General features: G+C 57.1%; 58 protein-coding genes and 1 tRNA gene (2 of these 59 only partly in view). 20 read left to right on the forward strand and 39 right to left on the reverse strand.

Going from position 1 to position 54,813, the window contains the following annotated elements; translation table 11 throughout:
- A protein-coding gene (locus Q0955_RS10515) for a DEAD/DEAH box helicase (protein WP_299424056.1) crosses the window boundary here: on the forward strand, positions 1-1,906 show its end. 4,001 nt of this gene lie to the left of the window's left edge; the window shows 1,906 of its 5,907 coding nt (coding positions 4,002-5,907); the start codon falls outside the window, past its left edge; its stop codon occupies positions 1,904-1,906.
- Positions 1,907-2,008: 102 nt separating this feature from the next.
- Here the strand turns inward: Q0955_RS10515 and Q0955_RS10520 are convergent, their stop codons facing one another.
- The 14 genes from Q0955_RS10520 to Q0955_RS10585 form a co-directional block, all read right to left on the reverse strand.
- Positions 2,009-3,007, reverse strand: coding sequence for a type IV secretion system protein (locus Q0955_RS10520; protein WP_299424058.1), 999 nt, complete (start codon positions 3,005-3,007; stop codon positions 2,009-2,011).
- Between the two features lie 9 nt (positions 3,008-3,016).
- Positions 3,017-3,208, reverse strand: a complete 192-nt coding sequence (locus tag Q0955_RS10525; RefSeq protein ID WP_299424061.1) for a DUF4177 domain-containing protein — start codon at positions 3,206-3,208, stop codon at positions 3,017-3,019.
- Positions 3,201-4,196: an ATPase, T2SS/T4P/T4SS family gene (locus Q0955_RS10530; RefSeq protein WP_299424064.1), complete on the reverse strand. Its 996-nt coding sequence runs from the start codon at positions 4,194-4,196 to the stop codon at positions 3,201-3,203. The genes Q0955_RS10525 and Q0955_RS10530 overlap by 8 nt, the downstream gene beginning before the upstream one ends.
- 2 nt (positions 4,197-4,198) lie before the next feature.
- Complete coding sequence (locus Q0955_RS10535; RefSeq protein WP_299424067.1) at positions 4,199-5,515, reverse strand: TrbI/VirB10 family protein; 1,317 nt, start codon at positions 5,513-5,515, stop codon at positions 4,199-4,201.
- On the reverse strand, positions 5,508-6,203 hold the full coding sequence (locus Q0955_RS10540; RefSeq protein WP_299424070.1) for a TrbG/VirB9 family P-type conjugative transfer protein: 696 nt from the start codon (positions 6,201-6,203) through the stop codon (positions 5,508-5,510). Before Q0955_RS10540 ends, Q0955_RS10535 begins: the two co-directional genes overlap by 8 nt.
- Positions 6,204-6,206: 3 nt before the next feature.
- Entirely contained in the window at positions 6,207-6,857 is a 651-nt protein-coding gene (locus Q0955_RS10545; protein ID WP_299424365.1) for a virB8 family protein, read from the reverse strand.
- Between the two features lie 4 nt (positions 6,858-6,861).
- A complete protein-coding gene (locus Q0955_RS10550) occupies positions 6,862-7,641 on the reverse strand; it encodes a type IV secretion system protein (RefSeq protein ID WP_299424073.1) in 780 nt (259 codons plus the stop codon).
- Entirely contained in the window at positions 7,638-8,786 is a 1,149-nt protein-coding gene (locus tag Q0955_RS10555) for a lytic transglycosylase domain-containing protein (protein ID WP_299424075.1), read from the reverse strand. The genes Q0955_RS10550 and Q0955_RS10555 overlap by 4 nt, the downstream gene beginning before the upstream one ends.
- Positions 8,779-8,922 carry a hypothetical protein gene (locus tag Q0955_RS10560; protein WP_299424078.1) on the reverse strand — a complete coding sequence of 48 codons (144 nt, stop codon included), beginning with the start codon at positions 8,920-8,922 and terminating at the stop codon, positions 8,779-8,781. Before Q0955_RS10560 ends, Q0955_RS10555 begins: the two co-directional genes overlap by 8 nt.
- Before the next feature lie 7 nt (positions 8,923-8,929).
- Positions 8,930-11,296, reverse strand: coding sequence for a type IV secretion system protein B4 (locus Q0955_RS10565; protein ID WP_299424081.1), 2,367 nt, complete (start codon positions 11,294-11,296; stop codon positions 8,930-8,932).
- The gene (locus Q0955_RS10570; RefSeq protein ID WP_299424083.1) at positions 11,286-11,564 is read right to left on the reverse strand and encodes a VirB3 family type IV secretion system protein; all 279 of its coding nucleotides are present in this window, start codon (positions 11,562-11,564) and stop codon (positions 11,286-11,288) included. Before Q0955_RS10570 ends, Q0955_RS10565 begins: the two co-directional genes overlap by 11 nt.
- Positions 11,565-11,571: 7 nt before the next feature.
- Complete coding sequence (locus tag Q0955_RS10575; RefSeq protein ID WP_027259536.1) at positions 11,572-11,862, reverse strand: TrbC/VirB2 family protein; 291 nt, start codon at positions 11,860-11,862, stop codon at positions 11,572-11,574.
- A complete protein-coding gene (locus Q0955_RS10580; RefSeq protein ID WP_299424087.1) occupies positions 11,862-12,440 on the reverse strand; it encodes a lytic transglycosylase domain-containing protein in 579 nt (192 codons plus the stop codon). Before Q0955_RS10580 ends, Q0955_RS10575 begins: the two co-directional genes overlap by 1 nt.
- Positions 12,441-12,504: 64 nt before the next feature.
- A complete protein-coding gene (locus Q0955_RS10585; protein ID WP_299424090.1) occupies positions 12,505-12,831 on the reverse strand; it encodes a hypothetical protein in 327 nt (108 codons plus the stop codon).
- Between the two features lie 193 nt (positions 12,832-13,024).
- Here Q0955_RS10585 and Q0955_RS10590 point away from each other — a divergent pair, with 193 nt between their 5' ends.
- Positions 13,025-13,282, forward strand: coding sequence for a hypothetical protein (locus Q0955_RS10590; protein ID WP_299424092.1), 258 nt, complete (start codon positions 13,025-13,027; stop codon positions 13,280-13,282).
- A 290-nt stretch (positions 13,283-13,572) separates the two neighbouring features.
- Here the strand turns inward: Q0955_RS10590 and Q0955_RS10595 are convergent, their stop codons facing one another.
- The 5 genes from Q0955_RS10595 to Q0955_RS10615 form a co-directional block, all read right to left on the reverse strand.
- Positions 13,573-14,202, reverse strand: coding sequence for a hypothetical protein (locus tag Q0955_RS10595; RefSeq protein WP_299424095.1), 630 nt, complete (start codon positions 14,200-14,202; stop codon positions 13,573-13,575).
- 381 nt (positions 14,203-14,583) lie between these two features.
- Positions 14,584-17,793, reverse strand: a complete 3,210-nt coding sequence (locus Q0955_RS10600; protein WP_299424098.1) for an autotransporter outer membrane beta-barrel domain-containing protein — start codon at positions 17,791-17,793, stop codon at positions 14,584-14,586.
- A 379-nt stretch (positions 17,794-18,172) separates the two neighbouring features.
- Positions 18,173-18,469, reverse strand: a complete 297-nt coding sequence (locus Q0955_RS10605) for a hypothetical protein (RefSeq protein ID WP_299424100.1) — start codon at positions 18,467-18,469, stop codon at positions 18,173-18,175.
- A 112-nt stretch (positions 18,470-18,581) separates the two neighbouring features.
- A complete protein-coding gene (locus Q0955_RS10610) occupies positions 18,582-19,355 on the reverse strand; it encodes a hypothetical protein (RefSeq protein WP_299424103.1) in 774 nt (257 codons plus the stop codon).
- 78 nt (positions 19,356-19,433) lie between these two features.
- Positions 19,434-19,946 (reverse strand): DUF805 domain-containing protein, encoded by a 513-nt coding sequence (locus Q0955_RS10615; RefSeq protein WP_299424106.1) that lies wholly within the window; start codon positions 19,944-19,946, stop codon positions 19,434-19,436.
- A gap of 207 nt (positions 19,947-20,153) precedes the next feature.
- Between Q0955_RS10615 and Q0955_RS10620 the strand changes: the two genes are divergently transcribed.
- The 4 genes from Q0955_RS10620 (at position 20,154) to Q0955_RS10635 (ending at position 22,562) form a co-directional block, all read left to right on the forward strand.
- A complete protein-coding gene (locus Q0955_RS10620) occupies positions 20,154-20,921 on the forward strand; it encodes a DUF3658 domain-containing protein (protein WP_299424109.1) in 768 nt (255 codons plus the stop codon).
- A gap of 90 nt (positions 20,922-21,011) precedes the next feature.
- On the forward strand, positions 21,012-21,476 hold the full coding sequence (locus Q0955_RS10625; RefSeq protein ID WP_299424111.1) for a hypothetical protein: 465 nt from the start codon (positions 21,012-21,014) through the stop codon (positions 21,474-21,476).
- Between the two features lie 65 nt (positions 21,477-21,541).
- Positions 21,542-21,742: a DUF3955 domain-containing protein gene (locus Q0955_RS10630; protein WP_073253578.1), complete on the forward strand. Its 201-nt coding sequence runs from the start codon at positions 21,542-21,544 to the stop codon at positions 21,740-21,742.
- A 67-nt stretch (positions 21,743-21,809) separates the two neighbouring features.
- Positions 21,810-22,562, forward strand: coding sequence for a hypothetical protein (locus Q0955_RS10635; protein ID WP_299424116.1), 753 nt, complete (start codon positions 21,810-21,812; stop codon positions 22,560-22,562).
- Positions 22,563-22,889: 327 nt separating this feature from the next.
- Here Q0955_RS10635 and Q0955_RS10640 read toward each other — a convergent pair whose 3' ends face one another.
- Entirely contained in the window at positions 22,890-23,090 is a 201-nt protein-coding gene (locus tag Q0955_RS10640; RefSeq protein WP_299424118.1) for a hypothetical protein, read from the reverse strand.
- Positions 23,091-23,092: 2 nt separating this feature from the next.
- Positions 23,093-23,392, reverse strand: a complete 300-nt coding sequence (locus Q0955_RS10645; protein ID WP_366140679.1) for a helix-turn-helix transcriptional regulator — start codon at positions 23,390-23,392, stop codon at positions 23,093-23,095.
- A gap of 71 nt (positions 23,393-23,463) precedes the next feature.
- On the opposite strand from Q0955_RS10645, the gene Q0955_RS10650 reads away from it, so the two are divergent.
- Complete coding sequence (locus tag Q0955_RS10650) at positions 23,464-24,105, forward strand: hypothetical protein (protein ID WP_299424121.1); 642 nt, start codon at positions 23,464-23,466, stop codon at positions 24,103-24,105.
- Between the two features lie 2 nt (positions 24,106-24,107).
- Here Q0955_RS10650 and Q0955_RS10655 read toward each other — a convergent pair whose 3' ends face one another.
- Positions 24,108-24,413 (reverse strand): hypothetical protein, encoded by a 306-nt coding sequence (locus Q0955_RS10655; RefSeq protein WP_299424122.1) that lies wholly within the window; start codon positions 24,411-24,413, stop codon positions 24,108-24,110.
- Positions 24,414-24,482: 69 nt separating this feature from the next.
- Here Q0955_RS10655 and Q0955_RS10660 point away from each other — a divergent pair, with 69 nt between their 5' ends.
- Both Q0955_RS10660 and Q0955_RS10665 read left to right on the forward strand, forming a co-directional pair.
- The gene (locus Q0955_RS10660) at positions 24,483-24,644 is read left to right on the forward strand and encodes an Arc domain-containing protein (protein WP_088634878.1); all 162 of its coding nucleotides are present in this window, start codon (positions 24,483-24,485) and stop codon (positions 24,642-24,644) included.
- Between the two features lie 78 nt (positions 24,645-24,722).
- Complete coding sequence (locus Q0955_RS10665) at positions 24,723-25,961, forward strand: tyrosine-type recombinase/integrase (RefSeq protein WP_299424125.1); 1,239 nt, start codon at positions 24,723-24,725, stop codon at positions 25,959-25,961.
- Positions 25,962-26,023: 62 nt separating this feature from the next.
- On the opposite strand, the gene Q0955_RS10670 is transcribed toward Q0955_RS10665, so the two are convergent.
- A tRNA-Cys gene (locus Q0955_RS10670) sits at positions 26,024-26,097 on the reverse strand.
- Positions 26,098-26,357: 260 nt separating this feature from the next.
- On the opposite strand from Q0955_RS10670, the gene Q0955_RS10675 reads away from it, so the two are divergent.
- The 3 genes from Q0955_RS10675 to Q0955_RS10685 all read left to right on the forward strand — a co-directional run bounded on the left by Q0955_RS10675 (position 26,358) and on the right by Q0955_RS10685 (position 29,465).
- A complete protein-coding gene (locus Q0955_RS10675; protein WP_299424127.1) occupies positions 26,358-27,011 on the forward strand; it encodes a protein-L-isoaspartate O-methyltransferase in 654 nt (217 codons plus the stop codon).
- 42 nt (positions 27,012-27,053) lie between these two features.
- Entirely contained in the window at positions 27,054-28,466 is a 1,413-nt protein-coding gene (locus Q0955_RS10680; protein WP_299424129.1) for a TolC family outer membrane protein, read from the forward strand.
- A gap of 72 nt (positions 28,467-28,538) precedes the next feature.
- The gene (locus Q0955_RS10685) at positions 28,539-29,465 is read left to right on the forward strand and encodes a hypothetical protein (RefSeq protein WP_299424130.1); all 927 of its coding nucleotides are present in this window, start codon (positions 28,539-28,541) and stop codon (positions 29,463-29,465) included.
- Positions 29,466-29,555: 90 nt separating this feature from the next.
- On the opposite strand, the gene Q0955_RS10690 is transcribed toward Q0955_RS10685, so the two are convergent.
- Positions 29,556-29,876, reverse strand: coding sequence for a DUF6280 family protein (locus tag Q0955_RS10690; RefSeq protein WP_209065235.1), 321 nt, complete (start codon positions 29,874-29,876; stop codon positions 29,556-29,558).
- A gap of 219 nt (positions 29,877-30,095) precedes the next feature.
- Between Q0955_RS10690 and efp the strand changes: the two genes are divergently transcribed.
- The gene (gene efp, locus Q0955_RS10695) at positions 30,096-30,659 is read left to right on the forward strand and encodes an elongation factor P (RefSeq protein ID WP_299424133.1); all 564 of its coding nucleotides are present in this window, start codon (positions 30,096-30,098) and stop codon (positions 30,657-30,659) included.
- Positions 30,660-30,741: 82 nt separating this feature from the next.
- Positions 30,742-31,212: a GNAT family N-acetyltransferase gene (locus Q0955_RS10700; RefSeq protein WP_299424135.1), complete on the forward strand. Its 471-nt coding sequence runs from the start codon at positions 30,742-30,744 to the stop codon at positions 31,210-31,212.
- Here Q0955_RS10700 and Q0955_RS10705 read toward each other — a convergent pair whose 3' ends face one another.
- Entirely contained in the window at positions 31,213-31,956 is a 744-nt protein-coding gene (locus Q0955_RS10705) for a folate-binding protein (protein WP_299424136.1), read from the reverse strand.
- A 73-nt stretch (positions 31,957-32,029) separates the two neighbouring features.
- Here Q0955_RS10705 and Q0955_RS10710 point away from each other — a divergent pair, with 73 nt between their 5' ends.
- The gene (locus Q0955_RS10710; RefSeq protein ID WP_299424137.1) at positions 32,030-32,716 is read left to right on the forward strand and encodes a TIGR04283 family arsenosugar biosynthesis glycosyltransferase; all 687 of its coding nucleotides are present in this window, start codon (positions 32,030-32,032) and stop codon (positions 32,714-32,716) included.
- A gap of 5 nt (positions 32,717-32,721) precedes the next feature.
- On the opposite strand, the gene Q0955_RS10715 is transcribed toward Q0955_RS10710, so the two are convergent.
- Entirely contained in the window at positions 32,722-34,596 is a 1,875-nt protein-coding gene (locus Q0955_RS10715; protein WP_299424138.1) for an ABC transporter ATP-binding protein, read from the reverse strand.
- Between the two features lie 157 nt (positions 34,597-34,753).
- On the opposite strand from Q0955_RS10715, the gene Q0955_RS10720 reads away from it, so the two are divergent.
- Positions 34,754-35,950 (forward strand): aminotransferase class V-fold PLP-dependent enzyme, encoded by a 1,197-nt coding sequence (locus Q0955_RS10720; protein WP_299424139.1) that lies wholly within the window; start codon positions 34,754-34,756, stop codon positions 35,948-35,950.
- On the opposite strand, the gene Q0955_RS10725 is transcribed toward Q0955_RS10720, so the two are convergent.
- Together Q0955_RS10725 and Q0955_RS10730 are read right to left on the reverse strand one after the other, a co-directional pair.
- Positions 35,947-36,132, reverse strand: coding sequence for a hypothetical protein (locus Q0955_RS10725; RefSeq protein WP_299424140.1), 186 nt, complete (start codon positions 36,130-36,132; stop codon positions 35,947-35,949). The genes Q0955_RS10720 and Q0955_RS10725 overlap by 4 nt on opposite strands.
- A 91-nt stretch (positions 36,133-36,223) precedes the next feature.
- A complete protein-coding gene (locus tag Q0955_RS10730) occupies positions 36,224-37,327 on the reverse strand; it encodes a pyridoxal phosphate-dependent aminotransferase (protein WP_299424141.1) in 1,104 nt (367 codons plus the stop codon).
- Positions 37,328-37,448: 121 nt separating this feature from the next.
- Here Q0955_RS10730 and Q0955_RS10735 point away from each other — a divergent pair, with 121 nt between their 5' ends.
- Positions 37,449-38,240, forward strand: coding sequence for a crotonase/enoyl-CoA hydratase family protein (locus Q0955_RS10735; RefSeq protein WP_299424142.1), 792 nt, complete (start codon positions 37,449-37,451; stop codon positions 38,238-38,240).
- Positions 38,241-38,331: 91 nt separating this feature from the next.
- Here the strand turns inward: Q0955_RS10735 and Q0955_RS10740 are convergent, their stop codons facing one another.
- The 3 genes from Q0955_RS10740 to Q0955_RS10750 form a co-directional block, all read right to left on the reverse strand.
- Positions 38,332-38,658 (reverse strand): DnaJ family domain-containing protein, encoded by a 327-nt coding sequence (locus Q0955_RS10740; RefSeq protein WP_299424143.1) that lies wholly within the window; start codon positions 38,656-38,658, stop codon positions 38,332-38,334.
- Positions 38,659-38,698: 40 nt separating this feature from the next.
- Positions 38,699-41,866: a valine--tRNA ligase gene (locus Q0955_RS10745; RefSeq protein ID WP_299424144.1), complete on the reverse strand. Its 3,168-nt coding sequence runs from the start codon at positions 41,864-41,866 to the stop codon at positions 38,699-38,701.
- Between the two features lie 330 nt (positions 41,867-42,196).
- On the reverse strand, positions 42,197-42,634 hold the full coding sequence (locus Q0955_RS10750) for an Lrp/AsnC family transcriptional regulator (protein ID WP_299424145.1): 438 nt from the start codon (positions 42,632-42,634) through the stop codon (positions 42,197-42,199).
- 107 nt (positions 42,635-42,741) lie between these two features.
- On the opposite strand from Q0955_RS10750, the gene Q0955_RS10755 reads away from it, so the two are divergent.
- The 3 genes from Q0955_RS10755 (at position 42,742) to Q0955_RS10765 (ending at position 47,293) form a co-directional block, all read left to right on the forward strand.
- Complete coding sequence (locus Q0955_RS10755) at positions 42,742-43,872, forward strand: type III PLP-dependent enzyme (RefSeq protein WP_299424147.1); 1,131 nt, start codon at positions 42,742-42,744, stop codon at positions 43,870-43,872.
- A gap of 78 nt (positions 43,873-43,950) precedes the next feature.
- Complete coding sequence (locus Q0955_RS10760; RefSeq protein ID WP_299424148.1) at positions 43,951-46,248, forward strand: xanthine dehydrogenase family protein molybdopterin-binding subunit; 2,298 nt, start codon at positions 43,951-43,953, stop codon at positions 46,246-46,248.
- Positions 46,223-47,293, forward strand: a complete 1,071-nt coding sequence (locus Q0955_RS10765) for a DUF2235 domain-containing protein (protein ID WP_299424150.1) — start codon at positions 46,223-46,225, stop codon at positions 47,291-47,293. The genes Q0955_RS10760 and Q0955_RS10765 overlap by 26 nt, the downstream gene beginning before the upstream one ends.
- 6 nt (positions 47,294-47,299) lie before the next feature.
- On the opposite strand, the gene Q0955_RS10770 is transcribed toward Q0955_RS10765, so the two are convergent.
- The 8 genes from Q0955_RS10770 to Q0955_RS10805 all read right to left on the reverse strand — a co-directional run.
- Positions 47,300-47,971, reverse strand: coding sequence for a nitroreductase (locus tag Q0955_RS10770; protein WP_299424152.1), 672 nt, complete (start codon positions 47,969-47,971; stop codon positions 47,300-47,302).
- Between the two features lie 17 nt (positions 47,972-47,988).
- Positions 47,989-49,095, reverse strand: a complete 1,107-nt coding sequence (locus Q0955_RS10775) for a TFIIB-type zinc finger domain-containing protein (RefSeq protein WP_299424154.1) — start codon at positions 49,093-49,095, stop codon at positions 47,989-47,991.
- On the reverse strand, positions 49,095-49,631 hold the full coding sequence (locus tag Q0955_RS10780; RefSeq protein WP_299424156.1) for a hypothetical protein: 537 nt from the start codon (positions 49,629-49,631) through the stop codon (positions 49,095-49,097). The genes Q0955_RS10775 and Q0955_RS10780 overlap by 1 nt, the downstream gene beginning before the upstream one ends.
- A 1-nt stretch (position 49,632) precedes the next feature.
- On the reverse strand, positions 49,633-50,772 hold the full coding sequence (locus Q0955_RS10785) for an SPFH domain-containing protein (protein ID WP_299424157.1): 1,140 nt from the start codon (positions 50,770-50,772) through the stop codon (positions 49,633-49,635).
- Positions 50,773-50,808: 36 nt separating this feature from the next.
- On the reverse strand, positions 50,809-51,729 hold the full coding sequence (locus tag Q0955_RS10790; protein WP_299424159.1) for a DUF2927 domain-containing protein: 921 nt from the start codon (positions 51,727-51,729) through the stop codon (positions 50,809-50,811).
- Positions 51,726-52,922, reverse strand: coding sequence for a toxic anion resistance protein (locus tag Q0955_RS10795; RefSeq protein ID WP_299424160.1), 1,197 nt, complete (start codon positions 52,920-52,922; stop codon positions 51,726-51,728). The genes Q0955_RS10790 and Q0955_RS10795 overlap by 4 nt, the downstream gene beginning before the upstream one ends.
- Before the next feature lie 35 nt (positions 52,923-52,957).
- On the reverse strand, positions 52,958-53,836 hold the full coding sequence (locus Q0955_RS10800; RefSeq protein ID WP_299424162.1) for a 5-bromo-4-chloroindolyl phosphate hydrolysis family protein: 879 nt from the start codon (positions 53,834-53,836) through the stop codon (positions 52,958-52,960).
- Between the two features lie 198 nt (positions 53,837-54,034).
- On the reverse strand, positions 54,035-54,813 hold the 3' portion of the coding sequence (locus tag Q0955_RS10805; RefSeq protein ID WP_299424163.1) for a pseudouridine synthase. The gene runs 100 nt beyond the window's last position; only the last 779 of its 879 coding nucleotides appear in the window; its start codon lies beyond the right edge, outside the window — the gene reads right to left on this strand; it ends in the stop codon at positions 54,035-54,037.

A 54,813-nucleotide genomic window follows, 5' to 3' on the forward strand; every position in this document is an offset into this window, starting at 1 on the left:
TCAACATGTGGAGCGCGTGGATGAGTGGGATCAACTTTCAGAGCAGTGCTTTGGGTGTGGAACGACCCAATTACCCAAGGCCCGAAAGTACTTAGAGCCCATTGGTTTTTTGACGTCATACAAGGACAAAGCTGGTGGCGAGCCAGGAGTGAGTAGACTGCGAACGCGTGCCGTTGATGAAGCACGCCTCTTGACGCGGGCTCCGCGCGACAAGATGAGCAAGTCTGATCTTGCGCGAGTTACAACCTTTTTGGCGCCGTCGCATGGAAGTGTGGAGGGCGAAGAAGGCCGCATGGTAGTAGTGAACCGCGGTCCCCACGGCAGTGGATATTTTCGCTGCCCAAGATGCGAGCACGCAGAAGCTGCACCGCAAGGCAGCAACTTCTCCAAAGCAGAGTATCCGAGCAAACACTTTGATCCACGAACGGGTGACCCTTGCCCAGTTGAAACTTTGAAATACCCAATTGATTTGGCGCACATCTTCACAACAGATGTGCGGATCCTGCGATTGTCCGAACCAATGGCAATTCCGTCGGAAGTCAAAGACGGCACGGCCTATATCAATGACACGCTGAGGGGCGCAGCCGAGGCGATTCGCCTTGCTGCTGCCGATCTATTGGGGACAGATCCCCGCGATCTCAGAGCAACCTTCGAAAGTGGAACCGACGACTATTTGATCATTCTAGCAGACTCAACGCCGGGCGGCGCTGGCTATGCGCGCCGCCTGATTGATGAACCTAGATATTCGGCTCGGCGCTTGTTTTCGAAGGCATTGGAAATCCTCGATTGCGAACGAGGCGAGAAGTGCCAGACAAGTTGTGTGAGGTGTCTGAACGACTACTCCAACCAAGCCTATTGGGATCGCTTCAACCGACACTCGTCTCTCAAATGGTTGACTGCGGTTTTGGCCCACAGCACAGCAAGACCAGATCATGTTCCAGCCCAAGCGATCCCGAGCGATGCGCCTTCGGGCGATGCGTTGAGTCGCTATCTGCGAAACCGAGATCAAGTTGTTGTCGTCGCAAAAACACTCTGGGGCGCTGAAACCGAAGAGAACTCCATCAGAAGCGCACAGCGGTTGCGAGATTGGTTGGAGGCAGAACCCCACCGTAAGGCAACGGTATTCTGCGCAACTCCAGATGTTGGAAGTGCTAACTGGTTGGACCGCCAAATCGCTGCAATGTTGAGGCCAATGGAAGATTCTGGGAGGCTAAATTTTCCAACGGTTCCTGATACTGTTTCCAAGGGCGCACCGCGTTTGACCCTTTTGGGAAATGGAGAAATGGAGGAACTATTTGATGATGAAAATCATGCAGCAGCACTAGCGGGCCTTGGAGAGGGCGTCATCTTTCGTTGTACACGCGCTCCATCCGAAACTTGGGCAGGCCAGAATGCGGCAAAGATTATAGAGGCTGCCAAAGCGAAGACGTCCTACCTAGGTACTTTGATTGATCGGCTGTCCATACATCGGTTTAGGCCTGGGGATGTCCGAAACCTCGAGCCAGCGTTTTCCTCACTTTCGGGGCAATTGGTTAACATAACAATCGAAGACCCTTGGTGTGGGGCCCGTCGGCATGGACGCGAAAGCGTTTCGAAATTCCTCGCACAGCTTCAAGCAATGAGTATCACCATCGGCGAACTAAAAGTTGTTTGGAGCTCCGACAACTCGGATGACTCTGCTGCTATTCAGGCCAATGAGCTACGAGATGAGATTGAACGAAATTACAATGGCGAGCTGATACTGGAACCCAAACGCCGACATGAAGTACGCCATTTTCACGACCGCGTTGTCTACTTTGACGTCGATGAAACTAGCGAGACCTGGCGCGTCGATGTCAGCTCGGGCATCGATAACCTCATGTCACGAAACAAAGAATGTAGTATTTTTGTTGAGAAGCGCCGCTAGGTGGAGGGTGAAATGAATTGTTTGCAAATGCACAGCTTTACGGAAAGCTTGTTGAATGATTCCAGGTGCTAATCTGCGAGGGCATAGGGCCTCTTGTAACATTCAGGCCAGCCTTTTCGCCCGTTCCGCCACGCGCTGAACCACGGACACAGTCGCAGTGCTCGCCTGACGGATCCCGGCCCCCGCAATTTCGGCATTCGACCTGGTCCCAAACCGTGCCCGCGCTCGCGAGCCTTTGGTGCCAATCAAGCCTTTGGCGAACCCGCCGGGACCGGGAATGCTTGGCGGTCCGGCCATCATGAAATTGCCAGAGATTGAGCGGACGATCAGGGGGGTGGCGATGATCATGCCGCCTGCGAGGAACATCATCATGAAGAAGGGCACCAGCGCGCCGATGTTGCTCGCGCCAGAGGGGTCTCCTAGTTCAGTCATGAGCGAGCGGGACGTGCCAACGACCGTGGAAAATACTCCTGCGATCACGAGAGGGTAGAGCGCGTAGGATACCGTGCTGGATAGCCAACGGTGGAAATAGTCCTTGCTGACATCAAACAGCGAAAGCGCGATCATGATCGGGGCGATACCGATCATAAACGCAAGCATGATCTTCGCAAAGATCAGGACCAGGCCGCAAAGTGCGCCGATGACGCCCAATAGGAATGCGCCGATCGCCCCGATCAGGGCTCCGGCCATCCAATGCATGTTGTCACCGGCCGCATTCAGGTAATCGCCAAATTCTTCGATGAGATCGTCGAAGGCCTCTGCGAAGTAGGATGCTCCTGCGCCGCCGCCACCAAGCCCGGCCACCATGCCGCCCGCAAGCTGATCGAGACCGTTGATGAGGGCGCTGGCCACAGCGTTGAATTGGACCCAGTTCATCGCAAAGAGGGAGATCAGCATGAGCTTGAGGGCGAACCAGAAGGCGGTCCGCCCATCCATGGATTTGTACTGAAACACCATGTTGAGGAAGACGCCGATCACGGCGAGCGTCGAGGCCACGGCAATGACGCCGCCAAGCTGACTGGCGACGTTGCCAAAAGTGGTTTGGGCCGCGTCGTCCAGAAAGTTGTCGGTTGTCTCGACCATCCAGGTGACGACGCCCATCGGGTGCTCCTATGCATTCTCGGTCGGTTTGACACGCCAGATGTCGCGTTTCAGGAAGGCCTTCAGGATGTGCTCGCCGTCAAAATCCGGCACGACGGAGACCAACTCCCAACCATCCTGACCAAGGGCGGTCAGCTGCGCTTCGATCTTCGGCGACTTTGTCTTGGCGGTGTTGATCTGTTCAATCTTGTATTCAAACATGGGCTGTTTCCTTTGAATGGGCCGGATCAACCGGCAGGTAGAATTCAGTGATGCCGCGCGCGCCCTCATGGCGACCGGCCTGGATGATCACATCGATGGAGCGGGTGATGTAGTCGTTCATGTCCTGGTGGGTCATAGGCACGTCGGTCTTCAGGGCGGCGATGGCGAGGCGTTGGACCGCCAACTGAGGCGTTTCAGCGTGCAGCGTGGTTAGCGAGCCACCATGGCCAGTGTTGATGGCCTCAAGGAAGGTCATGGCCTCTTTGCCGCGCACTTCGCCCAGGACGATACGGTCCGGCCGCATGCGCAGTGTGGAGGTCAGCAGGACGTCAGCGCTGCGGGTTGCTTCGTCGCGGTCAGACATCAGCGTGACGACATTGGGCTGCGTTGGGCGTAGCTCGGCGGCTTCTTCGATGGTGATGATGCGCTCGTCGGTGGGCACGAAAGAGAGGATCTTGCGCGCCGTGACGGTTTTTCCGGTCGAGGTGCCGCCAGAAACGATCATGTTGAGCTTGTGGGTGACGCAGAACTTGATCGCGGCGTCGATGTCGCCGGTGGCCACGACATTGCGCAGCTCGGCATTGCGCTTGCGTCTTGCACCTTCGTTGCTGCGTTCTTTGCCGAACAGGTAGGAAAGCTTGATCTGGTCCAAAGGCAGGTTCGCAAAGAACCGTAGGGAAATCGCGTAACCGCCATCAACGGCGGGGGGCTGGATGACCTGCGCTCTTATTGGGCGGTCACGGTAGGCGATACTGACCGACACAATCGGCTTGGTCCGGCTGAGCGTGGTGTTCGCTGCCGAAGCAATCTGGTTGCCCAGATCCTTGATCTCGTTCTGCGAAAGCCGTCGATTGACGGACCGCATGAAGTGATCACCCTGAAACTCCGCCCACAGCGTGCCGTCAGGGTTGATGCAGAGCTCAATCAGCTTTGGATCACGCGCCTCGGGGATCTTGTCCATCGAGCTTTGCAGGTAGCTGGCCGCCATAGTCAGAAAATCTCCAGATCGCGGTCGACCATCACGGTGACGCGGGCACCCTGATCCACATAGATCACCGGCGAGACAGAGAGATATTCGCCGATCACGCTTTGGGCGCTGTCTTGCAGGTCTTCGCCAATGCCCTCGAGAACATCAGAGGTGAGCTCATCTTGGGTGTTTTGGGCTGCCACAGCAGGCAATGCCCCGATGAGAGATATTAGGGCGGCAGAACCGAACCGCGTGCCAAAACGGCTATCGACGAAACCGGTTGTGCCGGAGCGGCCCAGTTCATCGCCACCAAAGGCACTGATTTCGACGGTCTGGTTGCTGGGCAGTATGATCCGGTCCCAAGCGATGGTTACCCGCTGCTGTGCGATATCGAGACCAGACTGATAGCGTCCGATAAGGCGCGCACCACGCGGGATCAAAATCCGTGAGCCGTCATAGGCGTGGACATCTTCCGATACCATCGCGCGGACCTGACCGGCGAGCGAACTGTCAATTGCGGTTTCCAGCACGGCCTGGATCATTGTGCCCTGAACGACGGTGTTTGAAGGGTTCACAATCAACTGGGCTTGCGTCACCTCAGCGGGTTCAGCGCCATTGCGGACAAAGTCTGTGTCGCCATCAAGTCGCCGCTGTTGCGCGGCGGTTTCATTGTTGCCGTTACCCGAGCCGCCAAAGGCGATGATTGGGCTGGCGATGCGGGCTTGCAGCTCTTCAAGTTCGGCTTGCCGCCGCCGCTCGAGCTCTTGAAGACGCAGCTCCTCGGCGGTAGGGCCGGTCGGTGCTGGTGTGCGGGGTGTTTCAAGGCGCGCAAGCTCTAGATCGTTCTGCAGTCTCTGGATTTGCCGCGCACGTTCTTCCAACTCTTGGCGCATGGCAGTTTGCGTTGCTGCTGCCTCGCTGCGCAGGGCATCGATCTCTGCACCCAAAGTATCCAGCGCCTCTGTGTCGACGGCAGGGGCCTCAGGTGCTGGCGCGTTGCGCAGTGCTTCAAGCTCTTCCCGCATAGCGTCCATTTGCGCGCGCAGCTCTTCTGTCTCGCTGTCTGGCTCTGACACCGCTGGCGGCGGCGAAGTGTTAATCGGCGCAGGGGTTGGCTCAAGCGCACCAAACCCCGGACCCGCCGCTTGGAATTCATCCGGTGAGGCGGTTTCCAGGCTATCGGGTTCAGAGCCGCCAGAAAACAAAAGCAATAGACCGCCAAGGGCCGCGATTGCCCCAATGCCGAGGGCAATAGTGACAGCGGACGGCCGCGCCTTTCGGTTTTGTGGTTTTCTTTCAAGCGCTTCGAGGCGCTTCTTAAGCTCAGCTGTTTCACTCATCCTGATTTGCCTCGCTCATCTCTTGGACGCAGATCTCGTCCTCGCCGAGCCTGAGAACCCATCGATCGCTGACACCTGACACGCGGATCACGCCGTCTGGCCTTGCGAGCGCATTCACGCTGCGCTCATTGCCACCAGACCATCGAAAGATCGCAGGTAGCGGCGCGTTCGCAGCGAAGCGGAAATAGGTGAAGGTGCCGTCATCCCAGATTTCGCGTGGGGTGATCTCTGATCGCGCGCTGACCCCGTAAGCATGGTTCGCGGGCTCGCTTGCGGCAACTCGAGACTGCTGGGGAGCGGACTCAGGATAGGTGAAGCGGATGACATAGAAAGTCGGTGAACTCGCTTCGGTCACGTTGAAGTAGTAGCTGCGCCGGTTGGTGTAGACCGTGATGTTGGTATGTGCGCCGCGTGCAACGGGCTTGATCGCAAAGGCCTGACCACCGGGCACTCCGTCCAAAAGGAAGCCCTCGGTATCGCCTGCAATGATCGAGCGGATGGTCTCACCTTGGCCGAATTCAATGCTGGTCACATGGGTCAGGCTGGTGCGGATACGATAAACCTGCCCATCCTGATAGGTGGCAAGCCGGACGCGGGCATCATAGGGGCCTTGTCGCGGCTGGGTCTCCGCATAGGCGGTGCCAGCAAGCGGAACAATGAGGGCGAGGATCAAGAACAGGCGGCGCATGGGTTACTCCAGACGATCCGAGCGGATCGCGTATTCGGTGACGGTGAAGCCGAAAGGGTTCTGCCAGACATCATCGATCGACCGGCTATTCTCCGGCCGAAACTCGAACATCAGCGTTGCGGTAAAGAGCCCGTTTTGACTGCCGCGCGGTGAATTGAGCCGCTTGCGCAGGCGCACCTGGGCACGATTGGCGCTGATGTGCGTGATCGACAAAACTTCGACATCAAGCCGGGCATCTGTACCGTAGCTGTCCGGTGGATAGGCTTCGTGGCCGCTGGTCCAAAGCGCGCGCAGTCCTGCGGCCGCAGCTCCTTCCGACTGGTCCAGGACCCGCCGCACACGCACATCATTGTCGAGCTGATTATACGTCTCTCGATCAATGACATAGCGGTAGACCTGTGCCTCAATGATAGCGGGGCGTTCCGTGAGTGAGACCGCTTCAACCATGGCATTGGGGAGGGCCATGCCGGTTTCGCTATCAAAGGGCACGATCATGGGCGGCGGGTCCACGTCGAACAGGGCAACGAGGGCAGCGGCGAGGCAACCTGCCATGCCAAACGCCATGCCTGCCAACCCCAGTTTCTGCCACATTAGCTCTCGTCGTCGTGCGCCGTAGACGAGCTCTTCTTCGATGATTTCTGCCTCGCTGTTCATGGGGTCAGTCCGCACGAAGCTCTGGCAGGGTGAAGTCCATGTAGCGGCGCTCTTCGGCCAGCGTGGCGGCATCGACAACGCCGGATTGGCCCGCGCCGACGGTCTGTATGGCTTCGAGTTCCCACATGCGCGTCATGGCAATGGCCAGCTCGGCTGTGACGCGGGTGTTGTGGTCGACGGCTTCCTTGAGCGTTTCCATATCTGGGATCAATGAGACCAGCTGTTCGACCCGTTCGAGGGATTGCGCGGCCTCTTCATAGCTGTTCTCAGCGGCCGCTGACATCACGGCCCCAGTGCCCGCCTGGCTGGCAATGCGCTCCGCCCCCGGATTGCCGCTGCTGGCCATGTCAGAGAGGGTATCTTGGTCAAAGCCTGCATCTTCCAAGGCTTGCGTCATACGGCCTTCCATCTGTGGGGCCGCATTGCCGATCAACCCGCTGAAGTCACCGCTTTGGATTTGCCGGATGGTGCCAAGGAGATCGCCGAATTCCTGATCGAGAAGCCCGTCGAGATCACCGCCCATAGCCATTTCAATGATATCCGTCGCGCCGGTCAGGGCTGCGTAAGTCTCGTTGAGCGTGTCGAGTTGCTGCTGAACCAGGTCGAGTTGTTCGAGAAGCGTGTCGAGCTGGTCGGTCTGGATCCCGAAATCCTCCAGCATCTGCTGAAGCTGGCGAATTTCCTGCGCGATGTTGCGTGTGTCGACTGTCGGAACGCCTTGGGCAGATGCAGGGGACACAGCCAACAATGCGCAGGTGGCAACGGTGGAAAGAAAGCGGATCATCGGAGTGCCTCTAGATCGAATTGCATGAAGTCTTGTTCTTGCGCCTGAGCGGCCGCCATGGCCAGTTCTGCGGCGCCAAGCGGACGGGTATGAGCGGCCTTGAGGCGCGTGCGGATCGCGATCAGCCGGGCGAGTTCGGCCCGCGCGTATGTGTTGAGCGACATGGCCGCGTGAATGTCATCTGTCTCGCCAATGCGGCTGATGATGTCCTGAACGCGCAGCGCGGCGGCCTGCACGGAGACCAAGGAGTAATCGCCATAGAGGCCTGCACCGAAGGAATTCAGGCTCATGGTCGAGTTAGCAAGCAAAACGGGATCAATGGTGCCAAGCGCGTCGACGCCGCCGACGCGGGCAAGGTAGAGATTGTAGCGCTCAGGGATCACCTGAACGTAGTGCTGGGTCTCGGCAAAGGGCGGCACGCCACTGTAGCGCTGGACGTTGCCTGGACCGGCATTGTAGGCAGCCAACCCGTGAATGATGTTGCCGTCAAACATGGCCAGCATCTGCGCCAGATAGCGCGCGCCGCCGGTGACCTGGATGTAGGGGTTTTCATAATAGGCCGGATAAATCCCGAGATCCTGCGCCGTGCCGGGCATGATCTGGGTTAGGCCGAATGCGCCGACAGGGGAACGCGCGCCGATGGTGAAGCGGCTTTCTTGCCAGATCAGCGCCTGCAACAGACAGCGCCACTGCTTGGGCGATAGACCCGCTGCGCGCACGCCAGACATGTGGTGCGTTTCCTGAGCCGCGCGAATGATCAGCTCTTCGATCGAGCCAGAGGCATCGCCAAACATCTGGCCCGCGCCGGGGTTTGGGTCGACCGAACCATAGAGCGTGTCTGCAGCGCTTTCAGGCGATGAACCAGCTTCCAGACTTGCGACCAGTGCGCCTGAGTTCCCGCTGGCAAGCGTCGAGGCATCGAGAATGTCTTCCAGCGCTTGGAGTTGTTCTTGCTCGAGCGCTTCAAGCTTTTCTTCTTTGGTCAACCGATCCCGCTGCAGTGCCAGATCCTCTTCGCCCTGCTGCAACACGCGCTCGCGCTGCAAGAACATGCCCGCATCAAATGTGGGCACGCCTTGGGCAAAGGCCACTGGCGCGGCGAGCCACACCAGACCCGCAAGGATATGCGGGCGGAGGCTATTCATGCAGCGAACCAATCGGCCCGAGCAGCTCGAAATTGCAGTTGCTGCGGCTGACTTCGGCGAAAAAGTTGAAGCAGTCAGCTTCCGACGGCCGGTACTCCGCGCAGGCTGTCAGAGTCAAAAGGGTGAGGGTCAGCACGCAAAATCTACGCATCAATTTGTCTCCAAAAATCGGGGTTCTGGCGATAATCAGCACCTACCAGCGCTTCGCCTTTTTCCATGCCGCCAAGGATCGTGAGGTAAGGCCCAAGAGCGCTCAGATCGGCGTCGATCACCACCGAGCCTTGGTCGTCGCGCACCAGCGCTAGGCGAGAGTTGCTGCCTGTGCCTAGCAAAACGCTGAGCTCTTTTTCGGTGAGGCCCAACATGGTGTAATCGCTGGCCGAGGCGCGAATGTTGGGAAGCAAAAGCTGCGTCGGCACGGCCTCGACAATCGTCTTGCCGGTGCGGGTTTTCTCAAGCTGGCTTGCGTATTGGGTCATCATCACAACGACGGCGTTCTGCTTGCGCGCGGTCACGAGCCAATTGCTCAGCCGGTCCGCGAAATACGGGTTGTCGAGCGCCTTCCAGGCCTCATCGATGATGATCAGCGTCGGTTTGCGATCCTCGATCACGCGTTCCACCCGCCGAAACAGATAGGACAGGACCGCCATGCGCTCTTTTTCGCTTTCGCTATCGAGAATGCCGGTCAGGTCGAACCCGACGACATCACCATCGAGCGAGAAGGTATCCTCAGAGCTTTGCCCGAAAATCCAACCGTAGCGGCCATCAGCAGTCCATTCCTGAATCCGTTCGAACAAATCCCCTTCATCTGCCCCCGCCACAAAGAGAGAGGCCAAATCCTGCCAGTTGCGTAGGGCGGCATCGCTCGCCCCGGCGTTCTGGCGTACCACTTCCTGAATGCGGTTGATCTGGACCGGGCTCAGGGGCTTGTCGGCGCGATGCAGCAGCGTGGCCAGCCAATCGGAGAGCCAGGCTTGGCCGCGCCCATCGATTTCGGTGCGCAGCGGGTTCAGGCCCGTCGTTTCACCCGCCTTGATGGCGCTGTAGCGCCCACCATTGGCCCGCACCGCCATTTCCATGCCCGCGCGATAGTCGAAGACAAACACGCGCGCGTCGCAGCGACGGGCTTGGGTCATGAGGAAGGCCGACAGCACTGACTTGCCAGAGCCAGGTCGGCCGAGGATCAACGTGTGTCCACCGGTCGGCTCTTTGTCCGGCTGACCCGTTTCATGGTAGTTGAATAGGAAGCCTGAGCGTTCAGGCGTTGGAAACAGGGTGATTGGCTTGCCCCAAGGCACTTGGTGACCAGGTTTGCCCAGCTGGCCGCGATGCAGTGCTGCGAGGTCAGCAAAGTTCGTATTTGTGATGGCGGCCTTGCGGCTGCGCATCTGCCCATTGCCCGGATGCTGCGCGAAATAATGGGTCCGAGCCGCAAAGCTCTCATTCACCAGATTAACGCCTTCACTGGCCGCGATGTTGCGCACCTCGGCGGCGATTGCTTCCAGCTTTTCCTCGGTCTCGGCGAAAACCGTGACGGACATGTGATGATCGCCAAAGCTGAGGCGCTTCGACTCCAGATCGTCCAGTGCGTCGACCAGTTCTTCAGCAAGAGAAATCGCGCCATCATCACTGGCCTTCATCAAGCGCTGTTGGCGCTTGATCCGGCTGGCCATGATGTTGCTGTTGATCGGCGTGAAGGAATGCGTGACGACCATGTCGACCGGCAGGTTTAGCTCATCGAACATGGTGCAGCTGGTTTTGGCCGGGTAGGTCTTGATCGCAAAGCTCGTACCAAACCGCTTGCCCGCCGTTCCATCGTCGAGCATAAAGCCTCGCCCCTGAAACGTGACGCGGGTGTTGGCCACATCCTCGGCAATGACGCCAAATCGCGATTTCGCGAAGAGCGGTCGTTCCTGGCCGATGTTGAGCGCGCCGAGGAAACCCAGCAGTTCGCCGCATTCAGCCCCAAGAAGACGCGGGTTCATTTCGGCAAAAGACGATTGCAGAAACCCGACGACCTCCTCGAGCTTGCGCAGCTCTTTGGCTGTCTGGTCCTTCATCTGTGCGATTGAGTCTGAACGTTTTAGGCGCAGCCGCACGCCGAAGGGAGGACGTTTCAGCACTGTCAGCGTAAGCGTTTTGTCCCGCAGACCCGCCTGCGCCATGGCCAGTTGCCAGCGGGTGTCCAGCGCTTGCGCAAACCCTTCCTCGCGAACCGGTGGCAAAGCAGTCTCGATCGCTTTTGAAACCTTGTGGACGTAGAAACTGTACTCTGGCCCGATCTGCGCGATGATCGCCGCGAAGAGCGCGCGGATCTTCTCTAAATGCGCGTCATCGCTTGTCATGCTGTTGACGCCATCAAGGCGGATGCACTGGAACAGCGCATTGCCGCGCGTGCGGATTGTCACATCATTCACCAGGCTGACATAGGGCAGCATGCTGGCCATTTGGCGCTCTTTGTGCGCCCAGTCCGGTAGCATGGCAAGATCATCCGAAGGATCACGGAGCATAGCTGTCCCCCGAATGGATCTTGCGGTTTGGCGTCGGCGGCGTTTCCTGCAGCGCGGTGACCATCACCTCAAGAAAGGCCGGATCCCAATCTGCGGCTTTCCACAGCGCGGGATAGGCCAGAGCGGCGATGATTATCACCGGCCAGCTCTGGACCCAGAGAAACAGCAGCACAAACCCGAATAGCCAAACCATGGCATACATGATCGGCAAACCGATGAGCTTTGGCGGCCGGATCAGGCCCACGAAGAGGCGGGTTTGCGTTGCCATGCCGGATTTACGCGCCCCAGATCGCGGTCACGATGGTCGGCGCAGCTGCAATGCCCGCAATGGCAACCAGCACCCAAAGGGCTTGGCGAAAGTCTAGGATGCCAAAGAGCCAGGAGAGGAACACACCGATCAGGGCCAAGGTGCCGATGACTATGCCGAGGGGGCCGGTAATCGTGTCGACGATGCCCTGCAAAAGGTTCTGCACCGGCGAAAGGTCAATGCTCTGCGCAAAGGCCGGGTTGGCAATCATCAAGCTGGCCAGAGCCAGCAACAGGATCGTGCGGAATTGAATGTGCATCAGGAGGCTCCAGTCAGTCGATCACGCACGGCCATGACACGGCGCACGTGATTTTGGGTTTCTCGGTAGGGAGGAATGCCGCCATAGCGCGCGACCGCGTCAGGCCCCGCGTTATAGGCAGCGAGCGCGAGTTCGGACGTGCCGAACTGCGCCAACATCATCAGAAGGTAACGGGCAGAGCCATCCAGATTGGCCTGCCAGTTATGCGGATCCACGCCGAGCTGCGCGGCCGTCGCTGGCATCAACTGTCCGAGGCCAATCGCGCCTACGGGACTACGCGCATTCGGGCGATAGGCGCTTTCGATTTCGATATTGGCCTGGAACAGCGCCTGCCATTCCGTCACCGACAGACCTGCGCCGCGCAGAGCAGGGTGCCCGCCATAGCGATGCGCGGTGCTTTCAATGGCTGCGAGGATTTCGGGGTGCGGAACTGCACGGGCGGGTGCAGGAGGGGGAGCATCAGGCTCAGGCGCTGCAAAAACGATCAGCTCTGGCGGGTTAGCACCAATCCCGTCGACGTAGCTTTGTGCAAACCCTGATTGGGGGGATTTGGTTTCCAGCTGACCATCGGCCCGCATGGAAAGAACGAAGCCTTCAGAATAGGCGGGTGCGGCGACGATTGCTGCGAGTAAGGCAAGTGGCTTAGCCCGCGTCGTCCAGCTTGTGTGGGGCGACTTTGCCTTCAAGCATCGGGATCGAGACGATCGAAACACCAAGCCCGGCCAAGAAGCTGGATAAGCCGTTGATAGTCTTGAATTCCCGAGCAGCCATGTTGTTGCGCGCAGTGACGAGCAGGCGACGCGTCTCGCCATCTGGCGAGACGCAATGCACGGTCCAAACTCCAGACCACTGAGCACCTGTTCGTTTGGGCGTAACCCGGCACACAACATCCGCCGAATGACCCTCGGCAAGCAGCGTGCGCAGCCCGTCTTCACTGACAACATTGGGGGCGTCTTGCATCAAATTCATAGGATCGAGCCTTGCAGAATTGTGCATTGGCCCGGCAGTCCCTTATGGACTAACGAACCGATACAATATTATAACTTTGCAATCAATAGGTGCAATTTGTTTTATTGCGCCTTTCATGCGTTGAAACAAATTTACTGCAACGGAGTGGCTGAGCCAAGATAATATGGCGCTTTTGAAACAAACATGGGTGGTTATGGTCGTTCTGAGCTGGGGTTCTGCCGCGATTGCGGGCACTTGCCTGCCGCCTGCGCCGCCTTGGATGCCGACCAATGCCGACCACGTGCGGGCATATGCTGACCTGTTGAGGCGCGATGCGGAGACGTATTTTACCGATGTCGAGCGGTACTTCCGATGCCTGGATCAGCAGAGGCGAGAGGTCTTCGAGCAAGCGCGCGAGGTCAGTGGAGACTATGCGCGCGTTCTGGAGTTCCTGGACGACATGAGGAAATGATACCCGTCCTCACGTAGAGAAAGCTGCCTTTCAGTAAAGCTGCCGCGAAGGTCGCCAACGCGGACACAGCCGCCTTTTGATGATGCGGCTTTCGCTTGCGCAGAAAATGTTCGCACTCGCAGCGGTGAGTTTTCGGCGATGCAGCGGATTTCACCAAACCAGCCGTTCATCCGTATCGATCCAGCCGAATTTCAAACCGCCCTTTCGCTGCGGGCGGATTTAACAATCGAGATGCGGGACAAGCCTGCCGCTGGATGCAGCCACATTAATGGCAGCTTTAGAAACTAAAGTTACCTCCTTTTTAGCTCGGCAATCACGATGTTGGCGGTTTGCAGTGCCAGCTCAATTAGTGGAATTTTTTCTGCCCCATTCTGTTTCGTATCAATCGCGGCCCAGATCAACCCGAGCGTAAGATGACACTCTCTAGCGAGTGGTTCATTGGGCTCATCTAAACCAGTTGGATAGCCCGTTCTCGATGCGTAGAAAACTGTGGCCCGAGCCTCTTGCCCTATCCTAACTGCCGTTTTCAATTCAGTAACGTCACCAAACATATTGGCCAGTTCGTCGTAGAAATCTGGCAGTATTTTCTCTTGTTCATCGTGAAAGTGGGGAAGCTTCGTTAAGGCCTCATTGCAGTGTGTTTGACCATCCGCAATGTATCGTGCAGCCAGAGCCTGAGTTTTGGGGTTGAGCGCAACTGCGACCTGATACCGTCCTATGCGCAGAATGCCTGAAATCTTTTGCGCCAAGAGCGATACTGTGGCCTTGGCCACGTGATCTTTGATTTTGGTCATCCTTGCATCGTCATACCCGTACTCTTTTGCGCTGGATATGAATGCGGCGACTGCATCTTCAGCTGAGTGAATCGCACAAAAGCAGGCAGGAATAGGCATCTCTGCATCGAATATTTCGTAGTCCACTGCAGTGAATGCAGCGGGCTTGATGCTCGAAACTTGCCGTTCGGTCGGCAACCTCTCTAAGAAGAGGTGTCAGGCCAATAGTTCCACTAAAGCTCAAATACAAATGTACTTCGGAAGCTGCCGTTAGATCGATCGCAGCCTCTCCTACTGCAAGTGATGCAGCCTCACCAGGGACGGCCCAAACCGGGCTTTGATGGAATGCCGAAAAGAGCGCACACCAGCCGCAGTTTTCGGATGCGGCATTGGTTGGAATGGGCGCAATGAGACCTACGCTGCAGAACGCACCAAGGTCCGTATTGGAGTGTTTGGTCTTAGGGAAACGTGTTAGCTAACGCTCAAGTGACTGTGTAAAATTGGCCATTTAGGTGCCGCCCATATTGCCTAAAAATTCCAGCTAACTCTAATTCCTCCACCGAACTCTTCGCCATAAGTGTTCGTCGTGTATACAACGCCGGCGGATACGTCCCATGCACTACCGGGTGCGGCCCGAAGACCAAGGCCAACGGACAGTGAATCCGGCCCGCGATGTGTGCCAACGAACGATTGGGAAACTCCGGGTGTGGAGGCAAAGGCGGCGTTGATACCATGCGTTCTTTGTGAGGAAGCGAGGAAATCGTGCTCATAGCGCGCAAATCCGATTGGGATAAGCCCGCCGCCAAACTCCGGCCCGGAAAAATTCAACCCGATACTTGCGACGAGGCTTTCTGCTGAAGTATCGTAAATATTTAGAGCTGAAGATGAAGCACCAGTTTCAGTGAAGCCATCCTGACTATAATGGGCGTAGCCCAATCCAAATTCAGGTGCGAAACTAAATGCACCTAATGGTTGCCAACCATTGTATTCGGCACGAACGGCAGCTTCGATTGTGCGGCTGCTATAATTTGCATTGTGCGTATTTGCACCGCTCCCAGTGATAGCTGTGCGTGTGCCATCCGTCTGTGCCCAAGACATACCGGCCATCCCTGTTAGCGACCAGTCGTCAACATCGTAGGCACCGTATGCACCGAGGTGAAATGCGGTGGATGAAAGATCCGACGCAATTGCAGATGTATGTTCGTCCATAGAATATGTACCATAGCCAACATATGCGCCGATCCGCCCTTCCGGCGAACTCCACAGGTCAGCGCCCAAAATAAGCTCTCCCAGATTGTAGTCGAAACCAGCAAGATTACCGTCTGAATCTACATTACCCGCGGAAATTGCAGTATCGATCCAAAAGCGCCGTCCGTCATCCGTGAAGCCTTCAGCTTTGCCATCGGCGACACCCATTCCACGAGCATTCAACAAGACCATGTTTCGGCGCTGATCACTGTGCTCTAAAGCGACAGTCATATAAGAGGCATAGATTTCCGGGTGAAGTGTGCCAATTCCCGTCGCACCACCGTGCGTAATCGTTCCGCCCGAGCCTGTTATGAGGCCTGCTACGTTTGTCGTATTTGTCGTGCCAGTTGCAGGGTCCAGTGGGACGTTGACCGTCTCAGTGGATATTACCGCTCCGCCGGGTTCGGTGACGACAACAGTTGTCGTCTGTACGGCACCCGTTGTTGTGGGGTCTGGAACAACGGTCACTGTGATTGTCGAGATATTTCCTGTCGTTGGCTCAGTGACGATAGTTGTGGTCGTCGAATGAGTGTAGCCCGTTGTAATCAAGGGGTTGTTTATGAGGCCCACATCTATGAAGGCGATATCGACTTGGTCATCGGTCACGGGATTATTAACGATGGCATAAATTAGATTGGCAGGTATGTCGGATCCTGCAGCGGCCAAGGATGCAACCGTTGGCGCCTGTGGTCCTGCATCAAAGCCTTGTACATTGACCGTCAGATCCGGATTATAGTCCGCCCTCGCAACAGTGTAGATACCATTGTTCCCCCCAGCTATGTAATCCGCCGCAACCGCATTCGCATCAATGGCGAAAGGTACGAACAGGACCGTATCGAATCCAGTCAGCGTTGAGGTCGACGAGCCACCGACATTGGCAACAAGCTCCCCTGCGTAAATGGTTGTACCCGGGGTGCAAATGCCGGCAACGCATTCTCCGGCGGGGCTGATGCCAACCCTAACTTGGTTGGTTCCTGCAAACGCGAGGTTCTCTGCATTCAGCACCACCGATCGCAATCCAACAGACACGTCGCCACTGGCTGAGCCCGCCGAAGATGCCGAGACCAGATCGATTACGCTATTCGTAAACCGTGCAGTTTCAATGCCATCGGCGGCTCCAAAAAAGTCTCCGAAACTGGAATTCGTTTGCAGCGTGCCGCCATCGACGATCAGTCTGTCCATGTTGCGGTAAAAGGCAGCTCGGTCGTAAAACGTACCACCGTTCTCAACGCTGAGGTACTGCCATGCATCCGTTACATCGTCTCTTACCGAATAGCCGGTTGTGTCCAAAGTGCCGCCGTCAATTCTTACCTGGTCGACTTGCAGGCCGCGCCCCAAGTTGTTCACCCCACCGGTATTAGTTATTGTCGTCGTGCCCGCGCCAACCTCCAATATTAAGGCTTGCGGGTTGGCATCGGCACCCAATACGGCCGCTTCGGGGCTTCCAAAGTTCAAAGTATTGTCGCCGCTAAACGATAGGGTGCTGCGTACGCCATTGCGTTGCTCGATGCGCAGTGTACCGCCATCTTCAAGTGAAACCGTACTGTTGTTGAAAACGGGTGCCGTTAGGCGAAGTTCGGAAGATAAGCCATCCACCGTAACAGTGCCGCCATTCACCGTGGATTGTGGCAAGCTGGAGCCAACGTTACTGAGCAGCCCCAAGACGGAATTGTTTTCGACGATAAGGTTGGCCCCTGAGCCAACAGTCAGATTTCCTTCGGTGCGTGGCGTGATTGCCGTTCCATCGAATGTTAGATTGGCGCCATCGTCGACCACCACTGACAAACGGTTCAAGTTCGTTGACTGATTGCCAAGTTGGAGGAGGTTGTCGCCAGTTTCGGCGCGAATGACAGGCGTGCCGCCATCCGGTGCTGCCATGAACAAGTCTGTGCTGTCCTCAAACGTCAGTGAGGCATTGCGCAGCGCCAAAACGCCGCCGCGCCCAACGGCTCCATCCCCTATCAGTAGGTAACTAATTTGACCCGTGTGTGCTCCATCATCGCTTGCGCCATCTCTCAGCGTTACAGCAGTATTTTCAAGGGTAAGCCGGTCAAACTGCAACTCAACTGTTGTATTGCTTGGGACGGTATTTTCTGTTGGTATATCATACGCGGTGATTTCTAAGGCTGTTCTCCCGCCGTCAGTTCGCGCAGAGCCGAAATAGGTATTCGCCCAACTGCTATTAAGCCCCCTTGTAAAACTTACGTTGCCGCCAAACCTCAGATGCCCCCCACGCGCAGAATTTGCAATCCAGTCGGAATCAAAAACCAGCCCATCATGCGACCCAATTATTGGATTGATCAAGCGGTTCGCGGGGTTTAGCCCCAATAAAAGACTCGCATCAACAAGTGTTCGGGCGCATCCCAAACTCAAGCCCGGCTCGGACGCGACATCGCAGTAGCTTTGTGCTGTGGCGGGCACGGTACTTGCGAGGAACAGACCTGTAACTGCCGAAGAACACAGTAAGGCTGCTTTGATTCGACGTTTCATTCTGGGCTCCTCGGAAAAATGACTTCCAACGATTTAGCGTTTGTCGCGGAAAAGCAAGTATTTTGCATGCGCGCTCAAACATGCATTTATAATGTTACATTTAAACACTAGGCTATGGCTATAGAGGCTACGAGGCCCTCTCTTATTCTGTACCTGACCGTTCTTCCGGCTTTTGTTGGAACATGGGGGGGCGATGGAAACGAAGATCATTCTTTTTCCTTGATCTGTCGCTCGTTGAATTTGGAAGATGTGTCTCTTTTCCAAAGCCAGAAACATCAATCGGAACGCAGGACGTTCACCTGCCCGAACCCGTAATCAATAAATTGCCGATCTCGTGCGAAGGACGGCTCAGGCGCATTGCCCTAAGCCGCCCGGCCTTTTACGCAGAGCCTTCGTTTGTCAAAGACATAATGGCATCCGTAGCTCCATCACTATATGCGATGCACTGCCAAGGCGCTGCATCCGGACCAACGCCAACTTTGACTAAAGTCCCCGCTTCAGAGAACTCGGAAGACAAAAGACGGACTTGACTGTTGCCGGTAGTCTGAGCAACTGCCGCTAAACAAGCTTGATCCGCAGGAGTAGCTGATGATATCGCCGAGCCTGTATCTTCTACACATGCTGACAAAAGAGTTCCAACGATCACACAAGAAGCCAGTTTAAGTGCTGTGTTCATGTTTATTCCTTTTCTGTGTTTTACGAAGTTATTTTGGTAGAACGTGTTAGATCGACGACGAAAACAATGGGGCGTGCCAAATTTAGGACAGCAGGCCTCCCAGACATCTAAGTCAATTGCATTGGTTGTATTGGTAGTCTCCGTATTCGAGCCAGTTCTTGTTGCCATCTTTGAAAACGAGGAACTCGGACCGATCTTCTCCCAACAATGCGACCACAAAACCTTGTGGCGGCTTTGCATTACCAAAGTAACTGTAGGCCGTCATTGCACGCGTGGTGTTGCCGTTGACTGTCACGATAGCGTCCCATTCGCCATCTGCCTTATCAAGGATCAGGTACTCGATCTGACGTTTTACTTGGCCACCGCCGCAGTACACCACCCCCTCTGGGGCCTCCATGGTGTTGTTGCCTGTTTGCGGTGCAGAACCGCAAGAGGACCGCAGTGATCGAATAGCCTTGCCCGACCCTTTAAGGTCAAAAAGCCCATAGCTCACATCTTGATCCGCCATGGATAGATTGAGGACGGCGTTGGCTGCAATCTGATCCAGAATGAACTGGTAGTCAGCGGAGTCTTGGAACACAACTTCGACAGGGTAGTTATCGACAACCCGCAGAGTGGCGTTCCCTTGACCCGCTTGAAAAGATCCAACTTCTGTCGAGCCATTTTTCATAAACCGAATTGAAAGGCTTTGCTTTTTGACGATATCTTCGCTGTCGGCGTACCCAACAGGTGCAAAGCGCAATCGGTCACATTGCAATTCCAGCGTCATGTCGCCTGTCTGAATAAACGCATTTGGGGTCTGGCCACCGCTAAATCCCCATTCAGCAAGTGCAGGTGCAGCGGACACGCAAAACAGTAGACACCCAGAAAGGAAAATATTCTTCATTCTTAACTCCTAAAAATCCCCGATTTCTGGGGTGATAGCGGTTCTAGAGTGTAAAGGTAAAGGTGATTGATCACCCGTTTAAGACTGTGCTCCATAAGCATTCGTGCCTTCTTGTGAAGGTCGAGAAAGCCACCAAATCATCAAGACTGAAAGGCCAAGTTGGATAGCGTACATGGCTATCAAACCTGTTCCGCCAATAAGGGCTGCCGGCCCTCTCAGAGCCTCAGGATTCTCGCTGCCGGACTCGACGACTGAAAAAACTGCAACCCCGGTCAGCAGCATCACCATCGTTGCGGTACTGAAGGCCATTGGAAGGAGAAGATACCATCCAGGACGACCTGTATCATGTAATCGACGCCATCCCGCGGCGAGCATCGGAAGCAGCATCGCCAGTTGGAAAACTGAATTCAGCAAGTTCGATCCCTGTCCTGTTTCCGGACCAGTGCCAAAAAGGACCGCACTGAGTACCGCCAACCCGACGCTTACCAAGACTACGAACAGAACAAACCACCAATACTCTGATCTCTGCGCGCGGCCCGAAAAGACAACATATTTGGACAGGCAGGTCTTGACCGATTGCGTGAAACCCATTGTAAAACTCCTCGTTTTGCTCTCGCCGTCATATTTTACACTCTGAAATGTTTACGAAAAACAGCGGCGGTGCAAGTTTCCTGTGCAAATTAAAAAATCTCCATACTGGGAAACCGCGCGGAAAGTGATTTACTGCAAGCAGTGTGTCCTCAAGCCGGGATGTTTACCCTGACAACCCAAATCTTGTTCTAAAGCCAAAGGTAACCAATGTCACAGCCCGCATACCTACATCTGGTTTTGGGAGGAAGCGCCGGAGGTTGTCTACGCGCGGCAGTTGCAACTTACAGCCTGACAGGGCACGTGCATGTGTTCGATGATGATCTGAGCCACGGGCCTTTGAACGACAAACAATCGCGGGCGGCATTTTTCGGAGCGCTTTTCCAAAACTATGGCCAGTTGCCTGCCGACCCGCTTCCTTCACTAGCCGATTTCGACCGCCTTTCAGCCTATTTGATGCAGGATCATGCGCCAGAAGTTTGCATATGGGCGGGCGAGAATGCATCGGAGCGGACGTTTCTGGAGATGGCATGTCATGGCCTGCGCCTTTTCAAAGGTTCGGTGACCCGAGTTGGAACGACTGGCTTAAAGTCACTGCCCTATATAGGTCCGCAAACTCCGGCGTTACTGGCGAGCCTTTTTGATCAGCGAGAAGCCGTAGACCCGATCACAAGAGCAGCGCTTTCTTCTGATTTTCTGCGTCTGCGAGACAGTGGTGGTACGCTGCGTAAATGGGAAGCAGGCAAGATCTTCGATGTTCCCGCTGATTACTATGATAGCCTGCTGTTGGCCTGCTGTTCAAAAGACTGGGTTTCTGCTGCACGTATTGTCGGAACGGCGATGGGGCGTTGCGATGAAAACAACTTGTTGGGTGATGTGTTTCTGTCCGGCAGGCTTCAGCACCTAATTACTGAGGGTTTGATTGAAGCATCCGGCCCTCAGGCAAGTTTGCGTGACTATGACGTGCGCCTTAGATAATGTTACAGAACCTTGCTGCAATACGTACCTACAAAGTGGCGAACATTAATTGACTTTGGGGCAACTGAGAGCTTGTTTGAAGGACTGCGAATGACAAAGAATAATTTATTGATCGTCGCGGCAGTCATAGTGATTGCAGCTATGTCGTTCTGGGCTGGACTCAACTTTCAGAAGGCACAATATAATGATGTGTGCCTTGATCTTGGCGGGGGGCAAAATCCCGGGCAGCACCCTATTTGCGTCGTTGAACAACAAAACGCAGCGCTTTGGCTGGGACCGATCAGGATCACTCAAAATGATGTGATCGAACTAGAGATTCAACACGGGGAGGATGGGCAGTCGCAGGTTCGACTTGAGTTGACACCTGAGATCGCAAACCCTCTGGCTGCCTTCACAGAGCAATCAATTGGTAAGAATATGGACATTCGTATTGGTGGCCAATTGGTCAACTCTGTGCAAATTGCCAGCGCGATCCAGGGCACGAGCTTCATCTTGGCGTTGTCTGATGGACGGGCCGAAAAACTGAAAACACTGCTCTCTCCGGACTCAAACTGATTCAGAGATATGCCACTTGTTTGGGTGTCTAGCACCCGGTTCTGATCCAAAATGGAAAAATTGTCATGAAATCTAAACTTCGTTCCATCGGCTTTGTGGCTTTTATTCTCGCCGGGCTATCATGGCTGGCCGAGACAGCGTTTTATGGGGATATCGACGCAAACGGTATCCTTCAGGAAAGCTTTTTCCTCCCTCTGACGTTCATTCTGGCTGCATTGGGGATTGTATTGCTATTAGCTTCTCTGCTGGTCAAGTTCCGTCGATGATGGGCCAGTCGGGTCTCGCTGTTTCGCACAACAGCCAAGCTTTGGACAAAGACGTGAAAGGTTTCACATGAAGTCTCTTCGACTACGACTGGCCGTCGGCATCGCAGTCATTTTGGCGGCGGTTTGCGCAAACGCGTCAGGTCACCTCACTGTGGGGGGTGTGCAAGAAGGGCCCGGAGGCGAAATCGAGGCGTTGACCGAAGGCCAGTTCTACATAGACGGCACTGCCTCCAGCGCCAGAGTGTTCACGTTCTCGAACGGAACTCGGTTTCTCTATTTCATTCCTATGATTCACCAAGCCGAGCCAGCGTTTTATGAGGCGGTGGCTGGCGAGGTAAAGCGTCTTAAAGCGCAGGGTAGCGACCTTTTCTATGAGTTCATCGACTTCGAAGCAGCGACCCTCACAGACAAGCGTAGGATCAGGGCTATGTATGGTCTCATTCCTACACCGGCTTTTTATGCGCAGAATGCATCTGACGACTTTATAGGGCAGGATAACGCGATGTTCTTGGGTTTTCCGGGTGGCAGAGACGTCAACGTCGATCTGTCTCCGGCAGAGTTGGCAGATGCCTATGAGAATTTGGTTGGTCCGCTTGACATCAGTGACGAGAACCTCACCACACCAATTGAGGAGTTCGTCATGCCAACTGCGGATGTCACGCAACTTACGAGTGTCACAATCGATCAGAGAAACGGGCACTTAGCGAGGGTGATCAATGAAGCACAGAGTAGTGTCATTGTTCTCTACGGCGCGGCCCACGGCGCGGGAACAATGAAAAACCTGCTTGCTCTCGACCCACACTGGCGTCGGGAAAATTGAGTCCAAAGCGACGCAACAACGTGGGATGTTGGGTCTTGGAGCCTATTTTATAACTCTCTTACTGGCATTTTCAGAAGGATGCGCTGCTTCATCAGTTAGAGAGATGAGTGGCTGCAATGGGCCGACAGCGGCTGTTCTGTCAATTTCGACTAAGGTCCGGAAAGTCCGCAGTCTGTGAATTCGACCTCTGATCCTTGCTGCACGCTGCGCGAATGGCTGGTTTTCACGCTGCGCGGGAGCACCCAATTTTACGCTGACGCAGCATTTTCTACGCTGCGAGCGCAGGCAGGGGGAAATCGGACTCACAGAATGGGCTCGTTCCGGCCGTTAGCTGCGTTTTTCGTTAAGGTCCGGTTCAGTTGAATGATCTGAGCAACGTGGTGGTTCGGTCCGCTCATCGTCATAAAGCGCTGCCTGCGTCTCGCCGTTGTCCCACTGGTATAGCAGGCCAATTTCTTCGCCTGTCTTTATACACGTAATGCGGCCGATGGCTTCGGCCGTTGAGCGAACACTTTCATGTTCGGGCATAACTAGCCCCTCTCGTTAAGCAATTCCTTGGGAGCAACATCAAGGGCAAGCGCAATCTGCTCCAGAATATCGATCGATACTGAATTCTTGGCGAGTTCGATCTCGCTGATGTAGCTGCGGTCCACGTCCGCAGCCAAAGCTAGCTGTTCTTGGCTCATACCTTTGGAATTTCTTAGATTCCGGATATTTAACCCTACTTCTTCCCTCAATCTCATGGCCTGTATTCGGCCAGATCGCTGAGATTGCTCTACGGAATATATTCCACAAAACGCGCGCGAGCCTCGCAAAATGGATACTCGCATATGGTGTAAAGGTGGAGTGTGACCGTAAGCTATCAATAATGTAGTAATGAGATCAAAAGGCACATATTGACATGCGGCGCAGACTTATCAGAAATTGGACTGCCGGAACGGTTTTGGCTTTGCTTTCAACCGTGGCTCCACAAGCGGCGAAAGCCTATCAGGTCGATTGTGCCATTCTGCTTTGCCTGGCCGGTGGGTGGCCCGCGTCAGCAGAATGTGCCCATGCCCGCGCCGTGTTTATCCGCCGGATCACGCCCTGGCCGATTGAGCCGCCATTGCAAATCTGGCGTTGTCCTATGGGTATTGCGGAGCGCGCGCCTATGCAAAGCACGGCCCCGAAAATCTGGGAGGCCAGCAACCAAACAGGTCAGACGCTCGGCCAAGTCATTCTGACACAGGTGGTTGAAGGCGGTGCCGATATCGACATCAGTGGTCTGGAATTCGATTTCGTGCGCTCAATCCGCGTCTGGGATGTGCGGTACTATAGTCATCGCGAACGTGGCCGCGACGATGATTGCTCTGAGAGTTACAATATGCGCCTCGGGACCTACGGCACACAAGGTGAATTTGGCTGGCAACGCACGACACCAGCGGCCGCCCCACAATGGGTTCTGCCCTCACGACGCTGTTCGTCATCAAACTGGCGGCGCGGGGTCGGTGTTGAATGGGAGGATCACGAGGGCAACCACGGACATGAGTGGGTGGCCTACTAGGGCTATTCGCCGATGTCTTTCATCCGTTCGGCGATGTCGCCCGCAATGCGTTCATACAGGGCGGCTTGCTTGTCCCTAGGAGAGCCAGGCTTCGGGTTCCTTCGGCGGATGCGTTTGGCAAGCCAGAAGAGCAGCCGGGCTGCTGGATCAGACGTCGCATCCGGTTCTGTGGCCGGATACTTCTCCTCTAGGGCCACGACGATTTCCTGGGACAGGCTGCGCCGGTTGAGGGAGGCATGCGTTTCCAGACGCTTCTTCAGCGCGGCAGGAAGCAAGAGTTTGAATTGGAGCAAAGCTTCTTCTTTCATGATTCCATGATGGACAATATTTGTCCTCAATGATATGGACATTTAATGTCCTTTTGTTGAGGTGTAAATATGAAGACAACCCAATTCAAACTGAACCTACCAGCGGACGTGAAAGCCTGGCTTGAAGAAGAAGCTGTGCGGAACTTGCGCTCGCAAGGCGCTCAGGTGGTGTCATGTTTGCGGGCAGCCATGTCGCGGCAAGAAGCCGTGGGTGAGAGGGCTGAAAAATGAGCCCAAGCCATATCCAGTTGATTCCAACCCCAGAGCTCGCGCTTCTCTTCGGTTACAATGAACCGAGCGCGTCCTTTTATGACTTCTGCCGCAGGACTGGCATCGCTCCAGTGCCGGGGCGGCGCGGGTGGTATGATCCGAAACTCATCCGGGCGCGATTGGATGCTGTTCAGGGCATCAGCGTGGCAGAACGCGACGCCACTTCGCAGCCAAGCCTTGTCGCACAGCGGAGAGCGCGCCGTGCCCAGAAGTAACCTTCCCAAGGGCGTCCACCGTGTCCGGCGCAAGGTTGTATCCGGTGTTCGTTACCATTTCTATGCCTGGCGGGGCGGCCCTAAATTTTGGGAAGGGACGGACCCGAACCCCAAAGAGCCCGAATTTTTCCATGCGTTTTCACAGTGCGGTACGCCCGTGAGCCCGGCTGAATATCTGACGACCCACTTGGTCGACGATTTTCTGTCCAGTGCGTCCTTGCCCAAGGCTGAGCGTTCGAAAGCAGATATCCGCAAGTGGCTGGAACAGTTTCGTGAGGAGTTCGGTGCAGATCCTGTCGCGATGTTCGAAGAGCGCGCCTCGCGGGGCGAGGTCAACAACTGGCGCAAGAAGTGGCTCCATTCTCCGAAGCAACACGACATGGCGGGCACCCATGCGACACGCGTTCTGAATTGGGCGGTCGAAGAGGGCAAACTGAAAGAGCACCACTGCCACAAGCTCAAGAAGCTCTACCAATCGAACCGCACAGAAATCATCTGGACGAGCGGCGATATTGCTCAATTCAATAAACAAGCGCCGAAATGGGTACAGAGGATCCTGACGGCAGGATGCGAAACCGGTTTGCGAGCTGCTGATCTGGTTCAGGTCAAGATGGACCAATTCGAAGACACGCCGCACGGCAAGCGCCTTCGTTTCAGGACCAGCAAGCGTGGCCAGATCGCATATATCCCAGCCACATCGGCACTTGAGAAACTGATCGCAGAGACGCCGGAAGGCCAAGAGGTGCTGCTTGTATCAGAGCTTGGCAGGCCTTTGACGGCCCGTTGGGCGTCGAACCAGATCACAAAGTGGCGGCGCGAAGCCCAGATTCCCCCGTGGATCGATGGCCGAGAGAAGACTCTGTCTGACACGCGCGGGACGGCGGCGACAAGATTGCTGAATGCCGATCTGTCTTTGCGCCAAATCGCAGTTCTGATGGGGTGGTCGGTTCGCTACGCGGCGCAGGTTATCGAGCATTATGCGCAGGTTAGCCCGGACGAAAGCGATGCGGTTTTGCGCAAGCTCAATCGAGCAAAATCACTGTCTCAAGACACAAAAATGTAAACGCCCCTGTAAACGCGGGGCCTCAAACACGGCAAGGAGTGACGCAAGTGATTGTTTTTAAATGGAGGCGAGTACCGGAATCGAACCGGTGTACACGGATTTGCAATCCGCTGCGTCACCACTCCGCCAACTCGCCATCCGTGGTGCTCTGAAGTGAGGCTCCAGAGTGGGCGCATAAATGGTATGAATCTTGGGAAGGTGCAAGCCCCTTTTTGAGGGCATTTTGTCGAGGGGCACCTCAATGACGTTTCGGCAAGGCTGGGCCTTTGGCGCGGCAGGGGCTTGATAAGGCGCGCAGAGTTGTCACATTCGGCGAAAAGACAAGCGCATACCGTTGCTGAGAACGCGCGGTTGTGGCAAGAGAACACAACACGAGTCTGAGCACATGAGAAATCGATGACCGACTATGCCACCCTCCGCACCACTATGGTTGATACGCAGATCCGCCCGTCAGACGTGACCAAGTTCACTGTCATTGAGGCGATGTTGAACGTGCCGCGCGAGGCCTTTGTGCCCAACAGCCAACGCGACGCGGCATATGTGGACACCTGTGTCTCTTTGGAAAAGGGGCGCGTGGTTCTGGATGCGCGCACTCTGGCCAAGATGCTGGATGCGTTGGATGTTCAAAATGATGAGTTGGTGCTCGATGTTGGTGCCGGCCTTGGCTATTCCTCGGCAGTCATTGCGCGTATGGCGGAGGCCGTGATTGCGGTGGAAGATGACGAAGCAAGAGCTTCGGAGGCGCAGGCCGCCCTGAGCGAACAAGGCGCGGACAATGCTGTGGTGCATCAGGGCGCGTTGGCGGCTGGCGCTGCTGAGCATGGTCCATATGATGTGATCCTATTGCAGGGCGGCGTTGAGCAGCTGCCGGACGGGCTTTTGACGCAACTCAAAGAGGGTGGCCGCATTGCTGCTCTGTTTGTGGAAGGCGCTTTGGGGGTTGTGCGCATCGGTTATAAACTTGATGGTGAGGTCAACTGGACCTTTGCTTTCAACGCAGGGGCCCCCGTGATGCCTGGTTTCGAAAAAGACCGCGCATTCCAATTATAAGGCCGACAACAAGCAGGCCACGATACGCAGGAGGCAGCAGCCATGTTCCAGAAGGTACAAAATGCAGTCCGGCGCGGTGCGCTGGCATGGACCGTTTCAGTGGTGTCTATGAGCGCGGCGCAAGGCCAGACGCTCTCAGACGCTTTGGCAACCGCGTATGAGCACAGTGGCTTGCTCGAGCAAAACCGGGCGCTTTTGCGCGCGGCTGATGAAGATGTTGCGATCACGCAGGCATTGCTGCGCCCGATCATCAACTGGTTTGGCAACGTCAACTACGACTACGGTCGGAACGGCGCGGGATCTGTGACTTCGTCTGTTGGCTGGACGCCTTATGCCAATATTGGCGTTTCGGCGGACCTGCTGCTGTTTGACAATGGCAACTCCAAGCTGGCGGTTGAGGCTGCAAAGGAATCAGTTCTGGCAACCCGCCAGGCGCTGGTGTCCGTAGAGCAATCGGTGCTGTTTAACGCAGTGCAGGCGTTTATGGACGTTGTGGCGGACGATGAGCTGGTCAAGCTGCGTCAAAACAACCTCCGTCTGCTCGAGCGAGAATTGCAGGCAGCACAGGATCGGTTTGAGGTGGGCGAAGTGACCCGGACCGACGTGGCCCTGGCCGAAGCCCGATTGGCGGGCGCGCGGGCGCAGTTGGCTGCGGCACGTGGCGATCTGGATGCCAGTAAGGAATTTTATGCAGCGGCTGTCGGTGAGCGGCCTGGCAACTTGGTAACGCCGCGAAGCCTGCCAAAAGCAGCGGGTTCCGTGGAACAAGCCAAAACGGTTGCGGTCCGATCGCACCCGCAGATGTTGCAGGCGCAGTACCAGATTTCGGCGTCTGAAATTAATGTAGAGCGGGCGCGGGCGGCGATGGGGCCAACGGTGACGCTAAAAACCAACATCGGTGCGCGACGTGATTTTGATTCGTCGGCCTTTTCCGACTCTGCCCGTGTGGGTGTTGAGCTGGGCGGACCAATCTACCAGGGCGGCCGCCTGTCGGCACTGCTGCGTCAATCTATGGCCCGTCGGGATGCGGAACGGGCCAACCTTCATGTGGTGCGCCACAACATTCGCCAGAATGCCGGCACCGCCTGGGCGCGTTTGATCGCGGCTGGCGCGCAAATTCAAGCCAGTGCCCGGCAAGTGGAAGCATCGCGGATTGCCTTTGAGGGCGTGCGTGAAGAGGCCAAATTGGGTGCGCGGACCACTTTGGATGTCCTGACAGCTGAGCAGGATTTGCTGGATGCTGAAGCGGATCGCATTGATGCGCAAGCTGTGCAGATTGTGGCAGCCTACGCGGTTCTGTCCTCCATGGGGTTGTTGACAGTGGATCACCTGAACTTGCGGGTGGAGCGTTATGATCCGGAAGCCTACTTCAACATGGTGAAAAACGCCCCGGCGCTGCGGTCCGAACAAGGTAAAAAATTAGACCGTGTGCTTAAAGCAATTGGGAAAGAATAACATTTTTCCTATCTGTTGTGTGGCTTAGCGGCAGAGGCTACACTCTTGGTGAGGTAAGAGTGGTGAATTTCTATGTCCGATCCAGTGACCAACACGGAAATCGAAGATGTCTTGACGTCTATCCGCCGGCTTGTGTCGGAGAATCGGCCGTTGCCGGACGCGGATAAAGACGAGGCGCCGGTACGTCCGGTGGCCTTTGACACGTCTTCGGCGCAGGATGAGATTTCGGAAGAAGAGCCCGCTGCGGTGGAAGCGCCATTGGCGCTTGTTCTGACGCCTGCGTTGCGGGTTGAGGATGCGCCTGAAACTGAGGCTGACCCAAGCGCGGTTGAGACAAGGGAAGACAGCGACGAGATCGGTGCTTTGGACATTGCCGAAAATGATCCGGTTGCCATTGTGGAGATTTCTGAGGCGCAGGTTGAGCCTGAAGCCTTGGAGGTTTCAGTGGCGGGTCAGGACGAGGTTTCTTTTGAATCTGAAGAGGATACGCCAGACGTCACCGAGGCCGCGCAGGATGAAGTGATGGTGGAGGTGGCCTCTGAGGATGAGGCAGCTGGGCCTGAAGATGAAGCGCCTTTGGCTTTTGAAGCGGTGAGTGATTCCGCGCCGGAAGAGGCGATGGATGAAGAGCAGCCGTTTGATTTCAAACAAGTGCTGGAAGCGCGGATCCATCAGTTTCGGGATGCAACCACCACCGATGAAGTCACGTATGATGGTGATGTGGATGCTGCGCCCGATATGGCCGATGCGGTGATGGATGAGCTGCGCGCGACTATGCCAGATGAGATTGCAAGCGCCGGTGATGTCGTCGATGCGGAGGCGCTTTCTGATGCGATGGAAGACGCGGCGGAAATTGACGAGGCAATGCTGCGTGAAATGGTGGCCGACATTGTGCGCCAAGAGCTGCAGGGCGCGCTGGGTGAGCGGATCACCCGCAATGTGCGCAAGTTGGTACGGCGCGAAATTCACCGCGCATTGGCGGCGCACGACCTCGGATAGGTTAACGCGGCCGCGCTCAAGCAGAATTTTAAACAACAAAAAACGCGCCCATTTGGGCGCGCTTTTTGTTAGGCAGCTTGCAGAATAGACTTAGGCGGCTTCGGCCTGCGCAGCGGCATTGCGGCGCTCGCTTTCTTCGCGCGACAGCGCAACGGAGGTGCGGACACCTTTGCCAACAAATTCCATCAGGCCTTCGACCACACGTTCATTGGGGTCAATCCCTGCGCAGGACAGCACTTCACGACCGTCACGGGACCGCGCCCAACGGGCGATCTGTTCCGGGCCGTTGCCGTATTTCTTGTCATCTGCAATGGCATCATCCAAGGCCGCGAGCACCACAGCTGCGAACAACTTGCGGGCACGGTTGCCTTGTTCATTGTTGTATGCCGCTGCATCAACGAAATCGGTCATCGAGTCGTCCTTGTGTAATTGCTCTTGTATTTCCGGCGTGGCGCTCCTTATGACGTATCCAAGCCGATTCGGATAGTCCGCAGATGCATAGCTTCTATGCGGAATTTGCATAGCATTCTGTGGATTTTTCCCGCGACAGGCTGTCTTGCCAGCTGCCGACTGGGCAGATATAGGAGGCTAAACTCTCCGATCAACCTTTTTTGCTTAGGTTTTCTTAATATGCCCAAGATCAACGGTAACGAAATTCGCCCCGGAAACGTGCTGGAGCACAATGGCGGTCTTTGGGCCGCTGTGAAAGTGGACCACGTAAAGCCCGGAAAAGGCGGCGCATTTGCGCAGGTCGAAATGAAGAACCTGCGCAATGGTTCCAAGCTCAACGAACGCTTCCGCTCTGCGGACAAAGTGGAGCGTGTGCGGTTGGAGCAGAAAGATCAGCAGTTCCTTTATGAGGATGATGGCATGCTGATCTTCATGGACACCGAGACCTATGAGCAGAACCAAATTTCTGCGGAATTGCTGGGGGATCGTCGTCCCTTCCTGCAGGATGGCATGACCATCGTGGCAGAATTTCACGAATCCGAAGCGCTGAACGCCAAGTTGCCACAGAAAGTGATCTGCAAAGTTGTTGAGACAGAGCCGGTGGTCAAAGGCCAAACCGCTGCGAACTCGTTCAAACCTGCGATCCTGGACAATGGTGTAAAAGTCATGGTGCCACCGTTTGTGGGCCAAGATGAGAGCATCGTCGTGAACACCGAGACCATGGAATATTCCGAGCGCGCATAAACTGCGTCCGGACATATATCCCCGCGCAACCTGCCGGGGGACAGATTAAGAAACCTCCGGTGACACCACTGGAGGTTTTTTTGTGATTAGATTTTTAAGAGCAGACGAGGTTGAGAAGTTGTTGCCGCTGTCAGCGCAGGTGAATGCGCTGCATGAGGCTCAGCATCCGGATCAGTATCGCGGTGATGCATCGCCGGCGGAGGTGATGGAATTCTTCACGCAGCGGCTGGAAGAAGGTGCGCAGGTGTTTGTCGCCGAGGGGGCGGATGGCGCGGTGACCGGCTTTTTGCTGGCAGTGCCTGTGGTGCGGGAGGCATCGCCGTTTCTGCATCCGGCCCGGCATGTGGAACTGGATCAGATTTGCGTCGATAAAACCTACCGGGGGCAGGGTATTGGTAAGGCGTTGATCGCGGCTTTGGAGGCGTGGATGCGCGAGTGCGACTTCCATGAATGGAAGTCGATGGTGCATGGCTTCAACACGCATTCGCAAAACCTCATGCGTGGGCAGGGCGCCGAGGTACTGGGGCTGCGCTATCGCAAAGCTCTTGGCTGATCAGATTGGGTAGCTGATTTTGGCGTCGCCGGCGGTCATGTCTTCGCTTGCGCGGTCATAACGTAGATAAGCCAGAGCCTTGTCGCCCGCGCGGCTGAGCAATGTGCCGACCGCTTTGTCGTTGGCCTGAATGGGCGTGCCAAAAGCGGCGTCACCGTCGATAGCAACAAGTGCAAGGCCTTTGCGCAACTCGGTCTTGTGCTTCATGCGGGCGGTGACTTCTTGACCGACATAGCAGCCTTTTTTGAAATCAACGCCGTTGAGGCGCTCAAAACCCATTTCGAGAATGAAGCTGTTTTGGTCCAGCTCCAAGCCTGCATTGGGCACTTGGTTTGTGACGTATAGATCGGTCCAGTCAACCGTATCGTCGGTTTGTGCAGAGTCGCGATAGGCCCGCCAGCCAAGGTTTGCCGTGCGCGGGTCGGGGGCACCGTCTTCCGGCGCATTGCCAAGGCCGCGATGCAGCTGAAGGTTGGTCTGCTCTATGGAGACGTCGGCGCGCAGTTTATACATGGTCAAACGCTGCAGAAGCGCGGGGGCCTGCTCGGCATCAGCATCCAATAGGACCGCATCGCCATCGCGCTTCAGGAAGAAGTCGGCGAGGTATTTGCCTTGTGGTGTCAGGATGGCCGCGTAGAGCAACCCATCGGTGAGATGGGTCATGTCATTGGTGATGAGACCTTGCAAAAAGCTCTCTGTGTCATCGCCGGTGAGGCGGAAAATGCTGCGATCTGAGGTGGACATGCCGCTGCTCCTGTTCTTGCGCTTCTCTGTCATATAGAAGCAATATCGCCGTGCAACAGGGCTGGAGTAAGAAATGCGTGCACCTGTGAGTGTCATCATCCCGACACTGAACGAAGAAGACGGGTTGCCGACCTGTTTAGGCGCGTTGTTCGAGGGCGTGTCGGCGGGCGTGATCCGGGAGTTGATCGTCGCCGATGGTGGTTCCGAGGATGCCACGTTGCGGATTGCCGGGGAGGCCGGGGCCGAGGTTGTGCCTTGTGTGCCGTCTCGTGGTGGGCAGTTGCGGGCAGGGGCCGCAAAAGCACAGGGTGAGTGGCTGTTGTTTGTGCATGCCGATACGGTTTTGCCGGAAGGTTGGAGTGCATCAATTGAGGCACATTTGGCGCAGTACGAGCGCGCCGGTTACTTTGGCTTGTCGTTTGAAAAAGGCAAGCTTACCGGGAAGCTTGTAGCGGGCTGGGCAAATTTCCGAAGTCGGATATTTGGATTACCGTATGGCGATCAGGCGCTTCTGATTTCGCGCCGTCTTTATGAGGAAGTAGGCGGTTTTTCGGACATTCCGTTGATGGAAGACGTGGCACTGGCGCGGGTGCTTGGACGGGCGCGGTTACAGCGGCTTCCCGGGCATGTCACAACCAGTCCGCGTAAATATCAGGCCCAAGGCTGGTTGCGCCGAGGTGGGCGCAACCTTTGGACGTTGGGTCGATATCTATGTGGCGTGTCACCGGAGAAATTGGCGGCGGCGTACCGGCTTCAGTGAGCGGCTTATTCGCGTCCGGCCAGACGGCCAAAGAGACGTGCGACCAGTGACCGCTTTGGTTGGGGAAGAGTTGCGTTCAAGCCTTCAGCCGGTTTCAAGGCCCTGGCTTCTGCGGTCTCACCTTTGGTTTTGAATTGCAGCTCGTACAGGTCCGCATAGATACCACCTTTCGCTAGCAGCTCTTCATGGGTGCCTTCATCCACAACCTGTCCTTTGTCCATGACCAGGATTTTGTCGGCATCCCGCACCGTTGAGAGCCGGTGGGCAATCACCAAGGTCGTGCGCCCGGTGGACAGTTTGTCCAGAGCAGCCTGAACAACAGTTTCTGATCGAGTGTCGAGCGCTGAGGTGGCTTCGTCCAGCAGCAAGATGGGGGTGTCACGTAGCAAAGCGCGGGCAATCACCACGCGTTGACGTTGACCGCCTGACAAGTTGGTGCCGCGTGGGCCCACTTGGGTGTCCAGGCCGTCCGCCAACTTGGGCAAGAAGTCGGACACGTGGGCCGCCTTGAGCACCTCCTGCAAGCGCTCTTCGCTGACATTGGCTTGATCCAACAGGATGTTTTCCCGGATCGTGTCATCAAAAAGCATGGCCTCTTGCGACACCACGGAAAACAGGCCGCGCAAATCGGGTAGGCTCATGTCGAGATTGTTCACGTCGTCGATGAGGGTGGTTCCGGTTTGAGGATCAACCAGGCGGGTGAGCACATTAAAGATTGTCGATTTGCCTGCGCCTGAGGCGCCCACAATCGCGGTTGTTTTGCCGGGCTCAGCCACAAAACTGGTGCCATCGAGCACCGTGACGTCGCCATATGACAGGTGGACCTGGTCCATCGCGATGCCCGGGATGTCTTGCGGCGCTGCAACAGGTTTGAGCGGCGATTTGATGGTGGGTTCGGCCTCAATGAGTTCCTTGAGGCGTTCGATGGCAGCAGCGGCAACCTGCCAACGGCCAGAGAGGCCCGCAAGGCGGCGCAGCGGCTCAAACATCATGCCCAAAGAGGTAAAGAAGCTCATGAATTGACCGATGGTTTTCTCACCGGACACAATCTCGCCGCCGCCATAAATCAGCACACAGAAGAAACCGAGCCCGGCGGTGAAATCGACCATGGCGGCGATGGAGGATGTTCCGGCTGTTGCCCGTACCTCGGCGCGCACAAGTTTGTCAGTCAGGAAACCAAACTTGGTTGTTTGGTATTTTTCCAGAAGGTTGAGCTTCGTTGGGATGATGCCATGGAAAGTTTCATCAAGTTGGGTGGCGATTTTTGCACCAAGATCGCGGGCTTCGCGGGCGCGGCGGCGGACAAACCGCTGTGCGATCAGAGACGGGAGGATCAGGAGAGGCGTGCCAACCAAAGCCACAATCGTCCAGCGCCAGTCAACGCTGATGGCGACCCCCAACAAGGCAATAAGCGAAATGAAGTCGCGGCCTGCGCCGGTGATGAATGAGCTCCACACACCGTTGATCGCGGTCACGTCCGATTGCGTCCGTTGAATGAGATAACCGGGAGGGTGGGTTTGGTGGAAGGCGTTGTCCTGCAGCATCATGCGGCCAAGCAAGTCGATACGCAGGTCAGCAGAGGTGCGTTGGGCGGCGGTGGTCATCATGACCTTGTGGCCAATGCTGGTGACGCCGCGGGTGAAAAAGATGCCGGCAAAAACCAAGCCAACGGCCCAGAGCGCGGTTTCACTGCCCGCCGAGAAGGCGGTGTCAAACATCGGTTCCATCATCCAGGCGATGAGGCCAAGCGTAGAGCCTTCGATGGCCATAAGAACGGATGAGAAAACCAGCAGCCACTTGTGACGGTGGAGATACTTCCGCCAGAGCCAGGACAGCAAATAGCCGTTGTCTTTGGTGGGTTGGACGTCTGTTTCAGTCACGCTTGCAGCCTTTTCCGACCTTGTATTTGTTATTGACCTTTACAGGTCACGGGGCTGCAAAACCAGAGCCAAAACAGGGGGCTTTGGGGTGGTGGTAGGCAATTGACGTTGCGCAAAAGCCAGCTAGGGTGCCAAGAAGTTCAACGGAGGCGCAATCATGAAACTCACGCAAGGGCAAACCTATCTGGCGATTCCGGGACCATCGGTGATGCCGGAAGCGGTATTGCGGGCGATGCATCGAGCGGCGCCAAACATCTATGAAGGTGAGTTGATTGAAATGACACATGGGCTGTTGCCGGATCTGAAAAAGATCGCGGGCACACAGCATGAGGTGGCCATTTATATCGGCAATGGACACGCCGTTTGGGAAGCGTCGCTGGCCAATGTTATTGGGGAAGGCGATCGTGTTTTGGTGCCTGCGACCGGGGCGTTTGGGCATGGCTGGCGCGAGGTTGCAGCCGGTTTGGGCGCGGAATGTGAGGTGCTTGATTTTGGGCGCCGTGCCCCTTTGGATTCAGCGAAAGTGGCGGAGGCGCTGACGGCAGACAAGACGCACAGCATCAAAGCGGTGTTGGCTGTGCATGTGGATACCTCCACCTCAGTGCGCAACGACATCGCCGCTTTGCGCGCGGCCATGGATGCAACTGGCCACCCTGCATTGTTGATGGTGGATTGCATCGCGTCTCTTGGCTGTGACCGGTTTGAAATGGATGCCTGGGGTGTCGACGTGATGATTGCGGCCAGCCAAAAAGGGCTGATGGTGCCGCCAGGCGTGGCCTTTGTGTTTTTCAACGAGAAAGCCGCTGCGCGCCGTGCGGAAATGCCCCGCGTGAGTCGCTATTGGGATTGGGTGCCTCGGGCCAACCCTGAGGCGTATTATCAGCTGTTCTGTGGCACAGCGCCGACACATCACCTGTATGGCTTACGAGTTGCACTGGACATGATCCTCAGCGAAGGCCTCGAACAAGTCTGGCAACGCCACGACATCTTGGCGAAGGCCATTTGGGCGGCTTGTGATGCTTGGAGTGCGAAGGGGCCACTAGAGTTGAATATAGCGGATGAGGCGCATCGCAGCCGCGCGGTGACGTCTTTGCGGATTGGCAAAGAACATGGCACTCGGTTGCGGCGCTGGTGTCAGGATCAGGCTGGTATCACATTGGGTATTGGTTTGGGTATGGCCACAGAAGACGATCCGCACAGCAACGGGTTCTTCCGTTTTGGGCATATGGGCCACGTGAATGCACAGATGATTATGGGACTGTTGGCAACTGTGCAGACAGGCTTGATTGCTTTGGACATTCCGCACGGATCCGGCGCGATCGAGGCGGCGGCGCGGGTGATCGCAGACGTCTAAACCTGGCTGTCGAGATGGGATCGCAGGCGGTCGATGCCTGCGTTCATAATCACCGCCAGGACGATCACTGCCGGAAACCCCCAGAGCAGAAATACCAGAACAAAAACCCAAAGCAGGTTCACAAATCCCATGATCATGCAGGCGGTGGTGAAATCTTCAACAGGTTGGACAGGGCGCGACATACCGGGCTCTCCTTAGACGCAGGATAGCTCTGATTCGTGTCACAAGACGGAAAAAATTTCGTGAACAGGCTGTGCGTTAGGCTTGGCGATACTACAACAGCGCGTCGAGTACCTCGCCTAGGGCGGTGTCCAGAAGATCAATTTCCTGTGCTGGGGCGCAGCTGATGCGGATGCAGCGGTTTTGCGGGGCCACAAAGGGCATGCGGGCAAAGATGCCGCGTGCCACCAAGCCGTCGAGTATGGCTTTGGCGTAAGCGCCGTCTTTGCCGCAGTCGATGGCGACAAAGTTGGTGGCGGAGGGGAGTGCATCGAGACCGTGTTTGGCGGCCACCGACGCGATGTGCTGACGCGAAGCTTCGATCTTGGCACAGGTTTCTGAAAGCCAAGATGCGTCTTCCAGTGCTGCCAGTGCACCAGCTTGCGCGGCGCGGTTCATGCCGAAGTGATTGCGGATTTTTTCAAAGGCGCGGATGTTTTGGGCTTCGCCCATGGCGTAGCCCACACGGGCGCCGGCCATGCCATAGGCCTTGGAGAAGGTGCGCATGCGGATCACGCGGGGATCATTGATGTCGATCACGGGCGCGGTGCCTTCAGGGGCCAGTTCGACGTAGGCCTCATCCAGAAGCAACAAGCATCCGTCTGGGATATTGTCGAGTTGGGCGACGATGTCTTCGCCCGCGCACCAGCTGCCCATTGGGTTGTCGGGATTGGCAAAGTAGACCAGTTTGGCGTCAACTTCGGCCGCTCTGGCCAAGAGCGCAGCCAAGTCTTCGGCATCTTCACGGTATGGCACTTTGTGCAACGTGCCGCCAAAACCCGCGACGTGGTAATTGAAGGTGGGGTAGGCACCTTCAGACGTGACCACCGCGTCCCCTTCGCCAATCAGCAGGCGTACGAGGTAACCGAGCAAGCCGTCGATGCCTTCGCCAACAACCAGGTTTTCTGGCGCAATACGGTGATGTGCGGCCAAGGCGTGGCGCAGTTCAAAGCTTTCTGGATCGCCGTACATCCAGATGTCGCCGGCGGCCTTTTGCATGGCTTCAATCGCCTTGGGCGAGGGACCAAAGATGTTTTCATTGGCGCCAATGCGGGCGGCAAAGGGGCGGCCCATCGCGCGTTCTTGCGCTTCGGGGCCAACAAAAGGAACGGTGGCGGGCAGGCTTTCAGCCAGTTTTGTATAGCGAGGTCCGGTCATGCGCGGAAAGTGACGCAAGGACGGGGGTGGCACAAGAGCAAATGCCCCCACGTCAGGGTGGATTTCCTCCGTCGGGCCACGGAGTGTAGGATCAAGAAAACCCATCTGTGAGGAGGCTGATATGGCCCGTGTATCCGTAGAGATCAAAGACCACATCGCTCATGTGCGGCTGACCCGCGGCGATAAGATGAACGCGCTGGACCAAGCGATGTTTGATGGCATTATCGAAGCCGGTGAGGGCCTGATGGACAACGACGACGTGCGCGTGGTGGTGTTATCGGGGGAGGGCAAATCCTTCTGCGCCGGATTGGATGTAATGAGCTTTGCAGCTTTGGCAGGGCAGGACCCGGTGGCGAGGATTATGCCACGCACCCATGGCAATGCGAATGACGCGCAGCAGGTGGCCATGGTGTGGCGTAAGCTGAAGGTACCGGTGATTGCAGCGTTGCAGGGCGTGGCATTCGGCGGTGGCTGTCAGCTGGCGTTGGGCGCGGACATTCGCTTTGCCGCGCCGGGCACCAAGATGGCAATTATGGAAATGAAATGGGGGCTGATCCCGGATATGGGGGGCATGACCCTGTTGCCGCATTTGGTGCGCTCGGATGTGTTGCGGCGTCTGACTTATACGGCGGCGCCGGTTGAGGCGGAGCAGGCCTTGGCCTGGGGGTTGATCACGGAGATCGCCGAAGACCCCTTGGCAGCGGCGATGGCTTTGGCGGAAGAGATCGCAGGCAAAAGCCCGTCTGCGGTGCAGGCGGCCAAGGCGCTGATCAGCTATGCGGAAGAGCATATGGATGATGAGGACTCGGTGCTGCTGGAAGAGAGCCGGGCGCAGGCGGATTTGATTGGCAAGCCGCATCAGATGGAAGTGATTGCGGCGAACATTCAGAAGCGGAAACCGGTGTTTAAGTAAGATTGGCGTGGGGGCCAGCCCCCACACGCTCGCACAAGTGGGGGCCAGCCCCCACACCCCCGGGATATTTGTGGCCAAATGAAGCGCGAGGCTATTTGAGAAATTTGCGGTAGGCCTCGCGTTCGACGTTATAGTCGAGTTCCAGTTTGGCGATCTGTGCCATCAGGCGTTTTTTCTCACTCGGATCAGTGGCTTGTTGCCAGTCGCGCTTGGCAGCTTCAAGCTGTTCTTTGAGTTTGAATTCGCGCGGCAAAACCCCGGCGCGTGCCATGATGGAGTGGCCCACGGCGGTGGCCGGGTCTTCGACGTCGTGGCGTTTTGGGAGGGGTTTGCCTTCGCCCTCAAGACCGGTCAGCTGGCCTTCGGATTCGGCCTTTTTGATCTGACGTTCGATGAGGTTTCGAAAGGAGCGCATCATGCCCTTACATATGGGCATGATGCTTTGGTTTGCAAGCGCGTCAGTCGAGCTCGGCCAATTTGGCGAGCGCTGATTTGATCTTGGCTTCTTCTTCCTCGCGGAGGGCCAGGTTTTCACGGGCCTCAGCCACCACTTCTTCAGGGGCAGATGCTGCGAATTTTGGGTTTTTCAACCGGCCACGTAGACCACCAAGCTCTTTGGCCAGCTTGCCCAGGTTCTTCTCCTGCCGTGCCTTTTCAGCTGCCACATCAATGATGTCGGCAAGGGGCAGCGCAAAGGAGGCGCCGGGTGCGCCGATGGAGATACAGCCCTTAGGTAGCTCGTCGGCCTGTGTCAGGCTTTCGATGCGGGCTTTGTTCATGATCAGCGCGCCGTTGCGATCCCAGTAGGTTTGGGCGGCGGCGTCCATTTCGGTGACCAGCATGGGCACGATGGACCCCGAAGGCACGTTGAGCTGGGCGCGGGCGGACCGGACGTTGCCGATAACCGCGATGACCCAGTTCATTTCGGCCTCGGCTTCGGCATCCACCAGATCGGCAGCTGTGTAGCTTGGCCACTGGGCGTGGGCCAGCATCTTGCCGGCTTCGCCTGTTTTAACGCCACGACCCTCGGTGATGTTCCACAGCTCTTCGGTGACAAAAGGCATGATTGGGTGCATCAGGATCAACGCTTGGTCGATGACCCAAGCAAATGTCGCGCGGGTTTCTTCTTTGGCGGCAGCATCGTCGCTCTGGAACACTGGTTTGGTGAACTCCAGGTAGCGGTCGCAGAAGGTGTTCCAGAAAGTGGAATAAAGCGCATTGGCAGCATCGTTGAAGCGGAAGCTTTCAAAGCCTGCATCCACCTCTTCGCGCAATTTGGCAATCTCACCGATGATCCAACGGTTCAGCGGCAGGCTTGCCTTGGGGGGGGCAGCATCACGCTTGACGTTAAAGGCATCAATCTGGCTGTCCCCATAAGAACAGGCCTGCCAGATTTTGGTGACAAAGTTGCGGTAGCCTTCGATGCGCTTCATGTCGAGTTTCAGAACACCGCCCAGCGAGGCCATGGCGGCATTGGTGAAGCGCAGCGCGTCGGTGCCGTATTGATCAATGATCTCAAGCGGATCCACCACATTGCCGGTGGATTTGGACATTTTCTTGCCTTTGGCGTCGCGCACGAGGCCGTGCAGGTAGACCGTGTCAAACGGGATTTGATCCACGACGGCGAGCTGCATCATCATCATCCGCGCCACCCAGAAGAACAGAATGTCTTGTCCGGTGACCAGGGTGGAGGTCGGGAAGTACTTTTCCAGCTCCGGGGTGTTGTCGGGCCAGCCCAGCGTGCCGATGGGCCAGAGGCCGGAGGAGAACCAGGTGTCGAGCACGTCAGGGTCACGCCAGACCGGATACACCAGTTTCAGCGGGTCCTGATCCACAACGTATTGCGCGAGGCTTTCGGCCAACATGTGGATGGCTTCGTGTTTGTCTGCAACTTCCACCACTTTGGCGTGGTTCAATGGCGCAGGGATATTGGCGTTGTCGTCAAGGAACTGTTCCACGACGCCGTCAAAGTTCGCGGCGCAATGTGTGACGTTACCCCGGTGCAGCATACCGCCTTCGCCCAGCAGGCGACCCATTTCGACGAGATCCAGCGCGCCGTTGTTTTCGTCATCTTTGAAATCATCGGCAGAGAGATCGAGGCCATACCACACAGGGATCTGGTGACCCCACCAGAGCTGGCGGGAGATACACCAAGGCTCAATGTTTTCCAGCCAGTGGAAATAGACCTTTTCACCGGATTCCGGCAGGATTTTCACGTCGCCATTGCGCACAGCATCCAGAGCCGGGCCAACAACTTTTTCAGCATTTACAAACCATTGGTCGGTCAGCATCGGCTCGATGACCACTTTGGAGCGGTCGCCAAACGGCTGCATGATCGGTTTGTTTTCCACGTAAGGCACGGTTTCGGTGACTTCGGAGGTGTTACCCTCGTCGTCTTTCACCGTTTTGGTCACGGTGGTCATCACCGCGAGGCCTTCGGAGGTGATTTGCTCCACCACCAGTTTGCGCGCTTCAAAGCGGTCCAGACCGCGCAGGTCGTCCGGCACGAGATTCACGCCATCTGCTTCGTTTTCGGTTAAGCTGCGCTCGCCTTTGGCCACTGCCATGGCGATTGTGGCGGCAGCGTCGTAGCTGTCGCCATCCGCACGCATGGCACCTTTGGTGTCCATCAGGCGGTACATCGGGATGCCGCCACGCTTGGCGACCTGATAGTCGTTGAAGTCGTGCGCGCCGGTGATTTTCACCGCGCCGGAACCAAAGTCTTTGTCCGGGTATTCGTCAGTGATGATCGGGATCAGGCGGCGGTGTTCTTTGGGGCCCACCGGGATTTCGCAGAGTTTGCCAACAATCGGCGCGTAGCGTTCGTCGGTTGGGTGCACCGCCACTGCGCCGTCGCCCAGCATGGTTTCCGGACGGGTGGTGGCGATGGAGATGTAGTCGCGCTCTTCTTCAAGCGTGACGTTGCCATCTTCGTCTTTCTCGACATAGGTGTAGGTCGCGCCACCTGCGAGCGGGTATTTGAAGTGCCACATGTGGCCGGCAACTTCGATGTTTTCCACTTCGAGGTCAGAGATGGCGGTTTCAAAATGCGGATCCCAGTTCACGAGGCGTTTGCCGCGATAGATGAGCCCCTTGTTGTACATCTCAACAAAGACTTTCAGCACGGCGTCGTGGAAGTTGCCGCCTGCCACGTCATCTGGTGCGCCAGGAGCGCCAGACATGGTGAAGGCTTCGCGGGAAAAGTCACAGGAGGCCCCAAGGCGCTTGAGCTGGTTGATGATGGTGCCGCCGCTTTCGGCTTTCCAATCCCAAACTTTTTCAAGGAACTTCTCGCGGCCCAGTTCGGCGCGGGACGGTTGTTGGGTTTCGGCCAGCTTGCGCTCAACAACCATTTGGGTGGCGATGCCCGCGTGGTCGGTGCCTGGCTGCCAGAGGGTGTCAAACCCTTGCATGCGTTTCCAGCGGATCAGAATGTCCTGCAATGTGTTGTTAAACGCGTGGCCCATGTGCAGAACGCCGGTGACGTTGGGCGGTGGGATCATGATGCAGTAGGTGGAGGCCCCAGGTTTTGCGTTTGCGCCTGCGGTGAAGCAGCCCGCTTTTTCCCATGCGTCAAACAGCCGGCCTTCGGCCTCGGCTGCGTTGAAGGTTTTTTCCATCGCCATTGGTGTGATCCCTTGTGTCGGTACGCGCCCGTTATCAATCGGAGTTGTCTCTATCGAATGAGAGAACAAAGGGGAAGCGGGAAGAGATTGTTTAGCAAGGTGGAGAAAACCTGAATTTATTCACTCAAGTTGGAAAAATTCAAAAAAGATCTGGTTTGTTAAGGTTCTGTTAAGACTTGGCGCGGCATAAGCGGGGGGTGGCGCACGACGCCTCCACGCTAGAAGGCGATGAGATGTACATCCTGCGTGCCAGAACGGCACGCATTCCATCTCCCCCCCCCCGAGATCCCTGAGACTGGCAAAATTTTTGAGTGACGTCTGAGCGCGCTGTTAGCCGCGTGGTCGGTTCAGTTTGGTGGACAGGTGGATCAGACTTTCCGAACTTTTCACACCTTTGGCCTCGCCAATGTTGTCCAGCGTCTCGTCCAGCTCTGAGGTGCTGTCCGCAGCGAGTTGCACAATCAGGTCAAACCGCCCGGAGCAGGTGTTTACACTTTCTACGGCTGGCAGGGACTTGAGGCGGTCCAGCACAATGGGGCCGCTGCGCAATTCGATCGAAAGCAGCGCGGTGGCGCGCAGCCTTGGGCGTGCGGCATCTCCAAGGCGCAGGGTATAGCCTGCAATGGCCCCGGAGGTTTCCAGACGGTCGATACGGGCCTGCACTGTGGTGCGGGCCAAGCCGAGCTTGCGTGCCAAAGTGGCCACGGGCGCGCGGGCGTTTTCGCTGAGCAGGGCCAGAAGTTGGGTGTCGGTTTCGTCAAGTTGCATGGTAGTGCCGTCTATATGCCGAGTCTTTCCTGCATTTTTACCAGAGTGCCGCGTGGAATCGACAAGGAATTCCCTCAAGCTGGTAAAAAACAGGATTGAGGTAGAAAATGCGCAATGATCCGGCCCTTTGGCCGTCCCCTTCTTGGCATCTGACGAAGTTTTCGCCGGACGCGCCGGTTTTGTATTTTGCCCCTGAGGTGCTGCAAGCTACGGCGCGGCGGTTTATTGATGGGTTTGCCGGGTTGGTGACCTATGCGGTGAAGGCCAATGACCATGAGGCGGTGCTGACCAATTTGGTGAGCGCTGGGCTAACCGCATTTGATGTGGCCTCACCGTTGGAGATGGCGCGGGTGCGGCGCGTGGCGCCGGATGCGTTGTTGCATTACCACAACCCGGTGCGGTCGGTGACGGAGATCACTGAGGCGGTGGGGCATGGGATTGCCAGCTGGTCGGTGGATTGTCCGCGCGAGTTGCAGAAGTTGGCGGATGTGCCGCGCGCAGGCACGGAGATTGCGGTTAGGTTGCGGTTGCCGGTGGCTGGTGCGGCTTATGATTTTGGCGAGAAGTTTGGTGCGGACCCGGATCAGACGGTGGCCTTGATACAGCAGGCACGCGAGATGGGGTTTGAGACTTCTTTGACCTTCCACCCCGGTACACAATGTGCCGATCCGCAGGCCTGGGCGGTGTATATTGTTGAGGCCGCGGATGTGGCACGGCGGGCTGGTGTGGCCTTGAAGCGGCTCAATGTTGGAGGCGGCTTCGCGGCCCATCGCAGCGGCCCTGCGCCGGATCTGGAGGCGATTTTTGATCGCATCGCGGCGGAGGCTGTACGGGCGTTTGGTGATGAGGCGCCTGCGCTCGTTTGTGAGCCGGGGCGTGCGATGGTGGCGGAAGCGTTTACTTTGGCCGTGCGGGTGAAGACTGTGCGGGACACAGCCGTTTTCCTGAATGACGGGATTTATGGCGCGCTGACGGAGCTGCGCGACATTGGCGTGCCGGATCGGATTTCTGTGCTGCGACCTGATGGGGCCGCTGTGGAAGGGGACATGGCGCGTAAGGTGGTTTACGGGCCGACCTGTGACAGTCTTGATCGGCTGCCCGACCCAGTGGCGTTGCCTGCGCAGATTGCAGAAGGGGATTTTGTGATGATCAAGGCCATGGGCGCCTATTCGTCCTCGCTGTCCACTGGGTTCAACGGCTACGGTCTGCAAGAAATGGTAACTGTCGCGACGTTGTAAGGCGCACCTGGCTCTGGACACCCCTGACTTGCACTATAAAGTTGCTCCTCGGAGCGACGCGCAGGGGAGCCAGTAGTCATGGATAAGTTTGGGAAAAGCCAGCCGGTCAAACGGGTTGAAGACACGCGGTTCTTGACCGGCAAAGGCCAATACGTCGACGATATTGCGCCTAAGAATGCGCTGCATGCCTATTTTTTGCGCTCTCCGGTGGCGCATGGCGTTGTGACCGAGTTGGACGTAACGGATGCGCGTGAGGCGGATGGTGTGGCTTGTGTGCTGACGCAGGCGGATCTGTTGGCGGCGGGGCTTGAGGCGAACTTGCCAGGCACGCAGGTGGACAATCGCGACGGCAGCAAAGGCGCCAAACCTGAACGTCCGTTGCTGGCTGCAGAGCGGGTGCGCTATGTCGGTGAGCCGATTGCTGTGATTGTGGCAGAGAGCATGGATCAGGCGCGGGATGCGGCTGAGATGATCATGTTCGACTATGACGATCTAGACGCGCATTTGGCCTTGGCGCGCGGCGGCGAGCAACTGCATGGCGAAGCACCGGAGAACCTCGCATTTGATTGGGGGCTTGGCGATGAGGACGCGACCGATGCGGCTTTTGAGGCGGCAGCGCATGTGGTGAGCCTGGAGGTTGGTGACAACCGCGTGATTGTAAACGCGATGGAGCCGCGTGGCGCCTATGCCGAATGGGATGGCAGCCGGTTGCATGTCGCCAGCAATGGTCAGGGTGTCTGGGGCACCAAGGGGCAAGTCGCGCGTGTCTTGAAGATGAACGAAGATGATGTGCGTGTGACCAACCCGGACACCGGCGGCGGCTTTGGCATGAAGGCGATGATCTATCAGGAGCCGCTGATTGTGGCCTATGTCGCCAAGGCGCTCGGTAAGCCGGTGCGGTGGATTGCGGATCGCACCGAGTCGATGTTGTCAGACAATGCGGGGCGCGATTTGGTGTCGCTGGCGGAGCTGGCGTTTGATGAGAACCTCAAGGCGACGGCCTATCGCGTGAAGTCTGTTGCGAATATGGGGGCGTATAACTCGCAGTTTGCCCAGGCGATCCAGACGCAGCTGTTCAGCCGCGTATTGATGGGTGTCTATGATGTGCAGACCACCTGGCTGCAGGTTGACGGGGTTTACACAAACACCACACCGGTGGATGCCTATCGCGGCGCCGGGCGGCCGGAGGCGATTTATGTGCTGGAACGGCTGATGGATCGCGCGGCGCGGGAGCTGGGCGTGAGTGGCTATGAGCTGCGGCGGCGGAACTTTATCCCAACAGAGGCGTTTCCGTACAAGTCGGCGACCGATGAAACCTATGATGTTGGCGACTTTGACCGGGTGTTGAGCCGGGTGGAAGAGTTCGGCGATGTGCAAGGGTTTGCCGCGCGCAAAGCCGAGAGCGCGAAGGCTGGCAAGCTGCGCGGCGCTGGTTTGTGTTACTACATTGAGAGTATTTTGGGTGACCCTAGCGAAAGCACACGGGTGGAGTTCAATGAGGACGGAACTGTGTCGATCTATGTGGGCACGCAATCCAATGGGCAGGGTCACGAGACGGTTTATGCGCAGTTCCTGAGCGATCAAACTGGCATTCCCACCGAGATGATCGAAGTGGTGCAAGGTGACAGTGATCGCATTAAGCAAGGGGGGGGGACCGGTGGGTCGCGCTCCGTGACGGTGCAGAACACTGCCACTTTGGCGACCGTGGAAACGATGATTAAAGCCTTTACGCCATATATTGCAGAGAAGATGGGCGTGGATGCCGCGGATGTGAGCTTTGATGATGAGCAATTCCGGGCAGAAGGCTCTAACTTACATCCTACCTTCCTTGAAGCCGCGGAGATGGCGCGCGTGGATGGGCGGGTGGATTTGATGGTGCATGAGGAGCGCACCACTTTGCCAGCGCGCAGCTTCCCGAATGGGGCGCATCTGGCAGAGGTTGAAGTGGACCCGGAGACCGGACAGGTTTCGTTGGAGAAATACACTGTGGTGGATGATTTTGGTAATCTGATCAACCCGATGCTCGCGGAAGGGCAGGTGCATGGTGGTGTGGCGCAGGGCATTGGGCAGGCGTTGATGGAACATGTGGTGTTTGATGATGATGGTCAGCTGTTGACAGCGACTTTCATGGATTACGCCATGCCACGGGCCGGCGATGTGCCGATGATTGGGTTCACAACTGAGGCCGTGCCGTCCACGGCAAATATCATGGGCATGAAAGGTTGTGGCGAAGCGGGCACCGTAGGGGCCATGGCAGCGGCTTCTAATGCCGTTCAAGACGCGCTTTGGGAGGCGGGGGTGCGCCAAGCGGACATGCCGTTTACGCCGCACCGCGTGTGGCAGATGTTAAATGAGGCCAAACATACGGCTGGCTAGACACATATCAGAGTGGCTGACTGGAAAATTCACCAGCAGCCATACCCCGGCGGTTCCGCGCCGGGGGGCGGTCACTCATGTGATTATTTTGGATGGCACCATGTCTTCTCTGACACCGGGGAAGGAAACCAATGCCGGGCAGACCTATCTGTTGCTGCGCGAGATCGGCGCGGAGGTGCCGGTCTACTATGAGGCAGGTGTGCAATGGCGGTCCTGGCGACAGACGTTGGACGTGATGATGGGGCGCGGGATCAATCGGCAGATCCGGCGGGCCTATGGCTATTTGGCAAGCCGATACCGGCCCGGAGACAAGATCATGCTGATGGGCTATTCGCGCGGTGCCTTTGCCGTGCGCTCGCTGGCAGGTGTGATTGACCGCGTGGGATTGTTGCGCGCGGAATGTGCGACGGAACGTAACATTCGCACGGCTTACCGGCACTATGAGCTAACGCCGGACACTGCTGCTGCAAAAGAGTTTGCGGCGGCACATTGTTATGAGCACACCGAGATTGAGATGATTGGTGTCTGGGACACAGTGAAAGCGCTGGGCGCACGGGTGCCGGTGTTATGGCGGATCACCGAACGGCGTCATGCGTTCCACAACCAGCAGCTTTCCCCAGTGGTGCGGCATGGGTTTCACGCATTGGCCTTAGATGAAACACGTCAGGTGTTTGAACCGGAGCTGTGGCGCTGTCCCGATGATTGGGACGGACGTGTGGAGCAGGTCTGGTTCCGCGGCGCGCACAGCGACGTGGGTGGACAACTGGTGGGGTTTGACGCGGCGCGGCCGTTGGCCAATGTCTCGCTTGTTTGGATGTTGGAACGATTGGCGATGTGTGGCGTTGACTTGCCAGAAGGGTGGCGAGACCGATTTGAGACCAATCCGGATGCACCGATGGTGGGAACCTGGCGTGCGCTGGGCAAATACTTCCTGTTTCGCGCACCGCGGGTTGTCTGTGCAGATCGTTCAGAAAGCATTCACCCAACTGCGCTTCCGTATGTGAGTGCTGGGGACATAAAAGGGCAGGTTTTGCAGCAGACCTGAGGTAGTTTAGTCGCGCCAGTCGACAAATTCGTCTAACTCCGCGCGGTCGGTGCGGAAGGTGTTGATCGCGGCGGTGTCATCTGGATAGCCAAAGGAGATGGCCGCGAGGACCTTGCGGTCTTCTGGAATGCCAAAGTGGGTGCGGATGGTGTCTGAGAAAAGCGACAGGGCGGCTTGTGGGACTGTGCCAATGCCTTGCGCCTTGGCTGAAAGGCAGAAGGCGGTGATAAAACCGCCGCAATCGAGCACGCCGTAGGGGCCAAGCTCTTTGGGACAGCTGATCACCGCGACATGTGGTGCGCCAAAGAGTGTGTAATTTTCGCGCATTTGGCGGGCGCGGCCTTCTCGGTCTCCACGCCCGATGCCCACAGCTTCATAGAGCTGAAAGCCGCAAGTGCGACGGCGTTCAAGATGAGCGCCAGTGTAGGTGGTCGGAAAAGGGTAGTCGGGCGCGGGGCTGCCTTTGTCAAAGGCTGAGGCCATGGCTTCGCGGAACGTCTCGGTCTCCGCGCTGGAAGTGATAATCACTTTCCACGGTTGCGCGTTACACCACGACGGCGCGCGGCCTGCGTCGCGCAGAATCTGCGCAATTACGTCGCGTGGGACAGTAGCTGATGTGAAGGCCCGGCACGAATGGCGGGCGTGCAGCAGCTCTTGCAATGCAGCGTGGTGAGACATCGCGGATTCCCCGGCGCTTATTGGTTCTGGGCGATGATATATCCAATCACACCCGCTGCAATAGCTGTAAGGAGCACGGCAAAGGCGATCTTCCACTTTGAGTAGGGGCGTTCGCCTTGGACGCGGCCGGTTTGTCCATTCACAACAAAGCGATAGGACTTGCCGCGATACTTATAGGCCGCCATCCAGACCGGCAGCAGGATGTGCTTGAACGTCACGTCGCTGACGGCGGTGGAGATGTTGTGGATGCGCTGGCGGTCGCCGCCAATGTCAAAGGCCACGTCGCGGCGGATCACACGGTCCATGTGGTCGCGGGCCTCGTCGTAGCCTTCTTCTAGTTCTATGGAGTATCCCTCAGCCTGAAAACCGGCGAGGAACTCGGGGGTGTATGGTTCAAGGGCAGAGAGGTCCCACGGCTGCAAATTGTCGGTGTATTTTTTGGGGAGGGCTTTGGAGCCGAGCACAAGGATATCGTCAAACCACCGGGCCACGCGGCCCGACGCGGGAGACCAGCGGACTTTTTGCACCTGCCGTTGTTCTGGCTTGCCGTCCACCATGACGGTTTCGGTGACGTAGTAGATGGTGCCGCGTTCGCCCATGTAGGAGGATTTGGTGTCCGCATCATAGGTCCAATAGGGGACATAGATGCCATCCATTTTGCGGCCCTTCTTGGCGTATTCCTGCAGACCGTTGGGGGCAAACCAGAGCTTGCCCAGCCAGTCGTTCATGGACTGATGTGCGACTTTCTCTGCGATTTGGAAAGGCAGGACAGCGCGCGGCTTGATCAGGCGGTGCGTGCCCGTGTCGACCACAACAGGGGTGGCGCAGAAGGGGCATTCGGTGGCGTGGGTGTCGCCTTCAAACACCACATGCGCGGCGCAATTGGGGCAGGAGGTGGTGCGGGCCTCGACCATTTCGGCGGCTGGCAGCTGTTCCGCAAGCGCGGCTTTGAAATCCAACTCAGCTATCGCAGCCTGACGATCGCCTTGTTCTGTGGCTTCTTCGTGCCCGCAGTGATCGCAGATCAGTTTGCCTTCGTTGGGAGCAAAGCGGTAGTCGGCGCCGCATTGGGCGCAGGGGAAACGGGTTGTCTCTTTGGGTGCAGGAGGCGGCGTGGCTGACATCAGAATGAGATTCCCTTTGGTTCCCGACCTGGACCGCCAATGCACTGGATGGTTACGGCGGATAAAGCACCCGCAACGGCGAAAAATGGTAAAAGTTGTAAAACCAAAATCCAGCCAGAACTGGAAAGAAGCCCTTCGCCAAAACCAGTTGCCTCTCCCAAGAAAGGCTCGCTTTTAAAGAGTGCAGAAGTGGAAATTAGCCACCCTGGAGCTTGGCTGGTCACAACCGCCGTCAACGGGAGGAGACCTCCAAGCATTGCTCCCCAGCTTGCAGCTCTTTTCTTATGCATTTGTCGCTTCATCAAGCGGTACAAAGGCCAGGACAAGAACAGCCATGCCGCTAATACTCCGACAACTACGCCTGACATCATCCACCCTAGGAAGGCTGGGAAAATATCATGCGCCGGTTGCCATAGCGTCCAAGCAGCGACCCCAATGAAACTGACGAAGATGAGTGGCCCAATAACTCCAGTCAATGTCACCGCCAAAACCCATTGGTTGAACGTGTAGGCACGCTGTGGCTGACGTGGTTGCATGTCATGCACCAGGTGGCGGGGGCGGGAGTATGGTGAAGAGCTGGGCCAGTTCGGCCACGTCTTCGGCGTGTTTCCAGCCGTCTTGCCCAGCGGTCCAGACGTGGGTTTCGCGGGTGATTTCGCCAGCGGCGGCCATGCGGCCAAGTGCAGCTTTGGAGAACGGGCCTTTGGTTTGGCCGTTTTCGGCGATGTGCCAGACATGTTCGACCGGTGGAGGGGGAGGCGGCGCAGCGGCAGCTTGAGGGGCAGGGGCGGCTTGTGGCGCTTGCGCGGCAGGTTGCGCGCCCCATGGGCCGGTTTGCGCCATCTGTTGGGCCATTGCCATGCCCATACCCATCCCCATGCCGGCACCCATGCCGGAGTTTGGCGATTGTGCGGCGGCGGTCATGGCTTCGGCGGCGGAGAACTGTGTGTATTTGCCTAGATCGCCAACGATGCCCATCGAGGTGCGCTTGTCCATGGCGGCCTCAACCGCAGGTGGCAGGGAGATGTTTTCGATGTAGAGCTCCGGGATCGCGAGGCCGTATTCGGCAATGGTGCCGGAGATTTCGGCGGCGACCAGCTTGCCCAGATCGGCGGTGTTGGCGGCCATGTCCAGAACAGGGATGCCGGAGCCTGCGACCACGCGGGAGAACTCCTGCACGATGATGTTGCGGATCTGGAATGAGATCTCATCCATGGTGAATTCGCCGTCCGTCCCAACGATCTCCGTCAGGAAGCGAGCAGGGTCCACAACGCGGATTGCGTAGGTGCCATAAGCGCGCAGACGCACGGGGCCGAATTCTGGATCGCGCACCATGATCGGGTTTTTTGTGCCCCACTTCAGGTCTGCAAAGCGCGTGGTGTTGACGTAGTAGATTTCCGATTTGAACGGGCTTTTGAAGCCGTGGTCCCAGTGCTGCAGCGTGGTCATCACCGGCATATTGTTGGTTTCCAACATGTAGAGACCGGGGGTGAAGACGTCGGCTAGCTGGCCCTCGTGCACAAACACCGCCGCTTGACCTTCGCGGACGGTCAGTTTGGCGCCGTATTTGATCTCGTGGCCTTCGCGCTCAAAGCGGAACACCAGCGTGTCGCGGGTGTCATCAACCCAATGGATGACGTCGATAAATTCGCCAGTGAGGAAATCAAAAATACCCATGAAGTGGTCCTTTCAAAAGGCTGGTCGCGGCGGCGCTCAGAAGTTCTGTGCGGTTTGCTCGCGGGCCAGAATGTAAACAATGGGGCGGGCCTCGTCCACGCTCATACCGATGCCAAGCCGGTCATCATAGAGCATGGAGAGTAGTTTTTCGTCATGCGTGGTGAGCAGCGCAAACTCCTCGTCATCGTTGAAGATCGACGGGCGAGCTTCGGGGCTGTCATTGGCCAAACCGAGGCCCTGAGCGATCTCTTCGTGGAAGCAAGATTTGCGTAGCAGATCAGGGTGTTCTGCACGCACAAAAGCGACGGCAGAGGTATATGCGTTTGGATTACTGTCTGACGCCAAAGCCACCACGAAACAGTAAATATTGCGCGGCGGGTTGGCGAAAAGCGCGCGGGTTTTGGGCGAGGCGTTGGGAAGCAGGCTGTCGAGGCGAGCGTTCACTGTGTCGCGGTCGTCTGCTCCCATAACCAGTACGTGGAAGTTGGGTTTGTTTGTGGTTTGGCGGATCGCGTGGCCTGTGCTGTTGGCCAAACGCGGCACATAGGCGGCAACCGTGGCGCGGTCTGTGGCGCGCTGGCTTTCCGGCACGGAGGGGCCGAACTCGACGTTCACTTTGATAGGTCCGCTCCAGCGCCGCAGTTGACCTGCTTGGCCGGAGGAGCGCTCCAACCCGCCACCGCTGTTGTATTCATCATAAAAAGCGATGCGCTCAAAGTTGCGCGCCAGGATATCCGGTGTAAACGGCGTGTCAGGTCCACCGCCATCGGTGCGCAACAGGCCACGTGTCAGAAGATCAGCTTGGACTTTGCTATAATAGGACCGCAAAGCCGCGCTAGCTTCGGATGGAGGTGCGGGCACAGGGGAGACAACCGGCGGCGAGGTGGTGCCACTGGTGTCCATGCAGGCCGCCAATGTGGTCAGCAGCCCGAGCCCTATGCCCGCAAATCGCTTCACGTGGCGGGGACTGCGGTGGCGGTAGTGTCGCCCAGGCCGTCCTTGCGCGCTTTGGCAGAAGCCAGCGTGTCACGCAATTCGGCTTCCATTTTCTTCATGTCATCTTCCGCCGCAGCACGTTTGGCTTTGCCTTCGTCTGCAATTTGCAGCGACTCGTTGATGGTGGCGATCAGCTCTGCGTTGGCGGTTTTCACGGCCTCGATGTCAAACACGCCGCGTTCCATCTCTGTGCGCACCGCGCGGTTGGTTTCGCGCAGGTTCTTGGCGTTGGCGGTCAGCAGCTCGTTGGTCAGGTCGTTGGCGTCACGCACGGCCGCGGCGGCTTCTGCGGAGCGTTGGATGGTGACGGCCTGCGCCAGCTGGGTTTCCCAGAGCGGTACGGTGTTGACCAAAGTGGAGTTGATCTTGGTGACCAGAGATTTGTCGTTTTCCTGCACAAGGCGGATAGACGGCAGCGACTGCATGGTGACCTGGCGGGTCAGTTTCAGGTCATGCACGCGGCGTTCCAGATCGTCTCGGGCAGCGCGCAGGTCGCGCAGTTCCTGGGCCTTCATCACCTGAGCGTTTTCGTCTGCGGCAGAAACTTCAGCTTCTTTGGCGGGGATGTCGTTGGCATCCAGATCGGCAATCTTGGCCTCGCCTGCGGCGATGTAGAGCGCCAACTCGTCATAGAATGCGAGGGTTTTTTCGTAGAGCACGTCCAGCGATTTGATGTCTTTGAGCAGTTTGTGTTCGTGACTAAGCAGATCGTCGGTGACGCGATCAATCTGATCCTGCACTTCTTCAAAGCGGGCGGTGAACTTGGCAAATGGCGCAGCTTTGCCAAACAGTTTTTCCCAGAAACTGCGTTCGCGGCGCACGTCCAACTCAGACACAGAGAAACCGCGAATGGTGGTGACGATATCGCGCAGACTGTCGCCTGCCGGGCCAACGTCTTTGTTGCGCACATCTTGCAGCATGGCTTGGGAAATGGTTTGCAGCTCGGCCTGAGCGCCGGAGCCAAATGACACGATCGAGTTGGTGTTGCTCATGTCCAGCTCAGCCATGCGCTTGGTGATTTCCGCAGAAACCGGTGCGTCGGCCTCGGCCAATGGCACAATGGCGCTGGCCTCAATTGGTTCCGGCAGGGCAACGGTGGCTTCGGTGATTTCCGCCAAAGCGGCTTCGGCTTTTTGTTTTACGATCTCAGACATTTAAATCCACCCTTCCCGGTAGGTCACATGTGTTATCAGCTGTCGCGGCGCAGGCCTTCGCGCTCCAAGCGCTCGCGCAGTACGTCAATTTCGATGGTCAGATCGCCGCGATCCTCGAGCAGGAATTTCTGCGTACGGGCGGCGAAGTTTTCTTCCAGATCATCCAGCAGCGCGAGGTAGTCGGTGCGGGCCTGGGCATCCTGCGTGCGGCTGTAGATGTCGGTAAATTTCACCGTCGCGTCTTTCGCTCCCAGCAAATAGACGCTGAGGTAGCGGCGGGCTGCGGTGAGGTCGCGCGGATCTTCTTCCACCGTGCGGAACAGGTCGCGGGCGGTGGATTGGAAGGCAGAGACACGACGTTCGACGCTGCGATCCCCAGCGCGGGCAACGGCATCGCTCATGGCGCGCAGATGCTCTTCGGCTTCTTCGACGGCGCGGGCGACCCGGTCGGTTTGATGGCGGTTGGTGCCTTCCATGCCTTTGTCAGACATCGGATCGAGGCCAAAGGCAAAGCTGTGCAACATGCCGCCAACAACAGCAAAAATGCCCGCCTCGATGGGGCCATGACCTGCGAAACCTGCGACTGCGAGGCCGAGACCAGTTAAAAGAGAGCCGAGCAGTTTGCGCGGCAGCGCAGGGCGGCGGGCGACCTTGCGAGCGTTATAAGCTTCTTGGGCAAACATGCCTTCTCGCGTCATCCAAGCCGCTAGAAGCAGGACGCCAAGCGCAGTCAGATACTGCACCATGACGATGGGCTCGGACGTGAAGGCTTTCCAGATCAGGGGCAGCGGCGCGATGAACAGCAGGTTGACGCGCCCACCTGCGCGGCTGCGCTTGGCGTTGCGAAAACCGTCGTCACTGCTGGCACCTGGGGCGCCGCCAGGGCTGTATTTGCCACCAAATTTCTGAGCCATCACGCGCCTCCTGTGAAAGAGACGTAGAAGATCAACAGAACCAACAGGCCAAAGGCCAGTTTCTGTAAACCGGTTGATGACATACCCACTCCACCCTGTGCTAAGTTATGGAGAAATCTAAGAACTCTGCCGCAATATGGCTAGGGGGAAGTTTTGGTAAAGCGGCGCATTGCCGAGGAGGTTGCACCGCTTGCCGAACTATTTGCGGCGTCGGATGGGTTTGCGGCGTTTTTCTTCAAGCACAGCGCCTTCCAGCCCCAATTGATCCCGCACAACACGACGGCGCAGCTCTTCGACTTCGCCGGGCTTGAGCTGGCCAAGCTGGAACGGGCCATAAGACACGCGGATCAAGCGGTTTACGGTGAGGTTGATGGCTTCCATGGCGCGGCGAATTTCTCGGTTTTTGCCTTCACGCAGGCCAATGGTCACCCAGGCGTTGGCGCCTTGTTGGCGGTCGAGCGTGATGTCCATGGGTTGGAAACGTTCACCGTCAACCTCAATGCCTTTGCGCAAAGGGGCAAAGGTGTCTTCCGTTGGTCGGCCATTGATTCGCACTCGGTATTTGCGCAGCCAGCCAGTGCTGGGCAGTTCCAGTTTGCGTTTTAGACCACCGTCGTTGGTAAGCAACAGCAGCCCTTCCGAGTTCAGGTCGAGCCGGCCAACGGTCATCACGCGGGGCAGGTTTTCCGGCAGGTGATCAAAGATGGTGTCGCGGCCTTTTTCGTCGCGGTTGGTGGTCACCAGCCCGGTTGGCTTGTGGTAGAGCCAAATGCGTTCTGGATCAGGTTCGCCCACAGGTTTTCCGTCAACTGTGATGCGGTCTTTGGACGTCACATTGAGGGCTGGGCTGTCGAGTTTTTGACCGTTCACAGACACGCGCCCAGCCTCGATCATGCGTTCTGCATCGCGACGCGATGCCACCCCTGCACGGGCCAGCACTTTGGCGATGCGATCGCCCTCGCGTTTGGGCGCGTTAG

The organism is uncultured Shimia sp. (assembly GCF_947493595.1).
In the GTDB taxonomy this organism is placed as follows: Bacteria; Pseudomonadota; Alphaproteobacteria; order Rhodobacterales; family Rhodobacteraceae; genus Shimia.

Coding starts and splice junctions, on each gene's coding strand:
- Q0955_RS10730 (WP_299424141.1), bottom strand. CDS start 37,327: ATGACCGGACCTCGCTATACAAAACTGGCTGAAAGCCTGCCCGCCACC.
- Q0955_RS10690 (WP_209065235.1), bottom strand. CDS start 29,876: ATGACCGATTTCGTTGATGCAGCGGCATACAACAATGAACAAGGCAAC.
- Q0955_RS10570 (WP_299424083.1), bottom strand. CDS start 11,564: ATGGCAACGCAAACCCGCCTCTTCGTGGGCCTGATCCGGCCGCCAAAG.
- Q0955_RS10725 (WP_299424140.1), bottom strand. CDS start 36,132: ATGTCGCGCCCTGTCCAACCTGTTGAAGATTTCACCACCGCCTGCATG.
- Q0955_RS10580 (WP_299424087.1), bottom strand. CDS start 12,440: ATGCGGGCCGATGGTCAGCTGGAAACCAAATCCCCCCAATCAGGGTTT.
- Q0955_RS10675 (WP_299424127.1), top strand. CDS start 26,358: ATGACCGACTATGCCACCCTCCGCACCACTATGGTTGATACGCAGATC.
- Q0955_RS10660 (WP_088634878.1), top strand. CDS start 24,483: ATGAAGACAACCCAATTCAAACTGAACCTACCAGCGGACGTGAAAGCC.
- Q0955_RS10600 (WP_299424098.1), bottom strand. CDS start 17,793: ATGAAACGTCGAATCAAAGCAGCCTTACTGTGTTCTTCGGCAGTTACA.
- efp (WP_299424133.1), top strand. CDS start 30,096: ATGCCCAAGATCAACGGTAACGAAATTCGCCCCGGAAACGTGCTGGAG.
- Q0955_RS10800 (WP_299424162.1), bottom strand. CDS start 53,836: ATGGCTCAGAAATTTGGTGGCAAATACAGCCCTGGCGGCGCCCCAGGT.
- Q0955_RS10535 (WP_299424067.1), bottom strand. CDS start 5,515: ATGAGTGAAACAGCTGAGCTTAAGAAGCGCCTCGAAGCGCTTGAAAGA.
- Q0955_RS10575 (WP_027259536.1), bottom strand. CDS start 11,862: ATGCACATTCAATTCCGCACGATCCTGTTGCTGGCTCTGGCCAGCTTG.
- Q0955_RS10565 (WP_299424081.1), bottom strand. CDS start 11,296: ATGCTCCGTGATCCTTCGGATGATCTTGCCATGCTACCGGACTGGGCG.
- Q0955_RS10785 (WP_299424157.1), bottom strand. CDS start 50,772: ATGGGTATTTTTGATTTCCTCACTGGCGAATTTATCGACGTCATCCAT.
- Q0955_RS10610 (WP_299424103.1), bottom strand. CDS start 19,355: ATGAAGAATATTTTCCTTTCTGGGTGTCTACTGTTTTGCGTGTCCGCT.
- Q0955_RS10635 (WP_299424116.1), top strand. CDS start 21,810: ATGAAGTCTCTTCGACTACGACTGGCCGTCGGCATCGCAGTCATTTTG.
- Q0955_RS10705 (WP_299424136.1), bottom strand. CDS start 31,956: ATGTCCACCTCAGATCGCAGCATTTTCCGCCTCACCGGCGATGACACA.
- Q0955_RS10795 (WP_299424160.1), bottom strand. CDS start 52,922: ATGTCTGAGATCGTAAAACAAAAAGCCGAAGCCGCTTTGGCGGAAATC.
- Q0955_RS10650 (WP_299424121.1), top strand. CDS start 23,464: ATGCGGCGCAGACTTATCAGAAATTGGACTGCCGGAACGGTTTTGGCT.
- Q0955_RS10710 (WP_299424137.1), top strand. CDS start 32,030: ATGCGTGCACCTGTGAGTGTCATCATCCCGACACTGAACGAAGAAGAC.
- Q0955_RS10520 (WP_299424058.1), bottom strand. CDS start 3,007: ATGGGCGTCGTCACCTGGATGGTCGAGACAACCGACAACTTTCTGGAC.
- Q0955_RS10760 (WP_299424148.1), top strand. CDS start 43,951: ATGGATAAGTTTGGGAAAAGCCAGCCGGTCAAACGGGTTGAAGACACG.
- Q0955_RS10665 (WP_299424125.1), top strand. CDS start 24,723: ATGACTTCTGCCGCAGGACTGGCATCGCTCCAGTGCCGGGGCGGCGCG.
- Q0955_RS10740 (WP_299424143.1), bottom strand. CDS start 38,658: ATGATGCGCTCCTTTCGAAACCTCATCGAACGTCAGATCAAAAAGGCC.
- Q0955_RS10680 (WP_299424129.1), top strand. CDS start 27,054: ATGTTCCAGAAGGTACAAAATGCAGTCCGGCGCGGTGCGCTGGCATGG.
- Q0955_RS10625 (WP_299424111.1), top strand. CDS start 21,012: ATGACAAAGAATAATTTATTGATCGTCGCGGCAGTCATAGTGATTGCA.
- Q0955_RS10545 (WP_299424365.1), bottom strand. CDS start 6,857: ATGAACAGCGAGGCAGAAATCATCGAAGAAGAGCTCGTCTACGGCGCA.
- Q0955_RS10525 (WP_299424061.1), bottom strand. CDS start 3,208: ATGTTTGAATACAAGATTGAACAGATCAACACCGCCAAGACAAAGTCG.
- Q0955_RS10640 (WP_299424118.1), bottom strand. CDS start 23,090: ATGCCCGAACATGAAAGTGTTCGCTCAACGGCCGAAGCCATCGGCCGC.
- Q0955_RS10780 (WP_299424156.1), bottom strand. CDS start 49,631: ATGCAACCACGTCAGCCACAGCGTGCCTACACGTTCAACCAATGGGTT.
- Q0955_RS10720 (WP_299424139.1), top strand. CDS start 34,754: ATGAAACTCACGCAAGGGCAAACCTATCTGGCGATTCCGGGACCATCG.
- Q0955_RS10555 (WP_299424075.1), bottom strand. CDS start 8,786: ATGAATAGCCTCCGCCCGCATATCCTTGCGGGTCTGGTGTGGCTCGCC.
- Q0955_RS10655 (WP_299424122.1), bottom strand. CDS start 24,413: ATGAAAGAAGAAGCTTTGCTCCAATTCAAACTCTTGCTTCCTGCCGCG.
- Q0955_RS10540 (WP_299424070.1), bottom strand. CDS start 6,203: ATGCGCCGCCTGTTCTTGATCCTCGCCCTCATTGTTCCGCTTGCTGGC.
- Q0955_RS10750 (WP_299424145.1), bottom strand. CDS start 42,634: ATGCAACTTGACGAAACCGACACCCAACTTCTGGCCCTGCTCAGCGAA.
- Q0955_RS10645 (WP_366140679.1), bottom strand. CDS start 23,392: ATGCGAGTATCCATTTTGCGAGGCTCGCGCGCGTTTTGTGGAATATAT.
- Q0955_RS10550 (WP_299424073.1), bottom strand. CDS start 7,641: ATGATCCGCTTTCTTTCCACCGTTGCCACCTGCGCATTGTTGGCTGTG.
- Q0955_RS10770 (WP_299424152.1), bottom strand. CDS start 47,971: ATGTCTCACCACGCTGCATTGCAAGAGCTGCTGCACGCCCGCCATTCG.
- Q0955_RS10745 (WP_299424144.1), bottom strand. CDS start 41,866: ATGGCGATGGAAAAAACCTTCAACGCAGCCGAGGCCGAAGGCCGGCTG.
- Q0955_RS10775 (WP_299424154.1), bottom strand. CDS start 49,095: ATGTCAGCCACGCCGCCTCCTGCACCCAAAGAGACAACCCGTTTCCCC.
- Q0955_RS10615 (WP_299424106.1), bottom strand. CDS start 19,946: ATGGGTTTCACGCAATCGGTCAAGACCTGCCTGTCCAAATATGTTGTC.
- Q0955_RS10765 (WP_299424150.1), top strand. CDS start 46,223: ATGAGGCCAAACATACGGCTGGCTAGACACATATCAGAGTGGCTGACT.
- Q0955_RS10630 (WP_073253578.1), top strand. CDS start 21,542: ATGAAATCTAAACTTCGTTCCATCGGCTTTGTGGCTTTTATTCTCGCC.
- Q0955_RS10735 (WP_299424142.1), top strand. CDS start 37,449: ATGGCCCGTGTATCCGTAGAGATCAAAGACCACATCGCTCATGTGCGG.
- Q0955_RS10755 (WP_299424147.1), top strand. CDS start 42,742: ATGCGCAATGATCCGGCCCTTTGGCCGTCCCCTTCTTGGCATCTGACG.
- Q0955_RS10530 (WP_299424064.1), bottom strand. CDS start 4,196: ATGGCGGCCAGCTACCTGCAAAGCTCGATGGACAAGATCCCCGAGGCG.
- Q0955_RS10590 (WP_299424092.1), top strand. CDS start 13,025: ATGGTCGTTCTGAGCTGGGGTTCTGCCGCGATTGCGGGCACTTGCCTG.
- Q0955_RS10620 (WP_299424109.1), top strand. CDS start 20,154: ATGTCACAGCCCGCATACCTACATCTGGTTTTGGGAGGAAGCGCCGGA.
- Q0955_RS10585 (WP_299424090.1), bottom strand. CDS start 12,831: ATGAATTTGATGCAAGACGCCCCCAATGTTGTCAGTGAAGACGGGCTG.
- Q0955_RS10605 (WP_299424100.1), bottom strand. CDS start 18,469: ATGAACACAGCACTTAAACTGGCTTCTTGTGTGATCGTTGGAACTCTT.
- Q0955_RS10685 (WP_299424130.1), top strand. CDS start 28,539: ATGTCCGATCCAGTGACCAACACGGAAATCGAAGATGTCTTGACGTCT.